This window comes from Streptomyces sp. NPDC058289 (assembly GCF_042880975.1).
Classification (GTDB): domain Bacteria; phylum Actinomycetota; class Actinomycetes; order Streptomycetales; family Streptomycetaceae; genus Streptomyces; species Streptomyces stoeckheimensis.
The window spans coordinates 1-56284 of sequence record NZ_JBHVYI010000054.1; the positions used below are offsets into that span (position 1 = coordinate 1).

48 protein-coding genes and 1 pseudogene (1 of these 49 cut by a window edge) are annotated in these 56284 nt (G+C 71.9%); 24 read left to right on the forward strand and 25 right to left on the reverse strand.

Going from position 1 to position 56284, the window contains the following annotated elements; translation table 11 throughout:
• The 3 genes from ACFVX6_RS25530 to ACFVX6_RS25540 form a co-directional block, all read right to left on the reverse strand.
• The coding region (locus ACFVX6_RS25530; protein WP_389695130.1) for a hypothetical protein at positions 1 to 185 on the reverse strand (185 nt) is incomplete at its 3' end.
• A 16-nt stretch (positions 186 to 201) separates the two neighbouring features.
• On the reverse strand, positions 202 to 1737 hold the full coding sequence (locus ACFVX6_RS25535) for a cellulase family glycosylhydrolase (RefSeq protein WP_389695132.1): 1536 nt from the start codon (positions 1735 to 1737) through the stop codon (positions 202 to 204).
• A 298-nt stretch (positions 1738 to 2035) separates the two neighbouring features.
• A complete protein-coding gene (locus ACFVX6_RS25540; RefSeq protein WP_389695134.1) occupies positions 2036 to 2944 on the reverse strand; it encodes a LysR family transcriptional regulator in 909 nt (302 codons plus the stop codon).
• 118 nt (positions 2945 to 3062) lie between these two features.
• On the opposite strand from ACFVX6_RS25540, the gene ACFVX6_RS25545 reads away from it, so the two are divergent.
• Positions 3063 to 3833 carry an SDR family NAD(P)-dependent oxidoreductase gene (locus ACFVX6_RS25545; protein WP_389695136.1) on the forward strand — a complete coding sequence of 257 codons (771 nt, stop codon included), beginning with the start codon at positions 3063 to 3065 and terminating at the stop codon, positions 3831 to 3833.
• 62 nt (positions 3834 to 3895) lie between these two features.
• The gene (locus ACFVX6_RS25550) at positions 3896 to 4108 is read left to right on the forward strand and encodes a 4-oxalocrotonate tautomerase family protein (RefSeq protein ID WP_385378144.1); all 213 of its coding nucleotides are present in this window, start codon (positions 3896 to 3898) and stop codon (positions 4106 to 4108) included.
• Between the two features lie 8 nt (positions 4109 to 4116).
• Here the strand turns inward: ACFVX6_RS25550 and ACFVX6_RS25555 are convergent, their stop codons facing one another.
• The 3 genes from ACFVX6_RS25555 to ACFVX6_RS25565 all read right to left on the reverse strand — a co-directional run bounded on the left by ACFVX6_RS25555 (position 4117) and on the right by ACFVX6_RS25565 (position 7572).
• Positions 4117 to 4767, reverse strand: coding sequence for a helix-turn-helix transcriptional regulator (locus tag ACFVX6_RS25555; protein ID WP_389695139.1), 651 nt, complete (start codon positions 4765 to 4767; stop codon positions 4117 to 4119).
• A gap of 81 nt (positions 4768 to 4848) precedes the next feature.
• Complete coding sequence (locus ACFVX6_RS25560) at positions 4849 to 6747, reverse strand: M6 family metalloprotease domain-containing protein (protein ID WP_389695141.1); 1899 nt, start codon at positions 6745 to 6747, stop codon at positions 4849 to 4851.
• A gap of 189 nt (positions 6748 to 6936) precedes the next feature.
• The gene (locus tag ACFVX6_RS25565) at positions 6937 to 7572 is read right to left on the reverse strand and encodes a response regulator transcription factor (RefSeq protein WP_389695143.1); all 636 of its coding nucleotides are present in this window, start codon (positions 7570 to 7572) and stop codon (positions 6937 to 6939) included.
• Between the two features lie 150 nt (positions 7573 to 7722).
• Here ACFVX6_RS25565 and ACFVX6_RS25570 point away from each other — a divergent pair, with 150 nt between their 5' ends.
• The gene (locus ACFVX6_RS25570; RefSeq protein WP_389695145.1) at positions 7723 to 8247 is read left to right on the forward strand and encodes a GNAT family N-acetyltransferase; all 525 of its coding nucleotides are present in this window, start codon (positions 7723 to 7725) and stop codon (positions 8245 to 8247) included.
• A gap of 29 nt (positions 8248 to 8276) precedes the next feature.
• On the opposite strand, the gene ACFVX6_RS25575 is transcribed toward ACFVX6_RS25570, so the two are convergent.
• Positions 8277 to 9638, reverse strand: a complete 1362-nt coding sequence (locus ACFVX6_RS25575; protein ID WP_389695147.1) for a tetratricopeptide repeat protein — start codon at positions 9636 to 9638, stop codon at positions 8277 to 8279.
• Positions 9639 to 9777: 139 nt separating this feature from the next.
• On the opposite strand from ACFVX6_RS25575, the gene ACFVX6_RS25580 reads away from it, so the two are divergent.
• Entirely contained in the window at positions 9778 to 11139 is a 1362-nt protein-coding gene (locus ACFVX6_RS25580; RefSeq protein WP_389695149.1) for a M64 family metallopeptidase, read from the forward strand.
• A 91-nt stretch (positions 11140 to 11230) separates the two neighbouring features.
• Here the strand turns inward: ACFVX6_RS25580 and ACFVX6_RS25585 are convergent, their stop codons facing one another.
• Entirely contained in the window at positions 11231 to 12787 is a 1557-nt protein-coding gene (locus tag ACFVX6_RS25585; protein ID WP_389695151.1) for a hypothetical protein, read from the reverse strand.
• Positions 12788 to 12898: 111 nt separating this feature from the next.
• Here ACFVX6_RS25585 and ACFVX6_RS25590 point away from each other — a divergent pair, with 111 nt between their 5' ends.
• From ACFVX6_RS25590 to ACFVX6_RS25600, 3 genes are all read left to right on the forward strand, one after another.
• The gene (locus ACFVX6_RS25590; protein ID WP_389695153.1) at positions 12899 to 14146 is read left to right on the forward strand and encodes a sensor histidine kinase; all 1248 of its coding nucleotides are present in this window, start codon (positions 12899 to 12901) and stop codon (positions 14144 to 14146) included.
• Entirely contained in the window at positions 14143 to 14814 is a 672-nt protein-coding gene (locus tag ACFVX6_RS25595; RefSeq protein WP_389695155.1) for a response regulator transcription factor, read from the forward strand. The genes ACFVX6_RS25590 and ACFVX6_RS25595 overlap by 4 nt, the downstream gene beginning before the upstream one ends.
• Before the next feature lie 157 nt (positions 14815 to 14971).
• Positions 14972 to 15364, forward strand: coding sequence for a hypothetical protein (locus tag ACFVX6_RS25600; RefSeq protein WP_389695157.1), 393 nt, complete (start codon positions 14972 to 14974; stop codon positions 15362 to 15364).
• A gap of 6 nt (positions 15365 to 15370) precedes the next feature.
• On the opposite strand, the gene ACFVX6_RS25605 is transcribed toward ACFVX6_RS25600, so the two are convergent.
• The 3 genes from ACFVX6_RS25605 to ACFVX6_RS25615 all read right to left on the reverse strand — a co-directional run bounded on the left by ACFVX6_RS25605 (position 15371) and on the right by ACFVX6_RS25615 (position 19445).
• Positions 15371 to 16063, reverse strand: coding sequence for an aspartate/glutamate racemase family protein (locus tag ACFVX6_RS25605; RefSeq protein WP_389695159.1), 693 nt, complete (start codon positions 16061 to 16063; stop codon positions 15371 to 15373).
• A gap of 45 nt (positions 16064 to 16108) precedes the next feature.
• A complete protein-coding gene (locus ACFVX6_RS25610) occupies positions 16109 to 17167 on the reverse strand; it encodes an aromatic acid exporter family protein (RefSeq protein ID WP_389695161.1) in 1059 nt (352 codons plus the stop codon).
• Positions 17168 to 17318: 151 nt separating this feature from the next.
• Positions 17319 to 19445, reverse strand: coding sequence for a PIG-L family deacetylase (locus ACFVX6_RS25615; RefSeq protein ID WP_389695163.1), 2127 nt, complete (start codon positions 19443 to 19445; stop codon positions 17319 to 17321).
• A 563-nt stretch (positions 19446 to 20008) separates the two neighbouring features.
• Here ACFVX6_RS25615 and ACFVX6_RS25620 point away from each other — a divergent pair.
• The 3 genes from ACFVX6_RS25620 (at position 20009) to ACFVX6_RS25630 (ending at position 24317) form a co-directional block, all read left to right on the forward strand.
• Positions 20009 to 21229, forward strand: a complete 1221-nt coding sequence (locus ACFVX6_RS25620) for a glycosyltransferase (RefSeq protein ID WP_389695165.1) — start codon at positions 20009 to 20011, stop codon at positions 21227 to 21229.
• A 93-nt stretch (positions 21230 to 21322) separates the two neighbouring features.
• Positions 21323 to 22207, forward strand: coding sequence for a patatin-like phospholipase family protein (locus ACFVX6_RS25625; RefSeq protein ID WP_389695167.1), 885 nt, complete (start codon positions 21323 to 21325; stop codon positions 22205 to 22207).
• Between the two features lie 496 nt (positions 22208 to 22703).
• Positions 22704 to 24317 (forward strand): alpha/beta hydrolase, encoded by a 1614-nt coding sequence (locus ACFVX6_RS25630; RefSeq protein WP_389695169.1) that lies wholly within the window; start codon positions 22704 to 22706, stop codon positions 24315 to 24317.
• Positions 24318 to 24331: 14 nt separating this feature from the next.
• Here the strand turns inward: ACFVX6_RS25630 and ACFVX6_RS25635 are convergent, their stop codons facing one another.
• Entirely contained in the window at positions 24332 to 25771 is a 1440-nt protein-coding gene (locus ACFVX6_RS25635; protein ID WP_389695171.1) for an FAD-dependent monooxygenase, read from the reverse strand.
• Between the two features lie 38 nt (positions 25772 to 25809).
• Here ACFVX6_RS25635 and ACFVX6_RS25640 point away from each other — a divergent pair, with 38 nt between their 5' ends.
• A complete protein-coding gene (locus ACFVX6_RS25640) occupies positions 25810 to 26499 on the forward strand; it encodes a TetR/AcrR family transcriptional regulator C-terminal domain-containing protein (RefSeq protein WP_389695173.1) in 690 nt (229 codons plus the stop codon).
• A gap of 77 nt (positions 26500 to 26576) precedes the next feature.
• On the opposite strand, the gene ACFVX6_RS25645 is transcribed toward ACFVX6_RS25640, so the two are convergent.
• Positions 26577 to 28148 carry an MFS transporter gene (locus ACFVX6_RS25645; RefSeq protein WP_389695175.1) on the reverse strand — a complete coding sequence of 524 codons (1572 nt, stop codon included), beginning with the start codon at positions 28146 to 28148 and terminating at the stop codon, positions 26577 to 26579.
• A gap of 478 nt (positions 28149 to 28626) precedes the next feature.
• Positions 28627 to 29457, reverse strand: a complete 831-nt coding sequence (gene nadE / locus ACFVX6_RS25650; protein ID WP_375953359.1) for an ammonia-dependent NAD(+) synthetase — start codon at positions 29455 to 29457, stop codon at positions 28627 to 28629.
• A gap of 138 nt (positions 29458 to 29595) precedes the next feature.
• Between nadE and ACFVX6_RS25655 the strand changes: the two genes are divergently transcribed.
• The 3 genes from ACFVX6_RS25655 (at position 29596) to ACFVX6_RS25665 (ending at position 33767) form a co-directional block, all read left to right on the forward strand.
• Positions 29596 to 30156: a PadR family transcriptional regulator gene (locus tag ACFVX6_RS25655; RefSeq protein WP_389695178.1), complete on the forward strand. Its 561-nt coding sequence runs from the start codon at positions 29596 to 29598 to the stop codon at positions 30154 to 30156.
• Between the two features lie 92 nt (positions 30157 to 30248).
• Positions 30249 to 31985 carry an acyl-CoA dehydrogenase family protein gene (locus ACFVX6_RS25660; protein WP_389695180.1) on the forward strand — a complete coding sequence of 579 codons (1737 nt, stop codon included), beginning with the start codon at positions 30249 to 30251 and terminating at the stop codon, positions 31983 to 31985.
• Positions 31986 to 32441: 456 nt separating this feature from the next.
• Complete coding sequence (locus tag ACFVX6_RS25665) at positions 32442 to 33767, forward strand: peptide MFS transporter (protein ID WP_389695182.1); 1326 nt, start codon at positions 32442 to 32444, stop codon at positions 33765 to 33767.
• Between the two features lie 31 nt (positions 33768 to 33798).
• Here ACFVX6_RS25665 and ACFVX6_RS25670 read toward each other — a convergent pair whose 3' ends face one another.
• On the reverse strand, positions 33799 to 34917 hold the full coding sequence (locus ACFVX6_RS25670; protein ID WP_389695184.1) for a glycosyltransferase: 1119 nt from the start codon (positions 34915 to 34917) through the stop codon (positions 33799 to 33801).
• 278 nt (positions 34918 to 35195) lie between these two features.
• Between ACFVX6_RS25670 and ACFVX6_RS25675 the strand changes: the two genes are divergently transcribed.
• The gene (locus ACFVX6_RS25675) at positions 35196 to 36179 is read left to right on the forward strand and encodes a deaminase domain-containing protein (RefSeq protein ID WP_389695186.1); all 984 of its coding nucleotides are present in this window, start codon (positions 35196 to 35198) and stop codon (positions 36177 to 36179) included.
• 24 nt (positions 36180 to 36203) lie between these two features.
• On the opposite strand, the gene ACFVX6_RS25680 is transcribed toward ACFVX6_RS25675, so the two are convergent.
• From ACFVX6_RS25680 to ACFVX6_RS25695, 4 genes and pseudogenes are all read right to left on the reverse strand, one after another.
• Positions 36204 to 37037 carry an SDR family oxidoreductase gene (locus ACFVX6_RS25680; RefSeq protein ID WP_389695188.1) on the reverse strand — a complete coding sequence of 278 codons (834 nt, stop codon included), beginning with the start codon at positions 37035 to 37037 and terminating at the stop codon, positions 36204 to 36206.
• Between the two features lie 238 nt (positions 37038 to 37275).
• Complete coding sequence (locus ACFVX6_RS25685) at positions 37276 to 37815, reverse strand: GNAT family N-acetyltransferase (protein WP_389695190.1); 540 nt, start codon at positions 37813 to 37815, stop codon at positions 37276 to 37278.
• 127 nt (positions 37816 to 37942) lie between these two features.
• Positions 37943 to 38108, reverse strand: a pseudogene (locus tag ACFVX6_RS25690) (MFS transporter); the annotation flags it as partial.
• Positions 38109 to 38200: 92 nt separating this feature from the next.
• On the reverse strand, positions 38201 to 39202 hold the full coding sequence (locus tag ACFVX6_RS25695) for an NAD(P)/FAD-dependent oxidoreductase (protein ID WP_389695192.1): 1002 nt from the start codon (positions 39200 to 39202) through the stop codon (positions 38201 to 38203).
• Positions 39203 to 39299: 97 nt separating this feature from the next.
• On the opposite strand from ACFVX6_RS25695, the gene ACFVX6_RS25700 reads away from it, so the two are divergent.
• Positions 39300 to 39923, forward strand: a complete 624-nt coding sequence (locus ACFVX6_RS25700) for a helix-turn-helix domain-containing protein (RefSeq protein ID WP_389695194.1) — start codon at positions 39300 to 39302, stop codon at positions 39921 to 39923.
• Positions 39924 to 40039: 116 nt separating this feature from the next.
• Positions 40040 to 41005 carry a methyltransferase gene (locus tag ACFVX6_RS25705; protein ID WP_389695196.1) on the forward strand — a complete coding sequence of 322 codons (966 nt, stop codon included), beginning with the start codon at positions 40040 to 40042 and terminating at the stop codon, positions 41003 to 41005.
• Between the two features lie 59 nt (positions 41006 to 41064).
• On the opposite strand, the gene ACFVX6_RS25710 is transcribed toward ACFVX6_RS25705, so the two are convergent.
• From ACFVX6_RS25710 to sbnA, 3 genes are all read right to left on the reverse strand, one after another.
• Positions 41065 to 41703: a pyridoxamine 5'-phosphate oxidase family protein gene (locus ACFVX6_RS25710; protein ID WP_389695198.1), complete on the reverse strand. Its 639-nt coding sequence runs from the start codon at positions 41701 to 41703 to the stop codon at positions 41065 to 41067.
• Between the two features lie 36 nt (positions 41704 to 41739).
• Positions 41740 to 42987, reverse strand: coding sequence for a globin domain-containing protein (locus tag ACFVX6_RS25715; protein ID WP_389695200.1), 1248 nt, complete (start codon positions 42985 to 42987; stop codon positions 41740 to 41742).
• Between the two features lie 258 nt (positions 42988 to 43245).
• The gene (gene sbnA / locus ACFVX6_RS25720) at positions 43246 to 44229 is read right to left on the reverse strand and encodes a 2,3-diaminopropionate biosynthesis protein SbnA (protein ID WP_389695202.1); all 984 of its coding nucleotides are present in this window, start codon (positions 44227 to 44229) and stop codon (positions 43246 to 43248) included.
• 419 nt (positions 44230 to 44648) lie between these two features.
• Between sbnA and ACFVX6_RS25725 the strand changes: the two genes are divergently transcribed.
• The 4 genes from ACFVX6_RS25725 to sbnB are packed head-to-tail and all read left to right on the forward strand — an operon-like array spanning position 44649 to position 52314.
• The gene (locus ACFVX6_RS25725) at positions 44649 to 47534 is read left to right on the forward strand and encodes a Pls/PosA family non-ribosomal peptide synthetase (protein WP_389695204.1); all 2886 of its coding nucleotides are present in this window, start codon (positions 44649 to 44651) and stop codon (positions 47532 to 47534) included.
• A gap of 39 nt (positions 47535 to 47573) precedes the next feature.
• On the forward strand, positions 47574 to 50129 hold the full coding sequence (locus ACFVX6_RS25730) for an amino acid adenylation domain-containing protein (RefSeq protein WP_389695206.1): 2556 nt from the start codon (positions 47574 to 47576) through the stop codon (positions 50127 to 50129).
• Between the two features lie 41 nt (positions 50130 to 50170).
• Positions 50171 to 51226 carry a TauD/TfdA family dioxygenase gene (locus ACFVX6_RS25735; RefSeq protein ID WP_389695208.1) on the forward strand — a complete coding sequence of 352 codons (1056 nt, stop codon included), beginning with the start codon at positions 50171 to 50173 and terminating at the stop codon, positions 51224 to 51226.
• A gap of 32 nt (positions 51227 to 51258) precedes the next feature.
• Positions 51259 to 52314 carry a 2,3-diaminopropionate biosynthesis protein SbnB gene (gene sbnB, locus ACFVX6_RS25740; RefSeq protein WP_389695242.1) on the forward strand — a complete coding sequence of 352 codons (1056 nt, stop codon included), beginning with the start codon at positions 51259 to 51261 and terminating at the stop codon, positions 52312 to 52314.
• Between the two features lie 9 nt (positions 52315 to 52323).
• Here sbnB and ACFVX6_RS25745 read toward each other — a convergent pair whose 3' ends face one another.
• Positions 52324 to 52965, reverse strand: a complete 642-nt coding sequence (locus tag ACFVX6_RS25745; protein WP_389695210.1) for a TetR/AcrR family transcriptional regulator — start codon at positions 52963 to 52965, stop codon at positions 52324 to 52326.
• A 188-nt stretch (positions 52966 to 53153) separates the two neighbouring features.
• On the opposite strand from ACFVX6_RS25745, the gene ACFVX6_RS25750 reads away from it, so the two are divergent.
• On the forward strand, positions 53154 to 54617 hold the full coding sequence (locus ACFVX6_RS25750) for an MFS transporter (RefSeq protein WP_389695212.1): 1464 nt from the start codon (positions 53154 to 53156) through the stop codon (positions 54615 to 54617).
• Between the two features lie 33 nt (positions 54618 to 54650).
• On the opposite strand, the gene ACFVX6_RS25755 is transcribed toward ACFVX6_RS25750, so the two are convergent.
• On the reverse strand, positions 54651 to 55349 hold the full coding sequence (locus tag ACFVX6_RS25755) for a TetR/AcrR family transcriptional regulator (RefSeq protein WP_389695214.1): 699 nt from the start codon (positions 55347 to 55349) through the stop codon (positions 54651 to 54653).
• 87 nt (positions 55350 to 55436) lie between these two features.
• Here ACFVX6_RS25755 and ACFVX6_RS25760 point away from each other — a divergent pair, with 87 nt between their 5' ends.
• On the forward strand, positions 55437 to 55952 hold the full coding sequence (locus ACFVX6_RS25760) for a GNAT family N-acetyltransferase (RefSeq protein WP_389695216.1): 516 nt from the start codon (positions 55437 to 55439) through the stop codon (positions 55950 to 55952).
• Here the strand turns inward: ACFVX6_RS25760 and ACFVX6_RS25765 are convergent.
• Complete coding sequence (locus ACFVX6_RS25765; protein WP_389695218.1) at positions 55928 to 56110, reverse strand: hypothetical protein; 183 nt, start codon at positions 56108 to 56110, stop codon at positions 55928 to 55930. The two genes, ACFVX6_RS25760 and ACFVX6_RS25765, sit on opposite strands and share 25 nt — an antisense overlap.
• 129 nt (positions 56111 to 56239) lie before the next feature.
• Here ACFVX6_RS25765 and ACFVX6_RS25770 point away from each other — a divergent pair, with 129 nt between their 5' ends.
• Positions 56240 to 56284, forward strand: the 5' end (the start) of a protein-coding gene (locus ACFVX6_RS25770; protein WP_389695220.1) for a hypothetical protein. Its footprint extends 300 nt past the window's final position; 45 of the gene's 345 nt are visible here — the first part of the coding sequence; the start codon lies at positions 56240 to 56242; its stop codon lies off the right edge, out of view.

Genomic DNA, 56284 nt, shown 5'->3' on the forward strand with positions numbered 1-56284 from the left:
GTGTTCCACTGGTTCGTGATCTGGTACTCGACCTTGCAGCCCGCGGCGGCGGCGCCGGCGGAGGTGCCGAACACGGTGGCGGTCGCGCCGGCGGCGCTGACGAGACTGAGGGCCGCCAACAGGGCGGTGCGCCTGGTCGTACGGGACGTGGTGCGGGGAGTCGTGCCGAGTGCTGTGCGGCTCATTGTTCTGGACAGCCTTTCAGTTCAGGGTGCGCAGGTGGTCGCGCAGCCCGGTGCCGAATGCGGTGGGGGTTCCGTCGTACGAGGTGATCAGGGCCGGACCGGAGCTGCAGTTCCAGGTGTTCCAGGTCCAGCCGAGGTACGAGAGGGAGCGGTCGTCGAACCACTTCATGACGCGGTCGATGAACGCGTGTGCGCAGGTGTTCTCGCCGATCTCGCCCGCCACGAGGGGGACCCGGGCGGCGACCGGGGCGAGGGTGGAGTCCCAACATGCTTCGCTGGAACAGGTGTTGAAGTTGTAGACGTGCCAGGCCGCGGCCAGATTGCCCGTCGGATCGGTGGGGGAGTGGCTGAGCCACTGGCTCAGGTCGTTGGAGTAGGCGATGCCGGGGACGAGTAGGAGATTGCGGGCGCCGGTCGCGCGGACGGCGTCCACGAGGTCCTGCATGCCGGCGACCTCGTAGCCGATGCCCGGACACGTGCCGCCGTCGCGCCAGCAGGTCCATGCCTGGGCGGTGGTGGGGGTGGCCCGGTCCGGATAGGGCTCGTTGAACAGGTCGAAGACGACCCGCCGGTCGTTCTTGAAGGTGTTCGCCACCGAGGTCCAGAACGCAGGGGTGTACTGGGCGTCCGGCATCGGCTTCTGGCAGGAGGCGTGGACGTCGGCGCACCCGGAGGAGTTGCCGGTGTACTGGCCGTACGTCCAGTGCAGTTCGACGACCGGGGTCATGCCGTGCGCGAGGACCCGGTCGACCAGTCCCTTGACGGCGTCGGCGTAGTTCGCGCCCCGGTACTCGGGCTTGATGTTGTCGAGGCCGAGCCAGCACTCCTCGTTGAGGGGGATGCGGACCGTGTTGGCCTTCCAGTCGGCGATCGCGCGCACCGAGGCGTCGTCGACGGGACCGTCGAAGATGCCGTGGCCCTGGACGCACATGAACTCGCCCCCGGAGCGGTTGACGCCGAGGAGGCGTCGGGTGGCACCGTTCCGGTCGGTGAGGCGGTTGCCGGTGACGCTCAGTTCGGGCGCACCGGAGGTCGGTTCGGTGGGTGTGGGTGTGGGTGTCGGGCCCGTGGGAGTGGGCGTGGGCGTGGACGTTGGGGTGGGGGTGGGTGTGGGTGTGGGTCCGGGCCCGGAGTCGGTGGTGCAGGCGGCTCCGTTGAGCGTGAACGCGCCCGGCGCCGTGTTGGCGCCCGACCACGAGGCGATGAAGCCGGTCGTCACGCTCGCGCCGGTGCCGAGCGCGGCGTTCCAGCTCTCGTTCACGGCGGTGACGGCCGACCCGGTCTGGGACCACTTGGCGCCCCAGCCCTGACTGAGGGTCTGACCGGCCGGGAAGCCGAAGCCGAGGCTCCAGCCGTTCAGCGCGGAGCTGTTGTTGGTGACGGTGACCGCACCCTGGAATCCGCCGGCCCATTGGCCGACGACCGAGTACGTCACCGTGCACGAGGGTGAGGCCGCTGCTCCTGCGGCCGTACCCGTGACGGCGAGCGCACAGCTCACCATCGCGAGCGCTGCCGTCGTGAGCAGCGCGGACGTGCGTGGGGGGTGTCGCATGAGCGAGTCCTTGCAGCGAGGGCACGCTTCTGACGGCGCGCCGACTGACGGATTCGCTCCCACTGGTTGGGGCCAGACCGTAGCGGCAACTGGCGTCAAGCAACAGAGGAGTTGAGGAAATTTCTATGGGAGAGGCTTCGACTCTTCACGGACCTTGACGGCGCTGAGTCCCGTCTGCACAGTGGGAGCGCTCCCACTGGTTCAGAGCTTGTGTTCATCCTCCCCGTACGCCTTCATCCCCCAGTCGAGAGGAGACCCATCCCCATGCCGATCCGGTGCCCCGGCCGGCCGATCCCCCTCAGTCCACGCGTGGAGCTTCGAGGCGGCCGACGAGTTCCTCGACGAACGCCTCCAGGTGGGGCGGGCGGGCGCCGGTTCGGGTGGCGACGAACCACGTGCGGGTCAGCGGCTTCGCACCCATGCGGACCAGCGCCAGATCGTGCGAGGCCGCGTAGGGAGAAGCCACCCAGTTGGGCAGGACGGTCAGGCCCTGGCCGCCCGCCACCATCTCGATCACCAGGTCGGTCACCACCGGCATCGTGGTGATGCGGGCGGGCCGTGCCCCGGCGGGGATCGGCAGGGGCATCGACGGGATGCGCTTCTGGTCGTAGAAGTCGTAGAGGACCAGGTCCTTGCCGTCGAAGTCGCGGGCGGTCACGTGCGTGCGGGACGCCCACGGGTGCCCGGCGGGCACCACCGCCACCATCTCGTCTTCGAACAGCCGGGTCAGGGACACCCGGTCCATCTGCAGGTCCGGTTTGGTCACCAGGGCCACGTCGACCAGGTCGGCGAGCAGGGCCGGGATCGGGGCGTCGTCGGCAACGGTCTCGATCCGGACCTCGATGTCCGGCTCGCGCGCCCGGAAGGCGCGCAGGACCGGCGGCAGCCACGGGAAGGTGGTGCTGCACTGCGCGGCGAACCGCACGCGCCGGTCCCGCCCGTCGCGGAGCTCCCGCAGGTCGCGCGAGGCCGATTCGAGTTCGCCGAGGACGTGGCGGGCGGCGACCAGGAGCCGGCGGCCTGCGGCGTTCGGGATCAGGCGGCGGCCCTTCCGGTCGAAGAGCGGCATGCCGAGACGGGCCTCCAGGCGCGTGAGCCGCTGGCTCAGCGCCGGTTGGCTGACGTAGAGGAGCTCGGCGGCGGCGGTCAGTGAGCCGGCCTCGGCCGTGGCCTCGAGGAGTTCCAGGTCGCGCAGGTCCACATCCATAACGCTGGATTATCACATGCTCCATATTCCGTCGTGGTGTTATGGATCGGGGGCTCCTAGGTTTCTGGTGTCGGCCACCGGAACTCCCCGGTCGCCGCCCACGAAAGGGACACCTTCCATGAGCGTCACCAGCACCACCGCGGCCGGCGTCACCAGCAGCACGACCGCCCTCGTCACCGGTTCCTCCAGCGGCATGGGCCTCGACATCGCCCGTGCATTCCTGGCGGCCGGTGCGAACGTGGTCCTCAACGGCCGCGACCCCGACCGTCTCGCCAAGGCCGCCGCCGGCCTCGGGCATCCGGAGCGCACCGCCTGCGTCGCGGGCAGCATCGCCGCCCGGGAGACCGGCGAGGCGCTCGTCCGCACGGCGCTGGAGCGCTTCGGGCGGATCGACGTCTTGGTCAACAACGCCGGCACCTTCGCGCCGAAGCCCTTCACGGACGTGACGGAGGACGAGCTCGACGGCTATTTGACGGGGAACCTCAAGGGCACCTACCTCACCACGCAGGCGTTCGTACGGGCGCTGCGCGCCCAGGGCGAGGGCGGCAGCATCGTCAACATCGGCACCGTGCTGGTGGACCACGCGCTGGCGGGCTTCCCGGCCTCCGCGCCCGTGGTCAGCAAGGGTGGTGTGCACGCGCTGACGACGAGCCTCGCGGCGGAGCTCGCCGCCGACGGGATCAGCGTCAACCTGGTCGCGGCGGGCATCATCCGCACCCCTCTGCATGCGGGCGCCGACGTGGACTCCTACGGCGGCCTCGCCCTGCAGGACCGGGTCGGCGAGGTCGCCGAGATCTCCGACGCCGTGCTCTACCTCGCGGGAGCCGGGTTCGTGACCGGCCACGCCCTGCGGGTGGACGGCGGCCACGTCACCGGCCGTCGCATCTGACGCCCCCTGCCCTCACCGGGCATCCGCACGTACCCGTCACCGCCGCGACAAGAGGAATCCCCGTGCCGTACGTCAACGTCAAGATCACCCGTGAAGGCGCCACCGCGTCGCAGAAGGCCGAGCTCATCGCAGGCATCACCGACCTGTTGGTCAAGGTCCTCGACAAGGACCCGGCCACCACGTTCGTCCTCATCGACGAGGTCGCCCTGGAGGACTGGGGCGTGGGCGGCGTCCCGACGGACGAGTACCGCCGCCGCAACCGTCCCCGCGACTGACCTGCGGGTCAGGCCGGGCGGAGGTCCGCCGCGCACAGGTCCGGGCCGATGAAGGGCAGCAGCCGCACCGTGGTTCCGCTGGACTCCAGCAGGCCGTCCAGGACGCCTTGATGGACGGCGCACACGACCTCGGGCCGGGAGCGGGCCAGCTCCCGGTACGGGCACGCGTGCAGCAGGACCCGACGGGTATCGGGGTCGGGTCCCGCTCCGTCCCGGGGTGCGAAGCCCATCCGGGCGGCAGTGGCGAACACCCGCTCCGCCGCGGGCCCGCTCCCGGCCAGCCGGCGCCCCCAGTCGAGGCCGGCCTCGCGGGAAGCGCCGGGGCCGCCTCCGACCGCCTCGGCCAGGGCCTGGGCCAGCTCCCGGAAGGGGGTGTCCGCCGGCTCCTCCCGGAGGTCGGGCCGGGTGGCTGCGTACCGCAGTCGGGGACGGCCTCGGCCCGGTCCGGCCGAGGCGGTGGCCGTGACCAGGTCCGCCTCGGCCAAGGCGGCCAGATGATGGCGGACGGTGGCGACCGAAAGCCCCGTGGCGGCAGCCATGTCATCCACGCCCAGCAGGCCGTCCGCATCCCGCAGCAGGGACATCAGACGGCGACGCGACGGTACGGCCAGGGCGTGGTGGAGGCGCTGGGCATCCACATCGCGGGGCATTTCGGTCATGACCCAAATATAATCGATGCCCATTGGTTAAAAGGTGAGGGAGCCCCGGCCCCCTCACCCGACCCATGTGCCCGTCCTCCCTCAGGTGCCCGTCCGGACGGCGAGGGACCATTCGTGCAGTACCCCGGACTTCGAGGCGACCGCGTCGGTGATCTTGAGCTTCCAGCCCCCGGGCACGGCGTCGCCGATCAGCGGGGCGAGCAGGGAGGGCGGCTGCGAATCCAGGGTCACCCGCAGGTTCTTGGCGTTTCCGCCCGTGCGGTTGTGGATCACGGCCCGGCGCCCGCTCGGCGCCATCAGGACCACGCGCAGATCACCGATGCGGGGATGCTCGATGTCGATCGTCACCGTCAGGTCCCGGACCGTGCCCTGGCCCTGAAGGGTGATCACGTCGGTCAGACCGCCGGCGTCGTCCTCGGGAATCACGGCGCCGGGCGCCGAGGCGCCCGTGACCAGCGTGCCCGCCACACCCTGCTCGCCCGTCAGGAAGGTGAGGACCGGGCCCGGCGCGGAGATGCCCGAGATGGTCAGCCCGGACTCGGTGCCGTCCCACCACAGGGACGCGGGGCGGCTGCTGTGCGAGACGGCGGTGCCGAGCGTGGGCCCGAACAGGTCCGCGCCGTCGCCCTGGTTCCGGTTGGTCTCCAGGTCCAGGTGGCCGTCGGCCTGGAGGAGCGCGCACTGGTAGTGGCCCACCGGCGTGCCGTTCTGGAACTCGTTCGACCCCTTGATGTCGCAGTGGTAGACGGCGAGCCCGCTGGAGGTGAGGCGGGAGTCGAAGCCGGTACGGGTGCGGTTCTCGACGAGGTAGTACTCGATGTCGTGCCGCTGCGGGTTCTGGTAGATCAAGGCCTCGTCGTACTCGCCCTGCCGGGCCTCGTGGACGCCGGGCAGGGAGATGTCGACGTCGTGCGTCCAGTTCACGAGGCGTCGGAGGTAGACGCAGACCGCGGACGGGAGGAACCCGTCGCCGAGGTTGTTGCCCGCGGCCATCGTGCAGTACGTGCCCAGTCCGGCGCTGGAGAAGTCGTCGCCCTCGCGCTCGGCCGTTCCGTAGTCGTAGAGGTCGGGCCAGCGGCACAGCAGGTGACCGCTCTCGTGGCAGAAGGTGCCGATGCTCAGGTCGGAGGCCGTGTCACCGATGCTCGTGACGGTGTACAGGTCCGTCCGCACGCTGCCGATCTGCGCGGGGAAACGGGAGTTGTGCGGCCAGAGGTCCTCCCTGAACTCCGTCCGGCCCGCGTACATGATGCAGAGGGAGTCGACGACGCCCCGCCCGAGCGAGTCGAACCGGCTGAAGTCCACACCGGCGTCGACGGCCGCCTGCAGCGCCTCCGGCACGAGCCGTCCCCGGTTCGCCTTGAGCCCGTAGGCGAGGCGGGGCAGGCTCAAACGGAGCGGGCCGACCACGGTGTTGGTGAAGCGGAGCCGGCCCGTCGACATGGTGCGGAAGAACTCCTTGACCGAGCAGCTGTTTCCGTTCTCCGTGAAATTCGGGCTGTTCAGCAGGGCGGAGACCTCGTCGACGGTGACCTCCGTGGGCTTGTCCGGGAAGTCGACGAGGATCGTCAGGCCCTGGACGTCGCCCTCGCTGAGGACGAAGCCGGGGAGCAGACCCTTGTTGGGGCCGAAGGTCAGGAGGGTGTCCGGGTCGGTGGTGGCCCGGTCCTCCTCCGGGACCGTCTCCATCAGCCGCTCCTTCACCACGTCCCGCCGGTAGACCTGCCCTTCCCGCAGGTGCCGGGGCAACCCCTCGGGCGCCGGTCGGGAGATCGGCGTGCCGCTGGAGAGGAACCGGCGTCCGGCGCCGCCGCCGTCGGGCTCGGCGAAGCAGTAGAGGCCCCGGGCGTCGTCGTAGACGACCGAGTAGCCGTCGAGCGTCTCGTACCGTGCGTACTTGTCGTCGCCGAAGGCGACGAGCCGGACGTCACCGCCCTCCTCCTGGGTGAAGGTGAGGGTGTCGCCGAAGATGCCACTCATCGCAAAGCGCCTCCCGGATCAGGGCACACGAGGGCTGTCGCCTTCAGTGTCCGGTGGATCTCGGGACGGGCACAGGGCAGAAGAGCCCATGTCGGACGGGGCAGGGTTACCCCTGTACCCCTGTACCCCTGTACCCCTGTACCGCGGTACCCCGCCTCCCCGGTCTCCCCCGCTTTTGCGTCCTGCCGGTCACGAGGACGCGGTGATGAGGTCGTGGGTGAGGGCGAAGCGGGTCAGGTCGGCCCGGCGCCGTGAGCCGATCTTGTCGCGGAGCCGGTCCAGGTGGGAGTGCACGGTGTGCTCGCTGATGCCCAGCCGCACGGCGATGCCGTGGTCGGTCTCCCCGTGGGCGACCAGCTCCAGGACCTGCCGCTCGCGGTCCGTGACGTGGCAGGGGGGTGCCGCGTCCGGGACCGTCCCCACGGCGATGTCGGCGGAAACGTAGGAGCAGCCGCCGGCGATCAGCCGGATCGCGGCCAGCAGTTCGCGCTCGCCGGCCCGCCTGCTCAGACAGCCGCGGGCTCCGGCGCGCAGCGCCGCCCGGGCTTCGTCCGGCGGGCCGGAGGAGAGCACCAGGACGGCGAAGCCGAGTCCGGCCAGCCGTGCCACCACCTCCGCCAGGCATCCGGGCGACAGCCGGAGGTCGACGAGCAGGACGTCCCCGGCCAGCGCGTCCCCGCGCTCCAGTGCGGCGGTCACTTCGTCGACCGATCCCGCGCCGAGCGCGAAGGCCGGACCGTCGGCCGCTTCGAGGACGCGGGCCACGCCGTGGCGCAGCAGGGGGCAGTCACCGAGGACGGCGACCCGTCCCGCGTCCGCACTCATGCGCGCCCCTCTCCCGCAGGGGCCCGCACCCGGTGGGAGCACGGCCCCGCCCCTCCAGTCTTGGCCCTCCGCGACCGTCCGGCATGCCGGACGGCCCGTACGCCCCAGGGCCGGCCCCGGGCGGTTTTCGCGGACTGTTATCGTCCGTTCATGCCCGAGCTGATCACACCCACCCCCCGTCTGTACGCCTCCTGGGTCGCCGCGCAGGAGGAATGGGGGTCCGACGCGCACATGGACGGCGCCGGGCTCGGCTCCGACGACGACGTGGACAGCCCGGAGGGCTTCGCCGCCTGGACGGAGCGGCTGCGGAGGTACGGGGACCGCGCGGTGCCGCTCCCGGACGGCCGCGTGCACGCCACGTACTGGTGGATCGCCGAGGGGGACGAGTACCTGGGCGCCATCGACCTGCGGCACTACCTGAACGGGTTCCTGCTCGATGCGGGAGGCCACATCGGCTACAGCGTGCGCCCCTCGGCCCGCCGCCGTGGCCTGGCCACCTGGGCCCTGGGCGAGGTCAAGCACGAGGCCCGGCTGCTGGGGATCGACCGGGTGCTGCTCACCTGCGACCCCGGGAACCGGGCCTCGATCCGCACGATCGAGGGCAACGGCGGCGTGCTGGAGGACGTCCGCGAGACCCTGATCGGCCGCAAGCGGCGCTACTGGATCGACCTCTAGCCCGCTATCGCCGCCTACCGGGAGGCCGACTACCGCGACGCCGGATGGTGCGGGTGCGGTGGGAACGCCGGCGCCGCGGGTGCCGGGCCCAGGGTGGTCGTGCCCGGAGCCGCACGGTGGCCCAGGCCCGTGCGGTAGGCGTCCAGCGCCGCCTCGGTGCGGCCGGCCCGGCGCAGCAGATCGCCCAGGAGCCGGCACAGGTCCGCGAGGTCACCCGTCGCCCCGCTGCGCTCCAGCAGCGCCAGGGCCTGTACGTAGTGCTCCTCGGCGGAGTCGTACGCGCCCCGCTCCTCCGCCATGAGGCCGAGGAGCCGGTGCGCCCCGCCCGCGTGGACCGCGCCGTGGCTGTCGCCGAGGGCCAGCAGCGCCGCGAGCAGCGCGGCGGCCTCCTCGTACCGGCCGAGCCGGCGCAGTACGTCGGCCAGCTCGACCTCCACCTGCGCGGTGTACAGGGCCGCCCGCCCGGCCGAGAGCATGTCCCGGGCCGTGCGCAGTTCCCGCTCGGCGGAGGCCAGGTCCCCGTTCTGGGCGTGGACGTAGCCGCGCATCCAGTGGCAGTGCGCCAGATCGGTGCGCAGCTGTAGCTGTCCGTAGATCGCCTGGGCCTTGGCCAGGGAGGCGTCGGCATCGGCCACGCGCCCCTCGGTCAGGAACGTCCGCGCGACCTGCCGGTGCATGCCCGCCACCAGGGCCGGGTCGGTGACCCGGGGGGCCAGCGCGAGGGCGAGTTCGGCGGCGTGGGCGGCCCGGGCGTGGGCGCCCATGTCGATGTACGGCCCGATGACCGCGGCGTAGAGCAGGACCAGCGCCTCCGGGTCGGCCAGCCCGGTCGCCCCCAGCTCGTCGATGGTGGATTCGAGCAGGTAGCAGGCGTAGCGCAGTTCCCCGGCGAGCAGGTGCGCCACGGCGCGGCCGCGGATCGGGCGGGCGCGGCGGGGGAGCGGCTCGTCGGCCAGGAGTCGTTCGGCCGCCTCGAAGTGGCCGATGGCTGCGGGGAGTTCGCCCGCCTCCAGGGCGCAGTCGCCGAGTCCGAGCAGCGCCCCGACCCGTTCGTCGGTGAGCCCCAGGTCCTCCGCTTCGGCGAGCAGCCGCCGGTAGTGGACGGCGGCCTCGCCCGCGGCGCCGGAGGCCAGGGTCTGCTGCGCGTCGGTGAGAGCCAGGCGCAGCTCGGTGGCCAGCCCGGCGGGGCGTCCCGTGGCCAGTTCCTCGTAGGAGGTGCCCAGCCGCCCGGCCAGATAGCGCAGTGCGGCCTCAGAGGGGCGCACCTTGCCCGACTCCAGCGTGGAGACATAGGCCGGGGTGTAGGCGGGCTCCGCCAACTTGCGCTGTGTGAGGCCGAGTTCGATGCGCATGCGCTGAACCCTGCGGCCGATCTCGGCCGGTTCGTCCATGGGATCCCCCTGGTTGCTCGAACTGCCCAGTATTCAGGGGCGGCAGGGCATTGCGCACCCGTCGTGCGCCGCCTAATTTAAGCAACCGGTTCAATGCATTTACATTTTGACTTAACTCCCGTCATCACAGGAGGACTTCATGCACCACGTCAGACGCCCGGCCGCCACCCGGGTGGTCCTGCGGGCAGCCGTCGCGGCGGCATGCGCGACCGCCGCGCTGCTGGCCGCCGGTCCCGTCCGCGCGGCCGACACCCCCGTCGCGCCCCGGCTGGTGGTGGAGATTCCGGGTCCGGAGCAGGGTGATGACGCCGGATCGGGTCACGTCCGCGTGCCCGCACGGGCCGACCGGCCGGCTGGGACGGGCGCCCGGCTCTCCGAAGCGGAGCGCGAGGCGGACGGCGAGGTGGTCAAGCTCGTCGACAACGGCCCCACCGCCGACCGGTTGGACGTGGTCGTCATCGGCGACGGCTACACGGCGGCCGAGCTGGCGAAGTTCCACACCGACGCCCAGGCCAAATGGGCCGAGGTGACGGCCGTGGAGCCGTACGCCACGTACCGGAACCTCTTCAACGTCTGGACGGTCGACGCCGTCTCCCGGGAGTCGGGCGTCTCCGGCGACCCCGACCGGGCGACCGTCCGCGACACGGCCCTCGGCGCGTACTTCTGGTGCGAGGAGATCGAGCGGCTCCTGTGCATAGACCAGCCCAAGGTGGACTCCTACGTGGCCAAGGCGCCCGAGGCCGACCTGGTCATCGTCCTGGCCAACAGTGCCAAGTACGGCGGCGCCGGCTACAACGAGCCCAGCGCCACCCTCGGCTACGAGGGCATCTCCACCGCCTCGGCGGACAACGCCAAGTCCGGCCAGGTCGCCATCCACGAGACGGGCCACTCGCTCGGCAAACTCGCCGACGAGTACTTCTACCCCGGTGTCCCGGACTACGAGAAGTACACCGGGCCCGAGCCCGCCGAGTCCAACACCTCCAAGCTGTCCGCCGACCAGATGGCCGCCCGGCGGGCCAAGTGGCACCGCTGGCTGGGCGAGACCTCCCCGGACGGCGGCACCGTCGGCGCCTACGAGGGCGGCGGCTACTTCGTCACCGGGCTCCACCGGCCCACCGACAACTCGCTGATGCGGGTCCTGGGCAAACCCTTCAACCTGCCCGGGGTCGAGGCGATGATCGCCGGATTCCACCAGCACGCCAGGACCGTCACCCCGCTCACCCCGACGGACCGCACCCTGCGGACGCGGCACACCGCGAAGGCGGCCGTACCCCGCCTCACCGGCAGTGACGGCCGCCAGCTCGAGGTGCGCTGGTACCTCGACGGCCGGGAGGTCAAGCGACTGGCGGGCCGCACCGAGGTGAGGGTCGCCGAGCTGCGGCTCCCCGACCTCCGCACCCACACCCTGTCGGTCACCGCCAAGGACCGGACCCCCTCGGTCCGCGACCCGGAGATCGCCCGCACGCTGCGCTCCACCGTCGACTGGAACGTCCGCCGGTAGGCAGTGGCCGGCGCGGCCGGCACGCACGACGAAGGCGGCGCAGGAGCCCACCGCTCCCGCGCCGCCATCGGTCACGCGCCTCCGCGACGCCCTATGCCGGCTCGCCCACGAGGGCGTCGGCCGGGGCGCCGACCCGCTCACCGCTCTGCGGAAGCCGGCGCAGGGCCACGGCCACGGCGGCCGCCGTGTACGCGCACAGCACCGCGACCCCGGCCCACCAGGGCAGCGGGAAGTACCCGGCGGAAGGCGCGTAGTGGGCGGTGACCTGCGGGTACTCCACCAAGGTCTGCTGGACGGCGAAGCCGGCCGCCGGAGTCACCCGGAGCAGCCACTGCGCGAGTTCGTCGCTCAGCAGGGGGACGGTGCTCACGGCGTACGGGACCACGACCGCCGAGACGGCGACGAGCACCGCGAGCCAGCGGCGCCGGAGCACCGCGCCCAGGGCCAGGGCGAGCACGGCCGCGAGGGCGAGCGCCGCGGAGACGCCGAGGACCACCCGCGCTCCGGTGAGTGCGGACAGCCCCACGACGGGGACCCCGTTGGACTTCAGGACCGCGACGCCGACCGGAACCACGAGGCCCACGGCGAGCAACCCGGTCACGAAGGTCACGGATCCCACGACGACGGCCCTCGCCCCGAACACCGCACGGGTGAGCGGCGCGCCGCCCTCCACCTCCCGGCCGCCGGACCCGCCGCCGGCGAACCGCACCGCCACCACGAGCACGATGAGCAGGGCGAGGCTCAGGCCGGTCAGCATCCCCTCCACGGGGCGGCCCCCCGAGGTCGCCGCCGGCGCGATGTCACCGGTGCCGGTGACGGTGAAAGTGCCGTCCTGCTCCACCGCTCCGGACGCCTGGTGGTACTTCTCCCAATCGGTGGCGTTCATCTCGCCGACCGTCCCGGACCGCCAGCTCCCGCCCGCGGCAGCGCCCTGCAGGCCGATGCGATCGAAGGAACCGGCGGCCTGGGTGAAGCGCACCTGCTCCGTGACCCCGCCGAGGCCGACCGGACGCAGCGTCAGGTCGCCCGGCGAGGTGGCGAACATGCCGACCTGCGCGGTGTCGGACAGCCCGGCGAGCTTCACCTCGGCCACCTTCGCCCACCGCTCGCCGTCGGAGGACTCGTAGCCCGTGACGGTGTCGCCCGCCCGGGTCAGCCGCAGCCACACCGGCGCCTGCTCCGAGACGGAGCCGCCGTTGACGGAGCTCCCGGCGATGTCCTGACCGTAGTCGTACTGCATCCGCACGCCGTGGTCGCCCGTGACCATCAAGGCCGCGTACGAGGACCCCTGGCGGACCCCGTCCTTGACGATGATCCCGGCCTTCGCCCAGGGCACCAGGCCCGGGACGATCCGGTCGTGGTGGGGCGGCGGATAGGTGATGGTGCCCGTCATCGACGTCATCCGGACCGTGATGCCACCCTCGCGCGACAGGTCCCGGTGCATGAAGGCGAACTGGTCGCTGACCGCGGTGTCGTCCGGACCGGTGGGATCGGTCGGGCACGGGCCGGAGCAGGACGCGTGGTTGCCGAACGCATAGAGCAGCCCGAGGGCGAGGACCATCAGGGCCGCCGTGACCAGGGCGATCAGCCGGGCCGGACGCAGGAAGCGGGTCCACTCCTGCCGGAGGAGTTCCTTGTGTGTGAGCATGCTTCGGTTCTACGCAGCCGCCCGTAACGGGGTCCGAACCGTCGCGGTCATGACGCTGTTAGGTGCCGAGGGGCATGCTGGACGCCATCGGACGGGACGGGGAGAGTAGCCATGGCCAGACTGCGGAACAGGACCGTCGGACGCCGGTTCACGATTCTCTACGCCACGGTGTTCCTGCTCTCCGGGATCGGGCTGATCGCCCTGATCTACCTGTTCTCCCGCTCGGACATGACCCTGTCCGCGCCCGGACAGCCGCCGCCGGGCGGGCCGGCCACGGGCGTCGCACAGCACGTCCTCGACCTCGAACGCCAGCTCGCGGACGTCCACGCCCAGCAGTCCAGGCAGCTCCTGTTCGGGTCGCTGATCGCGATCGTGGTGATGGCCGCCGTCTCGCTCCTGCTCGGCCGGATCCTCGCCGGACACGTCCTGCGCCCGCTGCGCCTGATCACCGCGGCCACGCGGCGGATCTCCGCGGACACCCTGGACCAGCGGCTCGCCGTGGCCGGGCCCGACGACGAGGTCAAGGAGCTCGCGGACACGGTGGACGGCCTCCTGGCGCGCCTGGAGGCCTCGTTCGCCGCGCAACGGCGCTTCGTGGCCAACGCCTCGCACGAGCTGCGCACTCCGCTGACGACGATCCGGGCTTCGCTCGACGTGGCCGTGGCCAAACCGCAGCCCGCGGCGCAGACCGTCGCGCTGGCCGGCCGGGTGCGTACCGAACTCGACCGGGTGGACCGCCTGTTGGAAGGGTTCCTCGTGCTCGCCCGGGCCCAGCACGGCGTCCTCCCCGACCGGGTTCCCGTATCGCTCGCCGAGCTGGCGGGGGAGGCGCTGGCCGCCAGGGCCGCTGCCGTCGCGGAGAAGAACCTGACCGTCGAGGACGGGCTGACGCCGCAGGCGTGGACGAGGGGCAGCCCGGCGCTGCTCTCGCGGCTGGTGCAGAACCTGATCGACAACGCCATCGTGCACAACCAGCGGGGCGGCTGGATCCGGATCGCCACCGAGGACGACACGACCGAGGACAGCACCGGCGACACAGGCACATACGGCACCGGCACATACGGCGCCGGCGCGGACGACACCTCCTGGGCCCGCCTCGTCGTCGAAACCGGCGGGAGCGTGCTCGACCAGGAGGAGGTGGACCGGCTGACGCAGCCGTTCGAGCGGCTCGGCACCGACCGGACCGGATCGCAGGAGAGTTCCGGACTGGGGCTGTCGATCGTCGCCGCCATCGTCTCCGCGCACGGTGGCCGCCTCGACCTCCGCGTCCGGCCGGAAGGCGGACTGAAGGTGACGGCCGCGATGCCGTCGGCGGACGCCCCGAACGACGCGGACCTCCTGATCGGGGGGACGCCGTGAGGATCCTGGTCGTCGAGGACGCGCGCTCGCTCGCGGAGGTCGTCGCCGAAGGACTGCGCGACCAGGGAATGGCCGTCGACCTCGCGTACGACGGGCTGGCCGCCGCCGCCAAGCTCGACGTCAACGCGTACGACGTCGTGGTCCTCGACCGGGACCTGCCCGGCATCCACGGCGACACGCTCTGCCGGATGATCACGGAGCGGGACGACCGCGCGATGGTGCTGATGCTGACCGCGGCCGGATCGCCCGGCGACCGGGTCAGCGGCCTCACCCTCGGCGCCGACGACTACCTCGCCAAACCCTTCCACTTCCCGGAACTGACCCTGCGCATCCGCTCCCTGGCCCGTCGCAGGCCCGCGGCCCGGCCCCGCACCCTGCGCGCCGCCGGAATCGAACTCGACCCGGTGCACCGCACCGCCCTGCGGGACGGCACCCGCCTCGAGCTCTCCGTCAAGGAGTTCGCCGTCCTGGAGGCCCTGCTCCGGGCCAGTCCGGGTTTCCTGAGCGCCGAGGACCTGCTCGAACAGGTGTGGGACGAGAACGCCGACCCGTTCACGAATACGGTCGCGGTCACCGTGGGCCGCCTGCGCCGCAAGCTGGGCGGCCCGCAGATCATCACGACGACCCCCGGCGTGGGCTACCGCATCGCCGCTCCCGCACCCGGTTAGAGGCGGTCGCCGCGCACCTCCGTCGACCGGGGTGCCCCGTCGACGGATCATGCTGCCCGCCCAAGATCATTCGTACAATGCCCTGCCGGCGGGCAGGGCCGAGAAGACCGGGACGGATAATGGCACGGCACGTACCGAGCGGAGAGTTGAAGAAACGATGACGCTGAACGAAGGCCGACGGGTGAGTCTGGCGGCCGACATCCGGCTGACCGACTGGGTCGCGATGACGGAGGGCCCTTCGGGTTCGGCGGGGGCCGTCGCCGGTTCGCTGTCCCTGGCGGCGGGCACCGAGGGCACCGTGGTGCGGGTGGTCGAGCACGACCGGCAGACCGAGGAGTCCCGCGAGTACGAGAGGCTCAAGTCGCTCCTCGACGCCTACGGCGCGGGCATGCCGGCGGAGAGCAAGAAGCAGCTGGAAGAGAAGGTCGCCGGCCTGGAGCCCGCGTGGGCCGCCTACCGTGCGGAGCCGCTCCGGGTCACCGTCCGGGTGCGCTTCGACAACGGGTTCATCCTCGACGACGCACGCGAGGACGTCTTCGACCCCGCCTGACGGGCGTCAGGGGGCCAGGGCCGCGTCCACCGCCGCCTCGGCGTGCAGGCGGGCGGTGGGGAAGAGCGGTACGGGGCTGTCCGCGGGACCGATGAGGAGCTCGATCTCCGTGCACCCCAGGACGACTCCCTCGGCGCCCCCGGCGACGAGGTCCTCGACGACCCGGCGGTACGCGGCACGCGATTCCTCGCGGACGACACCGAGGCAGAGTTCCTCGTAGATCACCCGGTGGACGAGTGCACGTCCCTCGGGACCCGGGACGAGCACGTCGAGCCCGCCCGCGGCCAGGCGGCCCCGGTAGAAGTCCTGTTCCATCGTGAACGCGGTGCCCAGGAGCCCCACCCGGCGCAGCCCGGCGCCCCGGACGGCGGCGGCCGTGGTGTCCGCGAGGTGCAGGAGCGGGACGGAAACGGCCGCCTCGACCGAGTCCGCTACCTTGTGCATGGTGTTGGTGCAGATCAGCAGGAGCTCGGCGCCCGCCGCTTCCAGCGACCGGGCGGCATCGGCCAGTACCTCGCCGGCTTCCTCCCAGCGGCCCTGGACCTGCAACCGCTCGATCTCCGCGAAGTCCACGGAGTAGAGCACGCAGCGGGAGGAGTGGAGTCCGCCGAGGCGTTCGCGGGTCCGCTCGTTGAGGATCCGGTAGTACTCCGCCGTCGACTCCCAGCTCATACCGCCGATCAACCCGATCGTCTTCATGCGCCAAGCATAAGGGGAAGTTCGCTATGGTTGATCATTCATAAGTCAACCTTTGGGAGTCTGTGGGCGGGGCTCCAGTGCGTCGAGGACCCGGTGCAAGGGCCGGCGCAGGGCGACGGCGACGGGCCGGGGATCCGTGCGGGCGTAGGCGGCCAGCCCGTCTCGGGCTGCTGTCACGGCGGCCGCGGGGTCGTCCCCCGACAAGGCGTCCTCGACGGCCCGCGCGGTGAGCGAGGCCAGTTCGGGAACCCGGAGCCGGGCCCGGGCGAGTTCGGGAGCGAGCTCGTCCCGGCAGGTGAACGCGTCCACCTCACCGGCCAGGGTCGCCACGTGCACGGCGAGCCCGTCGGCGGTGGCGATGCGCTCGGCCCGCAGGCGCACGGTGCCGCGCTGACGGCGGCGCAAGGGGTTGAACCGCAGGGCGCGTTCGGCCTCACGCGCGCGGGCGGCGCCCGCGTGCACCGCTTCGACATGGGCGTGCACCCGGGCGAGATTGTCGCGGGCGGCGGCCGGACCGCCGCCCAGCACCGCCGCGGTACCGGTGAGGGAACGGCTCAGGCGCGCGGCGCAGTCGCCGGCGACGGCCGCCAGGACGCGCTGGGGGTCGGGCGGCCACAGCAACGGAGCGAGGAGGATGGTGACCGCCGCGCCCGCCGCGGTCTCCCACGCGCGGTCCAGTGCGTAGGAATCGGGGGAGGTGCTGGCGAAGACCAGCAGTGAGGACAGCGCGACCTGGATGTTGTTCGTGCCGCCGGCCCGCAGGACCATGCCGACGCCCAGACCCAGGGCCACCACCAGCGCCAGGGTGAGGGTGGAGGGCCGCCACAGGTTCAGGACGCCGATCGCGATCAGCACGCCCGCCACGACTCCCAGGATCCGCTGCAGCGAGGTGCCCAGGGCCGTCATCGGATCGCCGCGCAGGGCCACCAGGGGGACCATCGCCGCGAACACCGGCGGCTGGTCGGCGCCCAGCCACAGCGCGGCCTGCCAGGCCGCGGCCACGGTGACGACGATCCGGGCGGCGGCCGGACCTTCGGTGCGCAGGAGCTCCCGGGCCCCGGTCCTCCCGGCCCGGTGCGCCGTGGAGGCGGCGAGATCGGTCATCCGTGCTCAGCCGCGGTGGATGCGGTCGTCATGGGAGCCCCGATCGCAGGTCGAGTGGGGGTGGGACGGAGTCAGGAGTCGGCCTGGGGCCGGTCCGGCCGGTCCTCGGCCGGGACCCGGCGCGATCCGCCGCCATCGTCGCCCGCACCGCTCAGCGCTGCCACCCGGGGCTCGCGCGATAGACCGGTGCGCCCGCCGGTGGCGGGACGGCCCGGTACCAGGGGGAGGAGGGCGGCCGGCTGCCGAGCGGTTCGGAGCCGGCGGGGGGAGCGGTCGTGACGTGCAGACCGGCGTCCAGGCCGAGGACGGCGCCGACGGCCGTGCCGTCCTGCGCGGTCAGGGCCGCCGGGGCGCCCGTGTAGTGCATCTGGGACTCGTACCAGGAGGGTCCGCCGTCCGTGTCCGCCACACCGACCGTGCCCGCGCCCGCGCGGCCCGCGAGCAGGCTCCCCGCGACGCCGACGGAGCCGTAGCCTCCCTCGCCGCCCGCCTCGGTCACCGGGGAGAACTCCGGTACGGTCCCGCCCGCGGTGGCCAGGCTCGTGGCGACGGTGCCCGTGCCGGGGCGGCGGAAGTACAGGGCGACGCCGTCGCCCTTCGCGCTCGCCGAGAGCGGCCCGGTGGTCGCCGGCAGCCCCGTGGGTGCGGGGGCGTCGAACGGGGCGTCCGGGGTCTGCTGGACCCAGGCCAGCACGCTCTGGGCCGTGGCCGCGTACACGTGGCGCCGGCCGGCCGCGTCCGTCGCGGTGACCGGGTCGCCCTGCAGGCCGGAGCCGCCCAGGGAATCCCACGCGCCGAAGGTGCCGTCGGGTGCCGACTGCGCGGCGGCGCGCAGGGTGCGCCGGGAGTCGCGTACGTAGACGGTCATCCGGCCGGTACGGTCCACGGCCACGGCCGGTGCGCTGATCGCCGAGGTGAGGGACGCGTCGTCCGTGTCCGGGGTGCCCAGCGACTGCCACGGGCCGAAGGCGCCGTCGGGCGCCGCCTGGACGCAGTACACGAGCTCGCGTCCGTACTCCTGGGGGGTGGTGCCCAGCGTGGTCCGGGTGCCGAAGACCGCGACCCTGCCATCGGGGAGCCGGACCGCCGTCGCACCCGTGTCCATCCCGGTCCCGGCGAGGAACCGGGGCCCCTGCCAAGGGGCCTTGGGTCCGCTGCGCGTCCAGTAGGCCATCCGTCCGTCCAGCACGGTGAAGGCCCACAGTCGACCGGACACGCCCTCGGTCATCCAGGAGGTGACATCGCCCCGGCCGTAGCGGATGGTCTGGCTCCAGCCGGAGCCGGCGGGCCGGCTCGCCGTCTTGCGGTCGCCGCAGCCGGCGGGGCTGCCGCACCAGTTCTCGTGGTCGGACCAGGCGTAGGTCTTGAGGTAGCCGAGCTTCTCCTCGGCGGCCTGCGGGTCCAGCGCCGGGGGCAGCGAGCTGTTGGGATAGCTCACGTAGTTCTGGACCGAGAAGTGCGGCCGGTCCGTGGTCTTCGCGTAGCGCTCGGCGGCGGCCTGCACGAAGCGGGCGCCGTATATGTGGTCCTGGTGGTCCAGGAAGAAGCCGCCGCTGCGCGTCCGGCCGGGGGTCGGGTCCTGGGTCCGTATGGTGGTCGGCCGGTACAGGGCGAAGACCCCCGCGATGGCCTCCACGACCTGGTCCCTGTCGTACGAGAACCCGGGCGTGACCGGAGTCCCCGAGCTCAGCTGGGCCCCCAGGGCGGGGACCCGGCCGTCCCACAGTCCGCGCAGGCTGTCCGGATTGTCCCCGGAGAGGCTGCGGGCCTCCCGTAGCTGCATCCACACCAGGTTGACCTCGGGCCGCGCCACGAGGACGTCCACCTCGGCGCTCCCGCCGCCGAGGGTGGGTATGGAGCGGCGCTGCCAGGCGCTGGTGCGGTCGCCCGTGGCCATCTGCGCGTAGGCGGCCCGGATGCCGTTCTGCCGGGCCTCCGCGTAGGCGGCGTGGTCGGCGGGGCCCGCGGGGTCCTGCAGGTGCGGGCTGTGGGCCTCGTTGCGGCCGTCGCCCTCGCCGGAGGTGAGGTAGACGGTGGTGACCTTGATGCCCGTCGATATGGAGCGGCTCAGATCGGGGTTCATGAAGTAGAGGTCGTCGTCGGGGTGTGCGACGACTTGGAGGACCGCGCCCTCGGTCACACTCGGGCGGAGCCCAGCCCCGGGGGCCGCGGACTCCGGCGTGGTCCCGTACCCGTAGGCCCAGGTCGTCACGCCGACGGCGCCGACGGTGAGCGCGGCGAGCAGGCCCGCGATGCGGGTGCGGCTGGCCAGGGACATCTGCAACGCCTCGGGGCTCGGTCGGTCGGGTGCGGAACTGGGCTGCGGGGCGGGTCCGTGCCCCGTTGGCCCCACCGCTTTCCGGAGACGACCGGGCCCGATTATGCCTCGCGCGCGTGCGCCTGACACACCGTCGGGTCGATTATCGGATGGTATGGGCATCTCGTGTCGATCACCCGAATCGATCCAGTTTGTCCAGATAGGTCGAGGGTGAAATCCCGCCCCGTGCCCGCCTGTCCGAGCGGTTCGTGACGCTGCCGCACTCCTGGTGCAATCGGCCGTGCGCACGGTCGAGGCGCAGGTGGGCGCCGTAGGACTCCCGGTCCCCGCACCTGACGAGGAGTCGGCGACCGGGGGTGAATCGTCCGGGGCGGCCGAGCGAGGGGGGCGCCTCCCGTGTGAGCGGATCCACACGGCGGGCGTCAGCCGTGAGACCCGCGCCCCGCCATGATCAACATACAGCGCACAGGGGGGCTTGCGGCAAGGCCCGGGGCATGGCGAAGAATCGCGGACCGAAGCCGGAATCCACGGCGCCCCGCCTCTACCGAAACGAGTGTTGCCGCATGCGTGTGGTGTTGTCGACGTACGGGTCGCGCGGAGCCGTCGAGCCGATGGCGGGGCTGGCGGTGCGGCTGCGGGAGCTCGGCGCGGAGGTGCGGATGTGCGCACCGCCCGACGAGGAGTTCGCCGTACGGCTGGCAGGTCTCGGCGTCGAACCGGTGCCGGCCGGCAGCCCGGTGCGCCCGCTGGTGACCTCGGTGACACCCGGATCCGCAGAGGGCCTCGCGCAGCGGGCGGCGGACCTGATGACCGCGCAGTTCGACACGGTCGCCGCGGCGGCCGAAGGCGCGGACGCATTGGTGGCGACCGGTCCCCTGCCGGTCACCGCCGGCGCGCGGTCGGTGGCCGAGAAGCTGGGCCTGCGCTTCGTGCACGCGAGCCACCAGCCGGTCAGCCTGCCGTCGCCCCACCGTCGCCCGCCCGCGCGGCGGGGCCGGCCCCTGCCGCCGGACGCCACCGACAACCAGGCGCTGTGGGACGAGGACGCGGCCATCGCGCACACCATGTTCGGCGAGACGCTCAACACCCTGCGGGCAGGCGCCGGCCTGCCGCCCGTGCACTCCGTCCGGGGCTACGCCTTCACCGCCCACCCGTGGCTGGCCACGGACCCGCTCCTGTCCCCGTGGCAGCCGACGGGTCTCGGCGTGGTGCAGACCGGAGCGTGGTGCGCACCGGACGAACGGCCGCTCCCCGCCGAGCTGATGGAGTTCCTGGACGACGGCCCACCGCCGGTCTACGTGGGCTTCGGCAGCACCCCCCTGCGCGCCCCCGAAGAGGTCGCCCGGGCGGCCGTCGCGGCGATCCGCGCGCACGGCCGCCGTGCGGTCGTCTCCCGGGGCTGGGCCGAACTGGGCCTTGCCGACGGCCGGGACGACTGCCTCCTCGTCGGCGAGGTCAACCATCAGGCGCTCTTCCGCCGGGTGGCCGCCGTCGTGCACCACGGCAGCGCGGGCACCACGATGACCGCCACCCTGGCCGGCGTGCCCCAGGTGGTGGTGGCCCAGGGCGCGGACCAGCCCTACTGGGCCGGCCGGGTCGCCGACCTGGGCATCGGCGCGGCCCACGAGGGCCCGGCCCCGGCCGCCGAGTCCCTGTCCGCCGCGCTGCGCACGGCGCTGGCCCCGCAGACCCGCGCCCGGGCGGCCGACGTGGCCGCCGCGGTCCGCACCGACGGGACCACGGTGGCCGCGCGGCTGCTCCTCGCAGGGGCCCGGACCGCTTGACCTCAAGCCGGGTCGAGGTCCTACCGTCGGCCCCGTTGATCGTCACCCGACGGCCCACACGGCATGCACGGCACAAGACGAGGGGCGGACCCCGTGAACCTTGAAACCGGAGCCACCACGGAGCGGGCACTCGTACTGGGACCGGGCGGCCCGGTCGGCACGGCCTGGATGGCGGGCCTGGCCGGTGGACTGCGCAGCACCGGGGTCGATCTCGGCGGAGCCGACCTCGTCATCGGCACCTCGGCCGGTGCGATCGTCGGCGCACTGCTGGCCACCGGCCAGGACCCCGGACGGCTGGCCGCCCCCGGTGTCCGGACCGGTCCGGCAGCTCCCGGAGGAGAGGTGGACGCGGCCCGGCTGGGTTCCGTGTTCGCCCTGCTCGGGGAAGCCGGCCTGGAACCGGGAGAGGCCCGGCGCCGAGTCGGCCGGATCGCCCTGGACCACGCCGACTCGCCATCCGGCCCCGACGCCGAGCGGGCGCTGCTCGCGGGTCGGGCCGCGCTGATCGGCGTCGGCGGCTGGCCGGGCCGCCGGTTGCTGATCACCGCGGTGGATGCGGCCACCGGTGAGCCTGTGGTGTGGGACCGTACGAGCGGCGTGCCGCTGGTGCAGGCCGTGGCCGCGAGCAGCGCCTTCCCCGGAGCCGAGCCGCCCGTCGCCATCGGAGGGCGGCGGTACATGGACGGGGCCCTGCGCGCCGGGACGAACGCGGACCTCGCGGCCGGGGCGCGCACGCTGGTCGTCGTGGAGCCCCTGGCGCACCTGTTCCCCCGCGAGCCGCTCGAAGAGCAGCCGGAGTCCGCCGGGGCGCGGACCGTCGTGACCCTCGTTCCCGATCCGGACGCCGTGCGGGCGTTCGGCCCCGACCTGCAGGACCTGGCGCAGTGGGAACCGGCGTACCGGGCGGGCCTCGCCCAGGCGAGCGCCGCCGCCGAACGGCTCCGCCCGGTGTGGAACACGGGAACCGGCACGGCCTGACCACGGCCCTCCGCCCCGCTCTCCCGCGCAATCCTCACGAACCCGGTGAACCGGCGGCCGGGCCCGCGGTCATCCGGTCGGCCCAGCCGACCGGCGGGCAGGCCGGGCCGAACCCGCAGGCCGGGGCGGTACGTTCCGCATCCCGTCGGGCTCGCCGTCTATCCCGCCCGCCCCACGGATGGGAACCTGATCCTGCCGCTCAGCCGAGCGCGGGCGCCCACACCCTTCCCCCCGGACCTGGGCCGTCTCTTCCGGATCTTGCCTGGCCCGCGCCGCCCGGCACCGCACCTCGCCGCCCTGCCGGGGCATCCGAGTACGTCCAGTACGCGGGAGCCCCGGCAGCGCGCCGAGGCACGGCACCGGACGACGCGGACCTGACCGGCAAGATCCGGAAGAGACGACCTAGGCCGTCTCTTCCGGATCTTGCCGGGCGGCCTACGCCGAGACGGCCTCGGCGCGCCCCTGCCGTCGACCTGCCATCAAGGGAGTTCACCGCATGCAGACCCGTTTAGCCGACGATGCGCGCAAGCGAGTGGTGTGGGGGATAGCCCTCGTCCTGATCGCCGTCACCGCGCTGCTCGGAGCCGGGCCGGGGGCCGCCACGGCCACCGCCCTGCCCGCCCCGCCCGTACCCGTCCTGTCCTGGGGACCCTGCGCCGACGACCAGGGCGACGGCTTCGAGTGCGCGACCGCCCAGGTGCCGCTCGACTACCGCCGGCCCACCGGAACCACGATCCCGCTGGCCGTCACCCGCCGACTCGCGGCCGACCCGGCGCACCGCACCGGCGTCCTGGTGCTGCACCCCGGCGGCCCCGGCAACTCGGGCGTGAACTTCGCCCGCAACAGCTACGCCGCACTCCCCGCCGCCCTCCGCGACGGCTTCGACGTCGTCGGGTACGACATGCGGGGCGTGGCGCGCAGCGGCCAGGTGGAGTGCTGGAACGACGCGGAGTACTCTGCCGCCGTCGACGCCGCGCGCGGCGTCCCGGGACCGGGCGCGCTGCAGACCGCCGTCCGGCAGGGCCGGGAGTTCGCCGCCGCCTGCCGGGAACGCTCGGGCGGCCTCGTGCCGTTCATCGGCACCGCGTCCAACGCCAAGGACCTCGACCTGCTGCGCCAGGCTCTGGGTGAGGAGACGCTCACCTTCTACGGCCGTTCCTTCGGCAGCTACGTCGGCACCGTGTACGCCGCGCAGTTCCCCCGACGCGTGCGCGCCATGGTCCTGGACGGGGCCTACGATCCGCGCCGCTACGCCGACGTGCCCTACGCCTACGACGCCGCGCAGTTCACCGCCCTGGACGCGGCGGTCGGCCGGTTCCTCGACTGGTGCGCACAGAACGCCACCGCCTGCGGATTCGGCAAGGGCAAACCCCGGCAGGCCTTCGAACAGCTCAAGCGGGACCTCGACGCGGATCCCGTCATCACCGCGAGCGGACGCCCGGCCACCGGCTACACCCTGGCCTACCGCCTGATGTTCAACATCAACTCGGGCAAGGAGATCTGGCCCTACCTGGGAGAGGCCCTGGCCTTGGCCCAGGCCCACAAGACCTCCTTCCTGCTGTCTCCCCCCTCACCCGCGTCCTTCGACTTCCTCAACGTCAACATGGCCGTCGAGTGCGCCGACCGCGTCTACCCGACCAGCCGGCTCCTCCTGGGCGCCCTGGTCGGCGCGGAGGTCGCCTCGGCGCCCCTGCTCGGGCCGCCCATCGGCCTGGGACCGCCCACCTACGACCACAACCACGCGCCCACCTGCGCGCAGTGGCAGGCGGAACGCCCCAGCCGCTACGAGGGCTCCTACCGGGCGGCCGGTTCCGCCCCGATCCTGGTCCTCGGCACGACCGGGGACCCGGACACCCCGTACCAGGACGCCGTGGCCCTGGCCGGGACGCTGGACGCCGGTCGGCTCCTGACCTTCTCCGGCGAGGGGCACACCGCCTACAACCGGAGCGCTTGCGTCAGCGCGCTCGTCAACGACTACCTGGCCACCCTGGCCCTGCCCGCACGGGGCACCGTCTGCGCGGACGAGACGCCCCCGGAGGCAGTCGGCCGGCGCACCACCGGGCCCGTGGAAGCCGACGAGACGAACGACGTGATCCCCACCCTGCGCTGACCGGGGGATCCGCCTCAGCTCCCCGCCGCGGGGGAGCCGGGGCGGGCGACGCGGGCGAGGTAGCGGGCCAGTCCGGTCGCGTCCTCGCCCGCCCAGCCCACGTAGCCGTCGGGCCGGACCAGGAAGAGCCCCTTGCCGTAGGGCTCGTACGGTCCGATCCGGTGGACGTGCAGGAACTCCGTTCTCACGGGCGGCAGTTCGGCATCGGTGCCGACGGCGAGCAGGGTGAAGTGCGGTCCCCGGAACAGGTCGAAGAGCCTGCGGCCGTCCGGGAGCGGGCCGTCGGGGGCGCGGTCCCCGGCTGCCAGGGCGCCCGCGGCTCCCTCGGAGAGGGGGCCGCCCCGGTAGCCCAGGCCGAGCTGGCGGGTGGCTCCGCCGCGCTCCTCCTGGCCGCGGTGAATGCGTGTGGACAGGCCCAGTACGTGCGCGGCAACGGGCCGGCGTTCCTCCTCGTAGGTGTCCAGGAGCGCGGGGTCCGCGCCGTGGCGCAGTACCTGTCCGAGCTTCCAGCCGAGGTTGTAGGCGTCCTGCACGCTGGTGTTGAGGCCCTGGCCGCCGGCGGGGGAGTGCACGTGCGCCGCGTCGCCCGCGAGCAGCACCCGGCCGGCGCGGAAGCGGTCGGCCATGGCGGCGCGCGGCCTGAAGTCGGAGGCCCACCGGACCTCGGTGACGTCCTCGGCGCCCAGGTGGGTCAGCGCGGCGACCGCGGCGGGGATGTCGAGATCGTCGGTCCGCGCGACGAACTGGTGCTCGTCGGTGCCGGGCAGCGGGCACAGGGCGGCGAAACCGCCGTCCGGGCCCGGGAACAGGTGCCAGTGGTCGCGGTCCAGTGCTCCGGGGCGCAGCCGGACGTCGGCCACCACCATCGGGGCGGGATCCACGGTCTCGCCGGTCATGCCGATGTCCAGGGCCCTGCGGACGGTGGAGCGGCCGCCGTCGGCGGCGACCAGGTAGGCGGCGCGCAGCGTACTGCCGTCCGAGAGGTACGCGCTCACCCCGTCGGCGTCCTGGTCGAAGCCGGTCAGTGCGGTGCCGAAGCGGACCCGGCCGCCCAGCCCGGTGAGGCGCTCGAACAGGATCTCCTGCGTGCGCCACTGGGGCAGGAGCCGGGCGCGCGGATGCGGCTCGGTGTCGGTGGGGCCGCCGACGCCGCTGTCGCCGAGCATGTCGTGCTCGCCCACGGGCCGGCCGTCCTGCCAGATCTGCCCGATGGGCGCGTGGGCACTCGCCTCCCGTACCGCGTCCCCCACGCCGAGGTCGTCGAAGACCTCCAGGGTCCTGGGCTGAAGCCCCTTGCCCCGCGAGCCGGGGAAGAGGGTGTCGGCCCGCTCGACGACCAGGGCGTGGACGCCGCGGCGGGTGAGGTCCAGGGCCAGGGCCAGTCCGGTGGGGCCGGCGCCGACGACGAGCACGTCGGGAGCCTCGTTTTCCTTAACGCTGTTAAGTGCGGTCATGGGTACGAGAATGTGCTTAACGCTGTTAAGTTGTCAAGGTGGTAAGAGAAGAACGAGAAGCGAAACCCGAACGGGCCCGGCTCGACCGGGCGACGGTGGCCTCCACCGCCCTGCGGCTGCTCGGAGACGTGGGTCTGGACGGCCTGACCCTGCGGGCCATCGCCAAGGAGCTGGACGTCAAGGCACCCGCCCTGTACTGGCACTTCAAGGACAAACAGGCGCTGCTCGACGAGATGGCCACCGAAATGCTCCGCAGGATGACGGCCGACCTGGACGCCGCCCGTCCGCCCGGCGACTGGTCCCAGGCGCTGGAGGCCGCGATGCGGGGGCTGAGGGAGCACCTGCTGCGCTACCGGGACGGAGCCAAGGTCTACAGCGGCACGCATTTCACCGACATGAGCTACGCCGCTCCGATGGAGGCCCATCTGCGGACGCTCGTCGCGGGCGGCTTCACGGCCGCGGGGGCCGCCCGGGCCTGGTTCACCGCGTACAGCTACACCATCGGGTACGTGATCGAGGAGCAGTCGATGGGCCCGCTGCCCGGCTCGGACGGCGAGGGCTACGACCTGGAGGCCCGCGCCGAACGGCTCGCCGAGTACCCGCTGACGGCCGAGGCGGGCCCGGAGATGTTCCGCGATCAGGACGCCGGCTTCGAAGCGGGTCTAGCGGCGGTGCTCGCGGGCATCGCCACGACCCTGCTCCCGCCGGCTGCGCGACCAGGCCCGTAGGCCCCGTAGGCCCTACAGGTCCGCCGGCTCCCCAGGGTCCGCCGGCCCCACGGGCCCCGAACGTCGTGCGAGCCCCGTCAGGGCGTCGAGGCCGCGACCGCCGCGCCCCGCACCTCGCGGCGGGGTGCGGGCGCCGGCGCGGTGACCAGGACGGCGGCCGCCGCAGCGCCCAGGAGCATGATGCCGGCCGCCCACCAGAGCGCGACCCCGAAGCCGTGCACCACGCCCTGGGCCTCGATCAACCCCTGCGCCGGGGACGCGGAGCCGCCGTCGGCGGCCTGCGCCGGTCCCGCCAGGTGCGAGGCCACGTAGGCCGTCGCGGCCGTGCTCGCGATGGTGTTGAGGAGCGCCGTCCCGATCGCCCCGCCCACCTGCTGGGCCGTGTTGACCGTGGCCGAGGTGACACCGGAGTCCCTGCGCGCCACACCCTGGGTGGCCGTCGACATCACGGGCATGAAGACCAGGCCCATGCCGAACCCGAGGACCAGCATGGCGGGGAGCACGTGGGTCGCGTACGAGGAGTCGACCGTCAGCCGCGTCAGGAGGACCAGGGCCAAGGTGGCCAGGAGCAGCCCGGGAACGATCAGCGCGCGGGGGGCGAGCCGGTCGAGGAAGCGTGCGGAGACCTGGGTCGCACCGGTGATGATCGCCAGGGTCATGGGGAGGAAGGCCAGCCCGGTCCTGACGGGGGAGTAGCCGAGGACGAGCTGGAAGTAGTAGGTCATGAACAGGAACAGGGCGAACAGGCCGATGGTGGCCAGTGCCATCGTGACGAGGCAGCCGGCCCGTGTCCGGTCCCTGATGATGTGCGGGGGGAGCATGGGGTCGCTCGCCCGCGCCTGCCACCAGGCGAAGGCGGCGAGCAGGACGGTCCCGCCGACGAGGAGCCCGATGACCAGGCCGTCGGACCAGCCGCGCGGCTCGGCCTCGCTCAGCCCGTAGACGATGGCCACGAGCCCGCCGCAGCCCAGGACCGCTCCCGGGACGTCGAGCTTCGCTCCCGTACGGCCCGTGCCGCGCAGCACGGCGAAGGCGCCGAGGACCGCGACCGCGGCGATGACCACGTTGACGTAGAGGCACCAGCGCCAGTTCAGGTACTCGGTGAGCAGGCCTCCGGCGATCAGGCCCACGGCCCCGCCACCGCTCGCGATCGCGGCGAACACGCCGAAGGCCTTGGCGCGTTCCCTGGGGGTGTCGAAGGTGGTGGCCAGCAGCGACAGGGCGCACGGCGCGAGGAGCGCCGCGAAGACGCCCTGCAGCGCCCGGGCCGCGAAGAGCATGCCCGGCCCGCTCGCCGCGCCGCCCAGGGCGGAGGCGACGGCGAAACCGCTCAGGCCGATGACGAAGGCCCGCCTGCGCCCGATGAGGTCCGCGATCCGCCCGCCCAGCAGGAGCAGCCCGCCGAAGGCCAGCGAGTAGGCGGTGATCACCCACTGCCGGTTGCCGTCGGACATCCCCAGATCGCGCTGGGCGGAGGGGAGTGCGATGTTCACGATCGTGGCGTCGAGGACGACCATCAGCTGGGCCAGTCCGATGACGGCGAGCGCCCACCAGCGCCGGGGGTCGGGCGGGGCCGACGGTGCGCCGCCGGCGGGCGGGGCTACGGCGTCGGGCATCGGGCCGGATGAGGTTCCGCTGGCGGACGTCATGCAGTCAGCCAAACACGGATCGTGACGCTCAGCCCGCCTGGAGGTCCGCCGGTGGGACCCTGCGGTCCGCACGGGAGCGGCCGGGCCCGCGGCCGGACCGGTGAGCGGGCCGGAGGGTTCGCCGACGATGGCCTTCGCCCGGGGCCGAGCCCGCGCCGACCGGCGCGGACGCCGCAGCCCGCTGCCGCCGCACGTGGAGGCCGCGCACGGCGGCGTACGCGGCGACGGTTGCGAGACTCGCGGCGCACCAGGCGCCGAGGACCAGGAGGATCGTACTGAGGACGGCCACGGGGACTCCTCCGGTGTGGACTGGACCACCACGGCGAGCCGGGCAATTGTTGCTCGCCGTGACCGTCCAGTACCCCGGGGAGACGGACTTCACGCGCCCGTCATGCCCGCTTCCGTCCCGTCCTCTTCGGTCCCGGACCCTTCGTCCTGGCCCCTTCGTCCTGGTCGGCACCGGCGCGGGCGCGCGCCGCTACGGCGCGATCGGCAGCTGCCGCTTGTGCTCGGTCAGGCGGTAGCGGCGGACGATCGTGTCGAAGGCGCGCTCCCCGACCGGCTTGCCCTCCAGGAAGTCGTCGATCTCGTCGTACGTGACACCCAGCGCGTCCTCGTCCGCCTTGCCCGGGTCGAGGGTCTCAAGGTCCGCCGTCGGCGTCTTCCAGACCAGCTCGGCCGGTGCGCCCAGGGCGTCGGCGCAGGCCCGCACCCGGCGCTTGGTCAGCCCGGTCAGCGGCACCAAGTCGGCCGCGCCGTCGCCGAACTTGGTGAAGAAGCCGGAGACCGCCTCGGCGGCGTGGTCGGTGCCGACGACCAGGCCGTCGTGCGCGCCGGCGACCGCGTACTGGGCGATCATGCGCTGGCGGGCCTTGATGTTGCCCTGCACGAAGTCCTGGTGGTGGGCGTCGCGGAAGACGGTCCCGCCGGCCAGGGAGGCGGCCAGCGCCGCGTCGCTCGCGGGCTTCACGTCCACGGTCAGCACCCGGTCGGCGTTGATGAAACCGAGGGCGAGCTGCGCGTCCCGCTCGTCGGCCTGGACTCCGTAGGGCAGTCGCATGGCGTAGAACGTCGCCTCGTGTCCGGCCGCCCGGGCCCGCTCCACGGCGAGCTGGCAGAGCCTGCCGGCCGTGGTGGAGTCCACCCCGCCGCTGATCCCGAGCACCAGGGAGCGCAGGCCGGTGGACGTGAGCCGCTCGGCGAGGAACGCCACCCGGCGCTCGATCTCCCGCTGGGCGTCGAAGCTTTCGGCCACCAGGAGCTCCCGGGCGATCTCCTGCTGCAGGGCGGTGGACGCCGGCTGGCTCACGGTTGCTCCTCATGGTGGTTCGTCGGTTCGCGATGCGATGCGCTGTCCCGCCGACCCTAACCGAGCGCGCGGGTGAGCCGTGTCTCACCCTCGTGGCGGCGCTTGTCTATGCAACGAGTTGCATAGAAAGATCAGGGCATGGCACTTGAGCACGCGATCCTCGTCTCCCTGCTGGAGCAGCCGGGGTCCGGATATGAGTTGGCCCGCCGGTTCGACCGGTCCATCGGCTACTTCTGGACCGCGACCCACCAGCAGATCTATCGCGTGCTGAGCCGGATGGAGGGCGACGGACGGCTCGACGTCCGCGAAGTGCCGCAGCGGACCCGGCCGGACAAGAAGGAGTATTCCGTCACCGCGGCCGGCCGCGTAGCCCTCTCGGCCTGGCTCCACGAGCCGATCGAGGCCGACACCGTCCGCCACGAGCTCGCCGTGAAGATCCGCGGCGCGGCCTTCGACGATCCGGCCGCCCTGATCCGCGAGGTCGAGCGGCACCACCGGACGCACGCCGACCGGCTCACGCACTACCTGGCGGGAGAGCTCCGCGACTTCACCGGACCGCAGGCTCCGGCTCCGGATCCCTCGGACGCCGGGCGGGAACTCCAGCACGTCGTGCTCCGCGGCGGCATCGCCTACGAGCGCATGCAGCTCGCCTGGCTGGAAGACGTACTGGCCACCCTCCACCGCCTGGCATCCCCCTGACCCGGCGCCGCCGAGCGCTCCCTGCTCCTCCTGTTCCCTCCTTCTCCTGCTCCCTCGTCACCCCTCATCCTCCGACCGGAAGGCGAACGCCCATGAGCGACCAGCTGCTGTTCAACCCGCGCACCTACGACCCCGCGCACTTCGACCCCGAGACCCGCCGCCTGCTGCGCGCGACCGTCGACTGGTTCGAGGAGCGCGGCAAGCGCCGGCTGATCGAGGACTACCGCACCCGCGCCTGGCTGGGGGACTTCCTCGCGTTCTCCGCGAAGGAAGGCCTCTTCGCGACCTTCCTGACCCCGGAGCCTGCCGCCGGCCAGGACGGGCCCGACAAGCGCTGGGACACCGCACGCATCGCCGCCCTCAACGAGATCCTCGGCTTCTACGGCCTCGACTACTGGTACGCGTGGCAGGTCACCATCCTCGGTCTCGGCCCCGTCTGGCAGAGCGACAACGCCGCCGCCCGTGACCGCGCCGCCCAACTCCTCGACGCGGGCGAGGTGTTCGCGTTCGGCCTGTCCGAGAAGACCCACGGCGCGGACATCTACAACACCGACATGCTGCTGGAGCCGTATGTCGACGGTGACGGTGCCGGCGGCTTCCGGGCCACCGGCTCGAAGTACTACATCGGCAACGGCAACGCCGCCGGACTCGTCTCCGTCTTCGGCCGCCGCACCGACATCGAGGGCCCGGACGGCTACGTCTTCTTCGCCGCGGACAGCCGCCACCCCGCGTACGACGTGGTGAAGAACGTGGTCGACTCCTCCAAGTACGTCAGCGAGTTCCGCCTCACGGACTACCCGGTCGGCGCCGAGGACGTCCTGCACACCGGCCGCGCCGCCTTCGACGCCGCCCTCAACACGGTCAACGTCGGCAAGTTCAACCTCTGCACCGCCTCGATCGGCATCTGCGAGCACGCGATGTACGAGGCCGTCACCCACGCGCAGGGCCGCATCCTCTACGGCCGCCCCGTCACCGCCTTCCCGCACGTGCGCCGCGAGCTGACCGACGCGTACGTCCGCCTCGTCGGAATGAAGCTGTTCAGCGACCGCGCCGTCGACTACTTCCGCTCCGCGGGCCCCGACGACCGCCGCTACCTCCTCTTCAACCCGATGACCAAGATGAAGGTGACCACGGAGGGCGAGAAGGTCATCGACCTGATGTGGGACGTCATCGCGGCCAAGGGCTTCGAGAAGGACACCTACTTCGCCCAGGCGGCCGTCGAGATCCGCGGCCTGCCCAAGCTGGAGGGCACGGTCCACGTCAACCTGGCGCTCATCCTCAAGTTCATGCGCAACCACCTGCTGGAACCGGCCGACTACGCCCCCGTCCCGACCCGCCTCGACGCGGCCGACGACGCGTTCCTCTTCCGCCAGGGCCCGGCACGCGGCCTGGGATCCGTACGGTTCCACGACTGGCGCCCGGCCTACGACGCGTACGCCGCCGTGCCCAACGTCGCCCGGTTCCGCGCACAGGCCGACGCCCTCTGCACGTTCGTCGAGACCGCCGCCCCCGACGAGCAGCAGAGCCGCGACCTCGACCTCCTCCTGGCGGTCGGCCAGCTCTTCGCCCTGGTCGTGCACGGCCAGCTCGTCCTGGAGCAGGCCCGCCTGACCGGCCTGGACGAGGACGTGCTCGACGAGCTGTTCGGAGTCCTCGTACGGGACTTCTCCGCGCACGCCGTCGAACTGCACGGCAAGGACTCGGCCACCGCGGACCAGCAGGCCTGGGCCCTGGACGCGGTCCGCCGCCCGGCCGTGGACGCGGACCGCTCGGCGCGCGTGTGGGCGCGCGTGGAGGCCCTGGCGGGGGCGTACGAGATGAAGGCCTGACGCTCGGCCTCCCGGCCCGGCCTGACGCTCGGCCTCCCGGCCCGGCCCGGGGCCGGCCGAGGCGCGGTCCCCGGCCCGGTCCCAGGTCGGGCCGAGGCCGGGCCGGCGAGCCCGAAGGACGGGTTTCCGCCAATGGTGCCAGGAGGTCCTCGAGCCCTCCGCCGCCCGAGGCCCGGCGGCGGAGGCCCTTCGGGAGCCGGCCCGGGACTTCGGACCCGGGTCTCTGATCGTGGACCGCTCCGTCCTTTCGGCCGGTGCGCAGGTCGCCCTCCGAGGTGTTCGCTGGAAGGAGTCGCCACAGCCGGAGCCCACACCCCGAAAGGCTGGAACACACGATGTCGACGTCCACGGAACACAGGACGGAGGTGATCGCAGAGAACCGCACCCGCACGGGTCTGCTGCCGCTGTGCCTGAGCGAAGCAGCGGAGCGGTTCTCCTTAGCGGTCCTTCTACGGAATGCGCGCGGTACTGGCGCTCTTCCTGATCGACACCGCCCACGGCCTCGGCATGTCGAAGACCACGGCGGTCGCCCTCGTCGGCGCCTACCTGTCCGCCTGCTACTTCACCGCCCTGCCGGGCGGCTGGATCGCCGACCGGGTGCTCGGCGCCCGTAAGACCGCCCTCACCGGCGGGGTGGCCATCCTGGCCGGACACCTCGTGCTCGCCTTCGAGGCCGGAGCGCCCGGCGTCTACGCCGGCCTCGTCCTCATCGCGGTCGGCACCGGCCTGCAGAAGCCCAATATGACCGCCCTGGTCGGGAAGCTGTACGCGCAGGGCACCGACCAGGAACGGGATGCGGCCTACAGCAAGTTCTACGCCGGCGTGAACTTCGGCGGCCTGGCCTCGACCCTCCTGGTGGGCTGGCTCGGACTGCACTTCGGCTGGAACGTCGCCTTCGGCACGGCGGCCGTGGCCATGGCCGTCAGCCTGTGCGTCTTCCAGGCCTCGGGCCGCCTCCGCGAGGCCGCCGACGCACCCGGCCGCCCGCTCACCCGCACCGAGGCGCGCACGGTGGCCGTCCGGACGCTGTGGTGCGTGGCCGGGGTCCTCGCGGCGGGCGCCGCGGCCCGGGCGACCGGCACGCTGACCCTGCCGCACGCCCTCACCGCGTTCGCGGTCCTGGCCGTCGTCGTACCGGTCGGCTACCTCGTCACCCTGCTGCGCCGCCCGGACCTCGACGGGCGGGGACGCGCGGGAATCCGCGCCTACGCGCGGCTGTTCGCGGCGGCCGTCGCCTTCTTCTGCATCTTCGACCTGGCCGCGTCCAACGTGCAGCTGTTCGCCGCGGACCACGTGGACATGAGGGGCATCCCGGTCACCTGGCAGGCGGCCCTGAACCCCGTCATGACCATCGCCTTCGCAGGCGTCCTCGCGTTCGTGTGGCGCAAGGTGCGCCTCTCCTCCCCGGCGAAGTTCTCCACGGGACTCGTCCTCGGCGGACTGTCCTTCCTCCTGCTCGCCCTCGCCGCGGGACACGCCACCGGAAACGCCCACATCTCGCTGCTCTGGCTGGTCGGCCTCTACGTCCTGCTGAGCCTGGGCGAACTGTTCCTCGCCCCGACCGGACTGTCGATCAGCCACAAGCTGGCCCCGGCCGGCACCGGGTCCCAGCTCGTGGGCCTCTTCTTCCTGGCCGCCTCGGCGGGCGACGCCATCGGCAGCCAGGTCGCCACCCACCTGACCGGCGCCGCCCTCTACATCGCCCTGGGCGGCCTGGCACTGGCAGCCGGCCTTGCGATGGCCGCGGCCACTCCGAAGCTGCGCCTGCTGACCGGCGAGTGAAGCGGCCGGCCGCCCACGCGGCCCTCCCGCGCTATCCGATGGCCTCGAAGGAGGCGACGAGGTCGGTGGGCGAAGGGAGCGCGACGATCTCGGACTGCGTGGCGGCGGCCCCCTTGCGGAGGGCCTCGTCGGTGAGCAGGCGGCCGAGCAGGGCGGCGTCCACCTCGGCGCCGGTCGTACGCAGGGCGAAGCCCAGGCCGGTCGCGGCGTCGGTGTTGATGAAGTGGTCCGCGCCCTGCGGGAGGATCAGCTGCGGGACGCCCAGTGCGGCGGCGGTGAGCATGGTGCCGGCGCCGCCGTGGTGCACGATCGCGTCCGCGGTGTCCAGGAGCTGTGCCAGCGGCACCCAGGGCAGCGCCCGGACATTGTCCGGAAGCGTGCCGAGCGGGCTCAGATCGGTGTCACCGACCGCGAGCAGGAACTCGGCGTCGACGGATGCGGCCTCGGAGACGACCCGGGCGACCGGGTTGACGCCCGCGAACGCGGTCACCACGGTCCCGAGGGTGACGGCGATCCGGGGCCGGGCGCCGCGGGCCACGAGATCGCTCGGAACCGAGCCGCCGCCGTTGTGCGGCACGTAGCGGACGCGCCAGCCGGTGCCGTCCCCGCCCAGGGAGTGGGGTACGACGTCGAGGACGGTGTGGGTGGCTGGGCCTTCGACCCCGCGGGCCGCGTATTCGTCCGCCAGCAGGCCGCCGAGCCGGCCGACCATGCCGAAGCCGGACATCACGCCGAAGTTGTGGACCACGGCCGGTATGCCGAGGGCCGCGGAGACCAGGGGCGCGGCGGCCTGGAAGGCGGCGTGGACGATGACGTCCGGTCGCCAGGCGGTGGCGAGGGCGAGGAGGTCGTCGATGGTGACCCGGCCGTGTTCGGCGAAGCCGGCCGCGGCGAGCCGCTCGGTGTCCTCAGGGCTGTTGCCGTCCGTGACGAACTGGAGGTCCGAGCCGTTCTGGGCCTTCTTGAAGGCGTCCAGCAGTGTCGAACCGTCACCGATCTCGACGGTGGGCAGACCGGCCTGCCGCATCTGGTCGTACGGGGCCGAGACCGCGAACAGCACCTGGTGCCCGGCGGCCTGAAGGGCCTGGGCGGTCGGCACCATCGGGAACAGGTGGCCCACCGAAGCGGGGCCGGTGAAGAGGAAGCGCACGGTATGACTCCTTGGGTGGAGCCCCGAATTTCCGCTCGGTCAGGGCTCCTTGAGGGTTCTGGCACATGTTCGAACGAATCCGCTCTCGCCTCGGTTTCCGATGAGATGATCGAATTTCGGACGATTCTGGCCTGCATCCGACCCTCCGGGGGCGGGCGTTGAGCATTCGTCCAGCCGTCTGTCATCGCTCGGCGTCATGGTGGTCGGGCGGGGTACGCCGAGGAGGATCCGGCCGGCCGGGCGGGTCGCGGCGTACGCCGGGAGCGAGTGGGGGCCCCATGACCACGGCGGCATTCGGGAACAAGGCACGACTGCGGTACGCGATCGCCTTCGTCGGGTACGCCGACCTCGAAGGGGAGATCGAGGGCGTCTCGCACCAGGACCTGCGCGGGGACAACTACTACCAGGACCTGCCCGAGCCCGCGGACTGGACCGGCGCCCTGCGCGGCATCCAGCACCGCAAGGACGCCGAGCGGCAGGTGGTCAACCTCCTCGCCGACGCGATCTACCGCCACCTCGGCTGCCGGAGCACGGCGGAGTACAAGACCCGGATCGCGGCCGTCCGCAGGGGCACCGTCGATCTGTACTCCGACATGGGCCCCTGTCACTCCTGCCGGTCGGTGATCAAGGACTTCCGCCGTGACTTCCCGGCCCTCTCCCTCAAGGTCCGCTACCGCAACGCCCTGTTCGGCGGCGGTACGGCGCAACTCCTCCAGGCGGGCGACGGCCTGTACGGGAGCTACGGCATCGGCGGCGCCGAGCCGGGCAACGGCGGCCAGTGGGTCAAGAGCTACCCCGGCAGCCCCCTGGCCGCGGTCACCGCAACTTTCGACGCCAAGGTCGCCGGCCCGGACGGCTACCGCTTCCAGGGCGCCGTCACCGCGGTCGACCAGCAGCCCCGCGCCCCGTTCCTGTACCCGGCCCCCAGCAGTACCGCGGCGCCCCTCGACGAGGTGGCCGCCGTCCTGGACCGGGTCGCGGACCACATCCGCGACACGATGGCGCCGGGACAGCAGATGCGCCCGCAGTCCTTCCGCCAGTGGATCCGCGGCATCGACCAGGGCACCGTCCGGCTCCTCGGAGAGCGCGGGCCCAGCCAGGCCGGCCGGGCCGCGTTGGCGGCCTTCGTCGCCGACTTCCCCAAGGTGCGGATCGAGGTGTCCTACGCGGCTGCGGCCGCGCAGGCCGACGGGTGCGGCTACGCCGACGCCACCGCGCTTCCGGGCGGCACCTGGCTGAGGGTCTTCCCCGCCACCCGCTGACCCGACCGCCCCGCGGCCCGGCCGTCAGTCCTGGGCCGGGCCCTGTACGAGGAGGCGGGCCGCTGCGTGATCGGCGCGGTCCGCCTCGTCCGAGGCGTCGATGTAGCCGTAGGCGTCGTCGCCGACGGGGATCCGCAGCGGCGTGGGGCCCTCGGCGGCGACGATGTCCAGGACCCGCGCGGCGAAGTACTCGGGGCGTCCGGTCTCGGGGCTGTCCGCGAGGCCGCGGGCCCCTTCGAGCATCTCGCGGTTGGTGGCGTCGTAGGCGGGGATCCGGTGGGCGGCTTCGGCCATGGAGGTGCCGTAGCGCGTCGCGAACATGCCCGGTTCGATGACGGTGACGCGGATGTTGTGGGGAGCCGCCTCCATGGCGAGGGTCCGGCTCATGCCCTCGAGGGCGTGCTTCCCGGCGGTGTAGGCCGCCAGACCGGGGAAGGCCATCCGGCCGACCACGGACGAGACGTTGAGGATGTGGCCGTGCCCCTGGGCCCGCATCAGCGGCAGGACGAGCCGCGCAAGCCGCCAGGGGCCGACGACCAGGGTCTCCAACTGGTCGCGGAGTTCGGCGTCCGAGACCTCCTCGACCGCGCCGAACAGTCCCACGGCGGCGTTGTTGACGAGGATGTCGATGCCGCCCAGGCGTTCCACCGCGGTGCGGACGGCCTCCTCGCAGGAAGCTCCGTCCCGCAATTCGAGCGGGACCGGGACGATGCGGCCGGGCCAGGCCGCGGCCAGATCCTCCAGGTCGGCGGTCTTGCGGGCGGTGACGGCCAGTTCGTCCCCGGCCCGGGCCGCGGCGCCGGCCAGTGCGTGCCCGAGCCCCGAGGAGCATCCCGTGACCAGCCAGCGTCGTCCCATGGTTCCCCCGTGATGGCCGAGTTGCCCCGGATGGTGGGGGCAGTTCATGTTCGGGTCGGCTCCCGTCCGGGGTCATCCCTGCTGCGGGGGCGCGCGGAGGCGCGCAGGCGCATGCCGGGGCGCGCGAACGCGCCGGGCGGGGTCCGCCGTCGGCGATTCGCCGGATCGGAGGCCTACATGACCGGGCCGCACGCCTACGTGGCCGGGCCGAACGCCTACACGCGACCGGGCCGCACGCCTACGTGGCCGGGGCGCCGCCGCTCGCCCGGGCGGCGCGGCGGAGCCGGGAGCGGGCCGGATCCTGGGGGGAGTGCGAGGCCGTGGCGGTGTGTTCCCGCGGGTTCGGGCGGACGAAGAGGGTGACCGTGACCTTCTCGGCGAACCCGTTGCGCCGCATCATCGCGGCGGAGGCCGCGTTCCCGCTCTCCACGTCGGTGATGATCCGGGACGCCCCCGCCGCGAAGAGCGCGGCGCAGCAAGCCTCGACCAGGGAGCTCGCGACGCCCCGGCCACGGGCGCGTTCCTCCAGCGCGATCCACTCCAGGTAGCCCCAGTCCTCCCGCTCGTCGTAGGAGAGCGATCCGAGGACGAATCCGAGCAGCCCCTCCTCGTCGCGGGCGATCCAGCAGGCGTCCGGCTGGGCGTCCCAGTGCGCGGCCACCGAGGACAGGGACCAGGAGGTGTAGGGCATCGCCTTCACGTCGAAGGACCGGTAGCCGAGGTCGAGAACGGCATCGAGGTGGGTCAGTCGCAGCGGGAGGATCTCGACTTCACTCATGAAATGGATGATGACATAGCCGCATATGTCTTCCCGTCACCTCGCGGAGAGGACCTCGGGGTCCGCCGCCGGATCCGGGGCGGGCGCCGAGGTGGGCGCCGGGACCGGGTAGCCGCAGCTCCCGGCCGAGCGCCGCGGAGAGGAACATGCCGAGGACGCCGCCTCCGGCGACGCCGGTCCACACGCCGATGGCCCCGGCCGCGCTGCTCCTCGGGGAAGGTGGAAGCGATCATGGGGAGAGTGATGGGCATGATCATCGCGGCGCCCACACCGCTGATCAGGCGGGCGCCGAGCTTGGCGACGCACACGGTCATCAGAATGGTGCGCAGCCGACGCGGGCCCGGGCCGTCGTCGAGGGGGAGGAGGTGTGGGAGCCCGTTGCGCGTCAGACGGTGGCCGCGACCGCCGCGACCGCCGCGTCGGTGTCGGCGACGGCGAGGAGGGCGTTGATGTGCGCGCCCGCCAGCGCCCCGGCCGCGGCGGAGGCCCCGACCTGGGCGATCGGGTCGGTGACGTTGCCGGCCACCCACACCCCCGACACGGTGGTGGCGCCCGCCGCGCCGGAGACGAAGCGGCGGCCGCCGCCGGGCAGGTTCTCCATCGGCAGGCCCAGGCCCGCCAGGCCCTCGGTCCGGGCCACGAGTGTGGTCGCCACCGCGAGGACGCGACGGGCGACGACCCGGCCGTCCGCCAGGCGGACACCGCCGATGCCGCCGTCCCGGTCCCCTACGACCTCTTCGACCGGGGTGTCGATGACCAGGATGCCGCGTGCGGCGAAGCGCGTACGGGTCTCGTCGTCGAGCTCGGTGCCGTGCGCGAAGTAGACGAGGTCGTCGGTGAGCTGACGGAACAGCAGGGCGTGGTGGATCGATGCGGGGCCGGTGGCGAGGACGCCGATCGGCTCGTCGCGCACCTCCCAGCCGTGACAGTACGGGCAGTGCACCACGCTGTGGCCCCAGTGCTCGGCCAGTCCGGGCAGCTCGGGCAGGACATCGCGCAGACCGGTGGCCACCAGCAGGCGGCGCGCCGTCAGGACGCGGCCGTCGGCCAAGGTGACGGTGAAGCGCAGGTCGCCGTCGGCGGACGGAGCGGCGTGCTCGGCGGCGGAGACCTCGCCGGAGACGACGAGGCCGCCGTAGCGGCGTACCTCCTCACGGCCCCGCCTGTACAGTTCCGCCGGCGGGGTGCCGTCCAGGGCGAGCAGCCCGTGTACGCCCTCGGCGGGCGCGTTGCGGGGGGTGCCGCTGTCGATCACGACGACCGAGCGGCGGGAGCGGGCGAGCATCAGCGCGCCGTTCAGACCGGCGGCGCCGCCGCCGATCACCACGGCGTCGACGGTCCCGTCCGGCAGTGCGTCGGTCGCGTATGCGGTAGTCATCGCGGTCATCTCGTCGGTTTCCTTCCTGGGTGTTCCTTCGTGCAGGCCCGGTGGTCCGGGGCCGTCTGCACACGACGCTAACCGCGACTTGCAACACCGGCATACAATGTTGCCTATGACGCAAGAAGACGGCGATCTGGACAGCCTCGTACGCAAACGCATCCGCGCATTGCGGGTGGCGCAGGGCTGGTCCCTGGAGGAACTGGCCGTGCGAGCCCGGCTCAGCCAGTCCACGCTCAGCCGCATCGAGAACGGTCAGCGCCGCCTGGCACTGGACAGTCTCGCCACGCTCGCCCGCGCGCTGGACACCACCCTGGACCAGCTCGTGGAGACCGCGACCGACGATGTCGTCACCAGCCCGACGATCGACGCCGCCCGCGGGCAGATGCGATGGCCGATCAAGGGCGAGCCGGGCATGACGGTCATTCGCCAGCGCATGACCGAGCCGCCGCCCGACAACCCCTCCCGCATGCGCGCGCACCCCGGGCGCGAATGGCTCGTCGTCCTGTCCGGCACCGCGATCCTCCTGCTGGGGCACCGCCGGTTCCGCATCGAGGCCAACCAGTCCGCGGAGTTCCCCACGATGATGCCGCACGCGATCGGCGCGGAGGGGGGACCGTGCGAGATCCTGGGGATCTTCGACCGGGACGCCCGCCGCGGCCACCAGCGGGACAGCGGCGTCGGTGACGCGGGAGGCGAGGGAGGCGGCGAAGGCGCTGCTCAGGGGTAGGAGGCGTGTGGAGTGTCCGGCGCGGAGCCTTGCGCGTCCTGGGGCCCATGAGGCCATCTTCTTGCCTAATCAGCAAGAATCGATGCGGCAAGCGCATGGACGTCTACCGTGGAACCATGACCCACGCTCAGCACGCACCCCAGCACGGCGCCGCCCACGACGGACATGCCCACGAAGGACATGCCCACGACGGACATGCCCACAGCAACCAGGGGCATGCCGCCCACGGCCACGCCCAGCACGGCCAGGATCGCGGCCATGCCCGCCACGACCTCGAGGGTCAGGCGGAGATCCTCGACCTGGACGCGGAGGTCCTCGCCGAGCACATCACCGACATCACCACCTGGCTGCCCCTGAACGAGCCCCCTCGCCACATCGTGGATCTGGGCTGCGGCACGGGAGCCGGCACCTTCGCCCTGCTCGACCGGTTCCCCGACGCACACGTCACGGCCGTCGACTCCTCGGCCGGGCACCTGCAGCGCCTGAGGGAGAAGGCGTGCGCCCGCGGCGTCGAGGACCGCGTCCGCACCGTGCAGGCCGACCTCGACGAAACCGAGTGGCCCGACCTCGGCGCGCCCGACCTGGTGTGGGCCTCGGCCTCGATGCACCACATGGCCGACCCGGACCAGGCCCTGCGCACGGTCCGCGAACTGCTCGCCCCCGGCGGACTGTTCGCCGTCGTCGAGCTGGCGGGCTTCCCCCGCTTCCTGCCCGAGGACGCCCCCGAAGGCCGGCCCGGACTGGAAGAGCGCTGCCACACCGCGAGTGAGAGCTACCACGCCGAGCACGTACCCCACCGGGGCGCCGACTGGGGACCGAAGCTCACCGCGGCCGGATTCACCCTCGACGGCGACCGCGTGATCAACGTGAACATCGAAGGCGCCCGCAGCGAGGCGGTCGGCGCCTACGCCCTCGGCAGCCTCCAGCGCCTTCGCCGCAGCATCGCCGAGGTCCTCCCGCCCGAGGACCTCGCCGCCCTCGACCGGCTGCTCGACACCGACGGCCCCGAGAGCATCCTGCGCCGCGAGGACCTCGCCGTGCGGACCGAGCGCACCGTCTGGGCCGCACGCCGCAAGAACTGATCCGTGCCAGGCCGCACTTCGACCCGGCCCCCAGCTACCGCCCGAACAAGCGCCCGTTCTCACCCGGGCGGTCGTACGTTGCGCTGCGCGGGGAGACCCGTCTCGTGCTGCGGTCCGGTGAAGTAGTCCGGATCCCTGGGGCGCGCGCTGTCGTGGCCGGCGCGACGGGGAGCGGGCTCCAGGTGGGGTATGTACTTGGAGCAGTGGACGTACGCCTCTTCGACGCTCAGGTGGACCCACATCTCGGGACTGCGCCCGGGCGCCACCCCGGTGGGCAGACCGGGGTGGAGGGAGCGCAGGCCGGCGTCCGTGTGCAGCAGGGCCACACCGTTGACGTGCAGGCCTATGTGATGGTGGGTGAAGTCCACGAAGAGCATGCCCAGGTGGGGATTCTCCGTCATGTTGCCGGCGCTGGCGAACACCCCGTTCCCGCGGAACTCGGGGTAGGCGAGCGTGCGGTCGTCGATGATGTGGATGAATCCGGGTGGCCCGGCGCGGAAGCTGGCGTCGCATTCTCCGTGGGTGTCGGCCGTGGCGAGGAAGACCATGGTCTGGCGGCCGATGAAGTCCCGCATCTCGGGCGTGAGGTAGGGGTGTACCTGTTTCCCGTAGAAGCGGTCGGCGCGGTCGGCTGTGCCCAGCTGTTGCTGCAGCCGGTGCTCGCCTGCTGATCCGAAGGTCGGCGAGGGCAATGTCACGGGGTGTTCTCCTGGCGGTTCGGGCAGGTTCTTGGCTCAGGGGAGCGACAGGACGGGTGTTTCGAACGGGTCGTGATGGATGCGGTCGGGCGCGGTGCCGGCCATCGTGAGTGCCTCCTTGGCCGAGACGACCATCTGGGCCGGGCCGCTGAGATAGGCGTCGTGCTGGTACCACGGCCCGAACTCGGCCAGAACGTCCGGCAAGGACCCCCGGAGCCCGGGGACGGACTCGTGGGAGATCGCGCCCCTGATCGTCAGCCAGTGGTGTCGCTGGGACATCCGGAGCATGTCGTCGACGCCGTACAGCTCATCCCCGGTCCGGGCGCCGAGGAACAGGTCGACCTGATGGTGCTCGCCGCGCCGCGCCACCTCTTCGACGAGCGCGCGGATGGGGGCGAGGCCGGTGCCGCCGGCCACGAGGAGGAGATCGCTGTACACGGCTGCGTCCAGGACCATGTCCCCCATCGGGGGCCCCAGTCGGATCACGTCGCCCACGACCGCACGGTGGACGAGTGCGCCGCTGACCGTGCCGCCGCTCACCGCGCGGACGTGGAGGGTGAGGGTGCCGTCCTCGCGGGGCGCGTTGGCGGGGGAGTAGTAGCGCCAGAGCTTCGGCCACCAGGGAGTTTCGACACTCACGTACTGTCCGGCGGCGTACTCGTAGGCCGTGTGGGGTCGTACGGTGATCTCGGCGATGCCGTGTCCGCGCGAGACGCGGTGCACGACCGTGGCGGGCCACACGGCGGGCCGTGCCGCCGCGTCCTGCTCGGCGGCACTGATCATGACTTGGGCGACCACGCCGTAAGCCTTGGTCCAGACGGCGGCGATGTCCGCGGTCCACGCGGGGCCGGCGTAGCGGGCCAGTGAGGCGAGGAGGCACTCGCCCACGGCCGGGAAGTGCACGCCGAGCGTGCCGAACTTGCGGTGATCGCGGCCGAGGTGTTCGCAGAAGCGGACCAGGCTGCCGGGGTCGTCGACCAGGTCCACTATGCGCAGCAGCGCGCGCAGGAGGCGGCCGCGTTGGGTGTCCATCCCCGGCGGGAACATCGGACGGACCTGGGGGTAGCGGGCGAAGAGGATCGCGTAGAAGTAGACCGTCATGTCTGCGGCAAGCGGCTCGACCACCGAGACGGATGCACGTAGGAGGTCGATCTCTTGGGGGGACAGGGGTGCCGCGGCGGCCTCGGGCTCCGCGGTGTCCACGGCTGTGCTCGGGGTGGGTGCCGAGTCCTTCATTGACGGGTGGGCGGAGGCGTAGCTCGAGCGGCTGAGCCGGAATCTCAAGGGAGCGTCCCCCCGTCTGCTATTCGAGATGGCTTGTCGCGGGTGATTCGCCTCAGGAGTGCGGCGATTGGTGCGTCGGCATGAGCGAACATGAGTCCTCGTCGGGCGGCAGGGCAAAGAAGCGGATCAAGAGGTTCCGGACGCTACATGACCGTCTGAGTACTCAGAAGTAGCCAACAGAACCGGGGTGGAACAGGCATAACGCCCCATCCGGGGACATCTGGTGGCGGTCGCCGGAGCCGGGGAGCACTCGGCGGGTCAGCCCGTCGGGCTGGCGGCAGTGACGGTCTGGGGCTGGAGTACGTCCTCGCCGTAGAGGTCTTGCACCCAGCCGGTCTGGTAGACGGTGTCGAGGTAGCGCTCGCCGAGGTCGGGGGCGATGGCGACCGCGGTCAGCTGCCGTTCCTGCTGGGCCAGCCATTGGGTGGCACCCTTGACGACGGTGCCGGTTGAGCCGCCGAAGACGAAGCCGTGGCGGGCCAGTTGGTGGCACGTGCGAATCGTCTCGGCTTCGTTGACGTGTACCACGTCGTCGACGTAGGAGGTGTCGAGGAGCGGGGGGCGGATGCTGGTGCCGAGGCCGGGGATCATGCGGCGACTGGGCGCGTGTCCAAAGGTGGCGGAGCCCTCTGGATCGATCGCGACGATGCGTACCGGGCGGTGCCAGGTGCGGAAGTAGCGGGCGCACCCCATGAGGGTGCCGGTGGTGCCGGCCCCGATGAAGAGAACATCGAGGTCGGGGAAGGCCCGGGCGATGGCCGGTGCGGTGGTCCGGTAGTGAGCACCGTGGTTGTTGGGGTTGGTGTACTGGTTGAGCCATACGTAGCGGTCGTCGGAGGCGCACAGGGTGCGGACGCGGTCGAGGCGGGCGCCGAGCAGTCCGCCGGTGGGGGAGGGCTCGGTGACGATCTGGACCTGGCTGCCGAGGGCCTCCAGGAGCAGCCGGGTCGCCAGGTTGCAGCGGGAGTCGGTCACGCATACGAACCGGTAGCCCTTGCTGGCTGCGATCATGCTCAGCGCCACGCCGAGGTTGCCGGAGGAGGATTCGACCAGAATGGATCCAGGAGTGAGCAGGCCGTCGCGTTCGGCGGCCTCGACCATCGCGGTTGCGGCTTTGAGCTTGATGGACCCCGCGAAGTTGAATCCTTCGCATTTGAGAAACAGCCGGTGCCCGGTGATGGCCTCGAGGTCGACGTAGAGGTCGTCCTGGTTGAATTCCTGGGGGGCGGATATGACCGGCATGGTTACCTCCTCGCATGCGCTCACGGCGCCGTCTGGCGCCGCTGGCCCTTGTGGGGGGCGACTCGGGGAAGGTGTCGCCCGGTGCCACGTCTTCGGGACTCCTCCAGTACGCGGGCTGACCGTGGCTCTGTCATGCCACCGGATGTCGTGGCTTGACATCGACCGTGATCAGGGATAGCTGCCGGGGCGGTCGTGGTTGTGCGAGGTGTGGGACGGCGCCCCGCGGGAGGACACGTCCGCTCCTCCCTGGAGGGCGGGTCTGTCGCCTACCGCTGCAGGTGCGTGGCGTCAAGTTACGAGATTCAGCGGCATGACGGATGTGCGCCTGCCGGGCCTACTGGAGGGGCGGCATCGCGAATCCGTTCTTGAGGGCCTGAGGCCTTTCGCGGACGGAAGAAGCGCATGTCTTTTGGTGACAGATGAGAGCTCACGGCCCTCGCGGCCTGGCGAGCGCCGACTCCCGCCACAGGTCGCGTGCGTGGCCGGCGGGTGCCGACCGCCGCCGCGGTCCGCGGCGCCCGGAACATCGTCGAGGAGCGCACATGCTAGAAGAATCCACCGATGCCTGGACGACCGGCCCGCCCGGCACCTCAACACCTTCCGGCCGCAGGCCCGAGGACAGGCTGAATGGCACATCAGGCAGCCCGGCGGCCGAGACCGCGCGGCTCCTTGCGGAGGTGCTTGCCGATGTCGTGGGTGCGGAGCAGGTGCCGGGCGACAGCAACTTCTTCGATGATCTGGGTGCTGATTCGCTCGTGATGGCGGGGTTCTGTGCCCGGGTCAGGAAGCGGGCCGACCTGCCGCCTGTATCGATGAAGGACGTCTACCGGTATCCCACCGTCAACGGCCTGGCCACCGCGCTCACCCACGCCGCGCCCGCCGCCTCCACCCACACCGCCTCCACCCACACCGCGCCCGCAGCCTCGACGCCCGTATCCGCTGGGCCCGTGACCGCGGGACCGGCACCGGCTGCGCCCGTGTCTGCCCAGCCGTCCGTCCATCCAGCCGTCCCGGCATCAACGCAGGAATCAATGCCGGCGTTTCCCTCGGCGTCTGCTTCGGCGCGCAGGCCGCCGGCGCGGGCGGGCACAGGGCAGTACCTGCTGTGCGGAATGCTGCAGTTCCTGGCGTTCCTCGGCTATTCCTACCTCGCCGCCCTGGCCACGGTCCGAGGCTTCGAGTGGGTCGGCGCCGGCTCCGGTGTGCTCGACGTCTACCTGCGATCCGTACTGGTGGGCAGCGCGGGCTTTGCCGGCCTGTGCATGGTGCCGATCGCGGCGAAGTGGACCCTCATCGGTCGTTTCACGAGCCGCGAGTTCCCCGTCTGGAGCCTCGGATACGTACGCTGGTGGCTGGTCAAAACCTTGATCCGCACAAGTCCTGTCCGCCTGTTCACCGGGTCGCCGTTGTACGCGGCATACCTCAGGGCGCTGGGCGCGAAGATCGGGCGCGATGTCGCGATCTTCTCCACGCATGTGCCTGTCTGCGCCGATCTGCTCACGATCGGTGACGGAACGGTGGTCCGCAAGGACGCGTTCTTCTCCTGCTACCGGGCACACGACGGTCTCATCCAGACCGGTCCCGTCACGCTCGGCCGTGACGTCCACGTCAGTGAACAGACCGTCCTCGACATCTACACCTCGATGGGCGACCGGGCCCAGCTCGGGCACGCCTCCAGCCTGCACGCCGGTCAGACCGTCCCCGTAGGCGAGCGCTGGCACGGGTCACCGGCCGAGCCCACCGGCACGGACTTCCGCACGGTCGGTGCCGTCGACGGCTCCACCGCCAGGAAGCTCCGCTACACCGTCGGACAGCTGCTCGCCATGATGCTGGTGTACCTGCCGCTGGCCGCCGGCTGCGTCACGGTGCTGCTGGCCCCACTGTCGCAGCTGAATGCAATCCCTCAGGCCGGGACTCCGACGTTCACCAGCGGGACGTTCTACCTGGGTGTGCTGGCCGCATCCTTCGTGCTGTTCTTCGGAGCCGCTCTCGCCGCGCTGGTCATCCAAGGCGTGGTGCCGCGCCTGCTCAATCGGGCAGTCAAGCCGGACACGGTCTATCCGCTCTACGGCTTCCACTACGGTCTGCAGCGGGCCATCACGCTTCTGACCAACATGAGGTTCTTCACGGCGCTGTTCGGGGACAGCTCCGCGATCGTCCACTACCTGCGCTATCTCGGCTACGACCTGTTCCGTGTCACACAGACCGGTTCGAACTTCGGTAGCGAAGTGAAGCACGACAACCCGTTCTTGACCTCGGTGGGCAGCAGGACGATGGTGGCCGACGGCCTGTCGGTCATCAATGCGGAGTTCTCCAACACGTCATTCAGGCTGTCCCGGGTCTCGATCGGAGCCGACAGTTTCCTCGGCAACCACATTGCCTATCCCTCGCAGGCCAGGACCGGTGACAACTGTCTGCTGGCGACGAAGGTGATGGTCCCGGTCGACGGAGAGGTACGGGAGAACGTGGGCCTGCTGGGCTCGCCCCCCTTCGCCATTCCGCGCTCGGTGATGCGGGACACCCGGTTCCAGGACCTGGAGAGCAGTAGCGAGCTGCGCCGGCGACTGGCCGCCAAGAACCGGCACAATGCCGTCACGGCGGGGCTGTACCTGACGGCGCGGTGGATCCACGTCTTCGCCGTGACCCTTGTCGCCCTGGCCGCCACAACCCTCTACCCCTCGCTGGGAGCGTCGGCGTTCGCGCTGGCCGGTGTCCTCACGCTGCTTTTCAGCGTCGTCTACTTCGCGCTGATCGAACGGGCCGTCACCGGATTCAAGGTGCAGAAGCCGCTGTACTGCTCGATCTACGAGCCGTCGTTCTGGCGGCACGAGCGTTTCTGGAAGATGGCGTCAGCCGATTACGCACAGTTCTTCAACGGGACTCCGCTCAAGAACGTCGTCTGGCGATTGCTGGGCGCGCGGATCGGTAAGCGGGTCTTCGACGACGGCTGCTTCTTCCCGGAGCGGACCCTCGTCACCATCGGGGACGACTGCACGTTGAATGCGGGCACGGTGATCCAGTGCCACTCGCAGGAGGACGGCGCTTTCAAGTCCGACCGCATCACGATCGGTGACGGCTGCACCCTCGGTGTCGGCGCGCTCGTCCACTACGGCGTGACGTTGGCAGACCGTGTCCAGCTCGCCTGCGACTCCTTCCTCATGAAAGGCGAGCAGGTCCCACAAGGGGCCCGGTGGGCGGGAAACCCGGCCCGACACTTGCCGGACCACACCCCGCCACCCGCAACGCTGCCGCCGCAGCCGTCCGGCGTCGCGCCCTTGCACGCCAACCCGCTCGGCGGCGTCTGACGCCCGACCCACATCAGTACCAGACAGGAGAGACCCCTCATGGAGCTCAACGCATCCAACAGTAGAGAGTTCTGGCACGGCGTCCTGACCGCCGGCAGCGGCTTCGCGCCCCTTCCGCGCTGGACCCCGGCGCCGGTCGCGGGCGTGGCCGAGTACGAGACGCAGGTCCCAGCCGGCCAAGCGACAGGATTGCGCCGGCTGGCAGACGACCTGGGGGTGTCGCTGAGCTGTGTGCTGCTGACCGCCCACGCGCAGGTGCTGGCCGCGCTGAGCGGCGAACAGGAGATCACCACCGGTTACGTCGCTGCTTCCGGTGGCCGACCCCTGCCGTGCAGACTGACGACCGGCCCCGGCTCATGGCGGATCCTGCTGCGGCACACCCACCACGCCATCGCGCACCTCCTGGCCAACCAAGACTTCCCCGTCGATGACCTCGGGCGCGAACTAGGCCTGACCGAAGCACCCTTCGAGACCGTACTCGACCCCACCGGCATCAGCGGCGACTTCCCTGACGCAGAGGCCGGCGCCAACCCGGCCCCGGACAGCAGCACCCTTGCCGCCGACACGGCGCTGTGGACGGGCATCGCCCACCACGACGACGGACGGCTGACGCTGCGGCTGCGCTACCGCACCGACGTCCTCGACGCGGACTGCGCCGCCCGGATCGCCGGATACCACCTGACCGCGCTCGCCTTGATCGCCGCTGACCCGGATGCCGATCACGCAGGTCAGAGCCTCGTGTCGACCGAAGAGCTCCGTTTCCAGCTCGACGGCCTTGCCGGGCCGCGCCGGGACCTGCCCGAGCACCGAGTGCACGAGCTGTTCGAACAGCGTGTACGGCAGCACCCGGACGCCGTCGCGGCCCAGCACGGCAACCGGAAGTGGACCTACCAGGAGCTCAACGCCCGCGCCAACCGGCTGGCCCGCGCCCTGCGGGCCCAAGGACTCCACCGCGAAGGGGTGGTTGCGGTGGCCATGGAGAGGAACCTGGACTGGCTGGCCGCCGTCCTGGCCGTCTTCAAAGCCGGCGGTGCGTACCTGCCCATCGAGCCGCACCTGCCGGCTGAACGCATCAAAGCCATGCTGGCCCGTGCCGGATGCGGGCTCGTGATCACAGAAGCGGCCGCCGCCACCCTCCAGCCGGCCCTGGCCTTCCCGCCCGCAGCCCAGACGCTGTCCGTCGACACCGCCTACGGCCAGGAGCATGCCGGGACCGATCTCGGTATCGACGTCACACCCGACCAGCTGGCCTACATCTACTTCACCTCCGGCTCGACGGGCGAGCCCAAGGGCGCGATGTGCGAACACCAGGGCATGCTCAACCACCTCTACGCCAAAATCGACGACCTCGAAATCGGCGAAGGGCAGGTGGTCGCCCAGACCGCGCCCCAGTGTTTCGACATCTCGCTGTGGCAACTGCTCGCCCCGCTGCTGGTCGGCGGGCGGACCCTGCTGATCGAGCAGGAAACGATCCTCGACGCCGCACGGTTCGTCGACACCGTTGCCCGAGGCCAGGTCACCGTGCTGCAGGTCGTCCCCTCCTACCTCGACGTCGTCGTGTCCCATCTCGAGCAGCACCCCCGGACGCTGCCGCACCTGCGGTACGTGTCGGTCACGGGTGAGGCACTGAAGAAGGAACTCGCCCAGCGCTGGTTCACCGCCCAGCCCCACATCAAACTCGTCAACGCCTACGGGCTGACCGAGACCAGCGACGACACCAACCACGAGGTCATGGACCGTGCACCGGACGCCGACCGGGTCCCGCTGGGCCGGCCCGTCAACAACGTGCACCTCTACGTCGTCGACGAGCACCTCAACCCGGTGCCGCTCGGCGCGCCCGGCCTGATCGCCTTCTCCGGGGTCTGCGTCGGCCGCGGCTACGTCAACGACCCCGAGCGCACCCGGCCGACGTACCTTGCCGATCCACACCGTGAGGGCGAGCGCCTGTACCGCAGCGGCGATGTGGGCCGCTGGCTGCCCGACGGCAAGCTGGAGTTCCTCGGCCGCCGTGACAACCAGGTCAAGATCCGAGGTTTCCGCATAGAGACCGGCGAGATCGAAAACACCCTGCTCCGAGCACCCGGGGTCCGCGACAGCGCCGTGGTGGTCACCGAACGGCCCGACCGCAGCACCCACCTGGTGGCGTTCTACACCGCCCCGCACCCGCTCGAAACCAGCATCCTGCTGGACCGGCTGGGCACGTCACTGCCCGCGTACATGGTCCCCTCGGCCATCCACTGGCAGGAAAGCCTCCCGCTGACCCCCAACAGCAAGATCGACCGGAAAGCCTTGACGGCCCTGGCCGCGCGGCTTCACGCCACCGAGGACGACGTCCAGGCGCCCCGTACGCCCGCCGAACAGCGGCTGGCGGCCGCGTGGGCGAGCGTGCTCGGCATTCCGCAAGGCCGGATCGACCGGTGCGACAACTTCTTCGACCGAGGCGGCACCTCGCTGTCGGCCGTGAAACTTGCCATCACCTTGGACCGCGCCGTGTCCCCGGCAGACGTCATACGACACCCCGTCCTCACCGATCTGGCCAGCTTCCTGGACACCGCATCCCACCAGCGCCCCATCGCACAGCCGGCCTCCCCCTGATCGCCGGCCTCCTCCTCACCACCACCGAAAGGACAAAGACCATGTCATTCACCAGCTCCGCGCCGATGAGCCCCAGCCCCGTGCTCACTTCCGCGTCCGTGCCCCGAGCAGACCTGCACCCGGGCAAGCCCCCAGTACTGCATGTTCCGACCCCCGCCCAGGCCGATCTGCAGGCCTGGGCAGCCGAACACCGCCACACCCTGCACGGCCTCGTCACCGAGCACGGCGCCGTACTCGTCCGCGGGCTCGGCCTGTGCGACACGGAGCAGGTGGCCTCCGTCTTCGGCCGATTGACCCCCGCACTGATGACCGACACCGAAGCCTTCGCCCCCCGTCAGACATACAGCCCCGGCGTGTACTCCTCCACGGCATGGCCGGCCAACCAGCCCCTGTGCATGCACCACGAGCTCAGCTACATCCACAGCCCTCCCGGTCTGCTCATGCTCGCCTGCCTGACGGCACCCACCACGGGCGGAGCCACCGCCCTCGCGGATTCCGCCGCCGTCCTGGACGCCCTGCCGCCGGAACTCGTCCAGCGGTTCGAACAGCACGGCTGGCTGCTCACCCGCACCTACAACGACGACATCGGCGCCTCCTGGACCGAGGCGTTCGGCACCGACGACCGGGCGGCCGTCGAGAACTACTGCCGCGCCAACGCCGTCGAGTTCGCCTGGCAAGCCGAGGGCGGCTTGCGCACCCGCCAGCGCCGCCCGGCCGTGGTGCGCCACCCGGCCACCGGCCGGCGCTGCTGGTTCAACCAGATCGCGTTCCTCAACGAGTGGACGCTGGCACCCGAGGTACGGGAGTACCTCGTCGACGTCTACGGCCCCGAAGCCCTGCCGTTCAACACCTGCTTCGGAGACGGCGACCCGATCGGCGAGGACGTGGTCGACCTGATCAACACGGTCTACGCCGAGCACACCATCCGCGAGCCGTGGCAGTCAGGCGACCTGATGCTCATCGACAACATCCGCACCGCCCACAGCAGGGAACCCTTCGAGCCGCCGCGCAACGTCCTCGTTGCCATGGCCGAACCACGGCCCCCGGCCTCTTTCCCGCCCACACCGGCCGTGGCCCCCGAAGGGAGCACCCGATGACCACGTCCCGTCCCACTCCCGCGCAGTCCCCGATGTCCGAACCGAACGCAGCGCCGGCGCCGATCGCCGTGCCCCCGTTCGCCGTGATCCCAGGAGCCCAGGTCCAGCACACCCTCCAGGGCCAGGAACAGCAGATCGTGGAGCTGATCGAGGCCACCTACCATCTCCACGCCGTCGGGGAGTCGGTGAACCCCCCGTCGTACTTCCTGCGCTTCCCCGACCGCCCGACCGCCCGCATCATCGCGCTACCCGCATCGATCGGGGGACGGGCGCGGGTGGACGGCCTCAAGTGGATCTCCAGCTTCCCCGGCAACGTGCAGGCCGGCATCCCCAGGGCATCAGCGGTGCTGATCCTCAACGACCACGACACCGGCTACCCGTTCGCCTGCCTGGAGAGCTCCATCATCAGCGCCACCCGAACGGCCGCGATGGCCGCATCAGCGGCCAACAGGCTCAGCCAAGGCCGCCGGACACGACCGGCCCGCGTCGGGTTCTTCGGAACAGGCCTTATCGCCCGCTACATCCATACCTTCCTGACCGCAACCGGCTGGTCCTTCGACGAGATCGGTGTGTATGACGTCTCCGCCGACAGCGCAGCCGGCTTCCACGGCTACCTGCAAGACACCCCTGCGGCCACCCGGATCACCGTGCACGACAGCCCCGAGCAGCTGATCCGCTCCAGCGACCTGCTCGTCTTCGCCACCGTCGCCAGTCGGCCACACATCACCGACCCGGCATGGTTCGACCACAACCCCCTGGTCCTGCACGTGTCACTGCGCGACCTCGCCCCCGAAATCCTGCTCGCCTCAGCCAACATCGTCGACGACGTCGAGCACTGCCTGAAAGCCGACACCTCACCCCACCTGGCCGAACAGCTCACCGGGAACCGGGACTTCCTCACGGGCACACTGCACGACGTCATGAACGGCCGCGCGGTGCTGCCGCAAGACCGGCCGGTGGTGTTCTCACCTTTCGGCCTGGGCGTACTCGACCTCGCCGTCGGCAAACACGTTTACGACGAGGCAGCCCGCACGGGGCAACTGAACGTCATCGACGGCTTCTTCCACGAATTGAGCCGATACGGATAGGCGGGCGTCTCAGCGCGAGGAGGTGGGCGTGGACGGCTCCTGCGGCCGGCGCAGCAGTGGGGGAGCCGGGTGGGGCAGCGGGCTGGCCGCAGCCGGGCTCAGGCCGTCCATGACCAGGGCCACGTAGCGCCGCCAGCCCTCCTCGGCCGGGTCCATGGTCCACAGCACGCTGACCAGCATGCTCATGATCCTCTTCAGGTCGTCCGGCACCAGGTCCCCGCGGATCACCCCTGCCTGCTGTCCCCGCGTCACCAGCGGGTCGAGCGCGTCGAAGAACCGGGCACTGACCTCCGCGGAGAGGACGCCGGCGTTGCGGGCGGCCGTCAGGACGTGGTGCTCGTCGGCAGCCGAGGTCAGGGCGGCTTCGAGTACGACGGTCAGGCCGCGGCGGGGGTCCTCGTCGGACAGACCGCGGTCGATGACGGGCAGGACGTCCTGGGTGAACTGCTGGTCGAGCACGGCCCGGAGCAGGGCGGCCTTGTCGGGGAAGCGCCGGAAGAGCGTGGCGATCCCCACGCCGGCCCGTCGTGCGATCTCGTCGAGCGGCGCATCGGGTCCCAGCTCGGCGTAGACGTCGCGTGCCGCTCCGACGATCTTCTCGATGTTGCGCACGGCGTCGGCGCGCAGGGGTTTGGGGGTGTCGTTCGGCACGCTGCCGACAATACAACTGATAGCCGACGATCGGATCCAGTTGACACGCCGCACACCGCGAACTGATAGTTGACTACTGATTGGGGTGTGCGCCGGCCTCGTACCCGCGCATCGCCGGATCGACCCCTTCCGTACCTCGTGCGCCCCGTGCCGGCCGGCCTGATCGGCAAGACACCCCAAGGACTTTCATGCAACAGCCGCCCACGGCCGCCCCCCGCACCGGCAAGGTGATCGCGACGCTCGCCCTCGCGGGCATCGCCGCAGCCGTCATGCAGACGCTGGTCACGCCGCTGCTGGCCGACCTGCCGAACATCCTCCACACCTCGCACTCCAACTCCGCCTGGGTCGTCACGGCCACCCTCCTGGTCGCGGGCGTGTGCGTACCCATCAGCGGGCGCCTGGGCGACATGCTCGGCAAGCGCCGCATGCTCCTGGCCTGTTGCATACCGCTCATCGTCGGCTCGGTGGTGTGCGCACTGGCGGGCGGCGTCGTCCAGATGATCATCGGGCGGGGCCTGCAAGGCGTCGGCATGGGCATGATCCCGTTGGGCATCGCCCTGCTCCGCGACATCCTCCCCGCCGAGAAGCTCAGTTCCTCCATCGCCCTCGTGAGCGCCTCCATGGGAATCGGCGGCGGCATCGGCCTCCCGCTCTCCGCGGCCGTCGCCCAGTACGCGAGCTGGCGCTTCCTGTTCTGGGGTTCCGCGGCGCTCGCCGGCTGCGTCGCCGTCATGATCGTGGCCTTCATTCCCGAGGTCCCGGCCGCCGCCAAGGGGCAGCGCTTCGACGTGATCGGCGCGCTGGGCCTCGCGGCCGGCCTGGTGTCCCTGCTGCTGTTCGTGTCCAAGGGCGCCGACTGGGGCTGGGGCTCCGCCACCACCCTCGGCCTGATCGCCACGGCCGTCGTGGTCCTGGCCGCCTGGGGGTGGTTCGAATGGCGGACCACCGACCCGCTGGTCGACCTGCGCACCACGGTCCGCCCGCGCGTCCTGCTGACGAACCTCGCCTCCGTCTCCATCGGCTTCGGCATGTACGCGAGCATGCTGGTCATCCCGCAACTGCTGCAGTTCCCCGCCGCCACCGGCTACGGCCTGGGCCAGTCCATGCTGGCGGCCGGCATGTGGATGCTGCCCGGCGGGCTGATGATGATGGCCGTGTCCCCCCTGGGGGGCAAGCTCACCAACCTCCACGGCCCGAAGGTCACCCTCGTCTGCGGAGCACTCGTCCTGGCCGCGGGTTACGGCGTCGCGCTCCTCTTCTCCGGAACGGCCGTCGGGCTGATGGCCGCCGTCATGGTCATCAACAGTGGTGTCGCCCTCGCCTACGGAGCCATGCCCGCTCTGATCATGAGCGCGGTGCCCCTGACGGAAACCGGCGCCGCCAACGGCTTCAACGCCCTCATGCGCTCCCTGGGCACCTCCGTCGGCGCCGCCGTCGTCGGTGTCGTCCTGGCTCAGATGACCACCACGGCGGGCGGATTCACCTTCACCTCCGAGGCGGGCTTCCGCACCGGCCTGCTGATGGGCGGCGGCTTCGCCCTGCTGTCCGGGGCCGTCGCCGCTCTGATCCCCGCCCTCCGCCCGCAGCAGCTCGAACTGCGGGACCAGGCGGGCCCCACGAACGAAACGGCCCCCACCTCGATGAGCAAGTAGCGGCGCAAGCAGCGGAGCAAGGAGCGCCGCCACTCAGGTCATCGGGCCGTTTCGAGGTACGACGACGCCGGGCGGGCCCGCGAGGAGGCCGGGCCCGCCCCGGTGCGTCGGCGCGTCGTCGGCCGGAGCCTCCAGGGCGCGGAGGTGGGCGGTCACCGCGGCCGTGGTGCGCTGCTCGTCGCGGCTGGCCAGGAGGTCCAGTAGCGCCCCGCGCAGGACCGAGAGCAGCAGGGTGCGCTCGGCGAGCCCCTCGGGGGTGTCGCGGCGGGCCGGCGGCTGGGCGGCGGCGAAGACCTCGAGCCAGTCGGCGATCGTCCGCTCCGCGAACCCCGCCCAGGGCCCCGCGCCGCCGCTCAGCGAACGCGAGTAGCCCTCGACCCAGAGGGTGAGGACCTTGCGGTGTCCGGGGTCGGCCAGCCAGCTCCACACCAGCTCGCCCGTGCGGGCGAGTCCGCGCTCCGGCCGGGCCCGGTGCACGGCTTCGAGCATTCCCGTCTCGTCCTGCCGGGCCCGCGCGAGCAGCGCCTGCACCAGGGCGTCCTTGCTGCCGAACAGGAAGAGGAGGACGCGCGGGCTGCTGCCGATCGCCTCGGCCAGGGGCCGCAGGGACATGTACGCCAGCCCGTGGTCGAGCACGTGGGCGTAGGCCAGCTCCAGGAGCTGCTGCTTGCGGGCGGAATCGGTGCGGGCGGAGTCGTCACGGGCGGAGTCGTCACGGGCGGAGGGGGCCATCCGGACATTATGCTTTACTGAAACAGTCGTTTCAGTAACTCGGGAGCTCAGTGGCTCGGCAGCTCGTGGTTCAGAGGGAGGGTCCCCATGAATGAGGTCCGCGCGGTGATCCGGCCGCTGGGGGAGCCGGGCGATCTCGGCTGGGTGGTGATGGCCCACGGAGAGCAGTACGCGAAGGAATTCGGCTGGGACGTCAGCTTCGAGGCCCTGGTCGCGCGGATCGTCGCGGACTACGCGGCCGGCCACGATCCCTCCCGCGAGGCGGCCTGGATCGCCGAGCTGGACGGCCGCCGGGTCGGCAGCGTGTTCTGCGTGGCCGACGAAGACGGCGGAGACGGCGAGGGGGGCACCGCCAAACTGCGGATCCTCCTCGTGGACCCCGCCGCCCGTGGCCACCGCCTGGGCTCGCGCCTGGTCGCACAGTGCGTGGCCTTCGCCCGCGAGGCGGGGTACGAGCGGATCCGGCTGTGGACCAACGACACCCTGGTGGCCGCGCGCGGGATCTACCTGGCCGCCGGTTTCCGGCTGGTGGAGGAGGAGCCGCACCACAGCTTCGGCGCCGATGTGATCGGACAGGTCTACGAGCTCGACCTGTCGGCCTGAACGGCGCCCCCACCCGGCCGGTGCCACCGCCGCTCCGGCCCGAGGCCGACGGCGACCACCGTGCAGAGCTCGTCGAGCAGTTCGCCGGGGATCTCCACGCGCAGCTCGCCGACCGGAACGGCGGTCGCCGTGTGGATGTCCTTCAGCCGGGCCTGCACCGACCACGCCAGGGCCGTACCGGTCCGTAGGAGCGTGACCTCCCGCGCTGCCCTTCAAGCCGGCGGGCGGCGCTCGACGCGCTGGCCGCACCCTTCGGCAGCAAGGAATGGGAGCTCTTCAACTACGGGGTGGAGGGCACCCACTTCACCCGTGGCACGGACGGCGGACCCGTC

Bases quoted from the DNA above. Each gene is read 5' to 3' on its own strand.
- ACFVX6_RS25610 (WP_389695161.1), bottom strand. From the start codon at position 17,167: ATGACCGATCTCGCCGCCTCCACGGCGCACCGGGCCGGGAGGACCGGG.
- ACFVX6_RS25570 (WP_389695145.1), top strand. From the start codon at position 7,723: ATGCCCGAGCTGATCACACCCACCCCCCGTCTGTACGCCTCCTGGGTC.
- sbnA (WP_389695202.1), bottom strand. From the start codon at position 44,229: ATGCCGGTCATATCCGCCCCCCAGGAATTCAACCAGGACGACCTCTAC.
- ACFVX6_RS25580 (WP_389695149.1), top strand. From the start codon at position 9,778: ATGCACCACGTCAGACGCCCGGCCGCCACCCGGGTGGTCCTGCGGGCA.
- ACFVX6_RS25585 (WP_389695151.1), bottom strand. From the start codon at position 12,787: ATGCTCACACACAAGGAACTCCTCCGGCAGGAGTGGACCCGCTTCCTG.
- ACFVX6_RS25635 (WP_389695171.1), bottom strand. From the start codon at position 25,771: ATGACCGCACTTAACAGCGTTAAGGAAAACGAGGCTCCCGACGTGCTC.
- ACFVX6_RS25680 (WP_389695188.1), bottom strand. From the start codon at position 37,037: ATGGGACGACGCTGGCTGGTCACGGGATGCTCCTCGGGGCTCGGGCAC.
- ACFVX6_RS25605 (WP_389695159.1), bottom strand. From the start codon at position 16,063: ATGAAGACGATCGGGTTGATCGGCGGTATGAGCTGGGAGTCGACGGCG.
- sbnB (WP_389695242.1), top strand. From the start codon at position 51,259: ATGTCCGAACCGAACGCAGCGCCGGCGCCGATCGCCGTGCCCCCGTTC.
- ACFVX6_RS25590 (WP_389695153.1), top strand. From the start codon at position 12,899: ATGGCCAGACTGCGGAACAGGACCGTCGGACGCCGGTTCACGATTCTC.
- ACFVX6_RS25685 (WP_389695190.1), bottom strand. From the start codon at position 37,815: ATGAGTGAAGTCGAGATCCTCCCGCTGCGACTGACCCACCTCGATGCC.
- ACFVX6_RS25575 (WP_389695147.1), bottom strand. From the start codon at position 9,638: ATGGACGAACCGGCCGAGATCGGCCGCAGGGTTCAGCGCATGCGCATC.
- ACFVX6_RS25545 (WP_389695136.1), top strand. From the start codon at position 3,063: ATGAGCGTCACCAGCACCACCGCGGCCGGCGTCACCAGCAGCACGACC.
- ACFVX6_RS25760 (WP_389695216.1), top strand. From the start codon at position 55,437: ATGAATGAGGTCCGCGCGGTGATCCGGCCGCTGGGGGAGCCGGGCGAT.
- ACFVX6_RS25630 (WP_389695169.1), top strand. From the start codon at position 22,704: ATGCAGACCCGTTTAGCCGACGATGCGCGCAAGCGAGTGGTGTGGGGG.
- ACFVX6_RS25540 (WP_389695134.1), bottom strand. From the start codon at position 2,944: ATGGATGTGGACCTGCGCGACCTGGAACTCCTCGAGGCCACGGCCGAG.
- ACFVX6_RS25700 (WP_389695194.1), top strand. From the start codon at position 39,300: ATGTTGCCTATGACGCAAGAAGACGGCGATCTGGACAGCCTCGTACGC.
- ACFVX6_RS25660 (WP_389695180.1), top strand. From the start codon at position 30,249: ATGAGCGACCAGCTGCTGTTCAACCCGCGCACCTACGACCCCGCGCAC.
- ACFVX6_RS25750 (WP_389695212.1), top strand. From the start codon at position 53,154: ATGCAACAGCCGCCCACGGCCGCCCCCCGCACCGGCAAGGTGATCGCG.
- ACFVX6_RS25655 (WP_389695178.1), top strand. From the start codon at position 29,596: ATGGCACTTGAGCACGCGATCCTCGTCTCCCTGCTGGAGCAGCCGGGG.
- ACFVX6_RS25695 (WP_389695192.1), bottom strand. From the start codon at position 39,202: ATGACCGCGATGACTACCGCATACGCGACCGACGCACTGCCGGACGGG.
- ACFVX6_RS25560 (WP_389695141.1), bottom strand. From the start codon at position 6,747: ATGAGTGGCATCTTCGGCGACACCCTCACCTTCACCCAGGAGGAGGGC.
- ACFVX6_RS25735 (WP_389695208.1), top strand. From the start codon at position 50,171: ATGTCATTCACCAGCTCCGCGCCGATGAGCCCCAGCCCCGTGCTCACT.
- ACFVX6_RS25755 (WP_389695214.1), bottom strand. From the start codon at position 55,349: ATGGCCCCCTCCGCCCGTGACGACTCCGCCCGTGACGACTCCGCCCGC.
- ACFVX6_RS25705 (WP_389695196.1), top strand. From the start codon at position 40,040: ATGACCCACGCTCAGCACGCACCCCAGCACGGCGCCGCCCACGACGGA.
- ACFVX6_RS25730 (WP_389695206.1), top strand. From the start codon at position 47,574: ATGGAGCTCAACGCATCCAACAGTAGAGAGTTCTGGCACGGCGTCCTG.
- ACFVX6_RS25555 (WP_389695139.1), bottom strand. From the start codon at position 4,767: ATGACCGAAATGCCCCGCGATGTGGATGCCCAGCGCCTCCACCACGCC.
- ACFVX6_RS25565 (WP_389695143.1), bottom strand. From the start codon at position 7,572: ATGAGTGCGGACGCGGGACGGGTCGCCGTCCTCGGTGACTGCCCCCTG.
- ACFVX6_RS25725 (WP_389695204.1), top strand. From the start codon at position 44,649: ATGAGAGCTCACGGCCCTCGCGGCCTGGCGAGCGCCGACTCCCGCCAC.
- ACFVX6_RS25600 (WP_389695157.1), top strand. From the start codon at position 14,972: ATGACGCTGAACGAAGGCCGACGGGTGAGTCTGGCGGCCGACATCCGG.
- ACFVX6_RS25615 (WP_389695163.1), bottom strand. From the start codon at position 19,445: ATGTCCCTGGCCAGCCGCACCCGCATCGCGGGCCTGCTCGCCGCGCTC.
- ACFVX6_RS25535 (WP_389695132.1), bottom strand. From the start codon at position 1,737: ATGCGACACCCCCCACGCACGTCCGCGCTGCTCACGACGGCAGCGCTC.
- ACFVX6_RS25620 (WP_389695165.1), top strand. From the start codon at position 20,009: ATGCGTGTGGTGTTGTCGACGTACGGGTCGCGCGGAGCCGTCGAGCCG.
- ACFVX6_RS25665 (WP_389695182.1), top strand. From the start codon at position 32,442: ATGCGCGCGGTACTGGCGCTCTTCCTGATCGACACCGCCCACGGCCTC.
- ACFVX6_RS25675 (WP_389695186.1), top strand. From the start codon at position 35,196: ATGACCACGGCGGCATTCGGGAACAAGGCACGACTGCGGTACGCGATC.
- ACFVX6_RS25645 (WP_389695175.1), bottom strand. From the start codon at position 28,148: ATGACGTCCGCCAGCGGAACCTCATCCGGCCCGATGCCCGACGCCGTA.